A 57,671-nucleotide genomic window follows, 5' to 3' on the forward strand; every position below is an offset into this window, starting at 1 on the left:
CGGAATCGGTGACGAACCGCTTCGCCATCGCACACACCTTGGCCGCGTCAGCCGCCCGGCTGTCGAGCGTCCGAGCCGCGTGATGCAACAGGCACCGCGAAGCCTCCAACTCGGTGGCCATATCGGCGAGCTGAAACACCAACGCCTGCTGGCTGATCAACGGCCCACCGAAGGCCGACCGGGACTGCAGATAGCTGGTCGCCTGCTCCAAAGCCCATTGCGCACCACCGAGCGAGCAAGCGGCGATGTTCAGCCGCCCACCGTTGAGCCCGCGCATCGCGATGCCGAACCCCTCGCCCTCGTCCCCCAGCCGCTGAGAGACAGGCACCCGTACGCCGTCCAGGATGACCTGCCGAGTCGGCTGCGCATGCCACCCCATCTTGCGCTCGTTGGCCCCGAAGGACAGCCCAGCCGCATCGCCCGGCACGATGAAAGCCGTGATCCCCCGCGGCCCCGCGTCCCCAGTACGCGCCATCACGACGTACACGCTGGACGACCCGGCCCCGGAGATGAACTGCTTCACCCCATCGAGCACATAGTCGGAGCCGTCGCGCCGAGCAGTCGTGCGCAAAGCACCGGCATCCGAACCAGCCTCGGGCTCGGTGAGGCAGTAGCTCCCAAGCCCTTCCATACTGGCCAGTCCGGGCACCCATTGCTTCCGCTGGTCGTCCGTACCGGCCGAGTCGATCATCGACGTGACCATGTTGTGGATCGACACGTACGCCGCGATGGCGGTGTCCCCGCGTGCCAGCTCCTCGAAGATCGTCACCGCCTCGAGCCGGCCGAGCCCGGACCCGCCGACATCCTCCGCGACACAGATCCCACCCAACCCCAGATCACCCGCACGCCGCAGTACGTCGACCGGAAAGTGCTTGGCCTGATCCCACTCGATCGCGTGCGGGGCCAGCTCGTGCTCGGCGAACCTGCGCACCTCCCGCGCGATCGCCAGCAGCTCCTCGTCGTCCGAAGTCATCGGGTCAGCTCATCGTCGGGATGACGAAGCTGGCACCCTCTTTGGCCCCGGACGGCCACCGCGACGTCACCGTCTTGGTCTTGGTGTAGAAGCGGAAGGAGTCCGGCCCGTGCTGGTTGAGGTCGCCGAATCCGGACCGCTTCCAGCCGCCGAAGGTGTGGTACGCGATCGGCACCGGAATCGGTACGTTCACCCCGACCATGCCGACATTGACCCGGGCCGTGAAGTCCCGCGCGGTGTCGCCGTCCCGGGTGAAGATCGAGACACCGTTGCCGTAGGCATGCTCACTCGGCAACCGCAGCGCCTCCTCATAGGTCTCGGCGCGCGCGATCACGAGCACCGGCCCGAAGATCTCCTCGTCGTAGATCCGCATGCCGGGGACGACCTTGTCGAACAGCGTCGGCCCGAGGAAGAAGCCCGACTCATGGCCGGCCAGCACGAAGTCGCGACCGTCCACCAGCAGCTCCGCGCCCTCTTCGACCCCGGCCCCGATGTAGTCGATCACCCGCTGCCGCGCCTCGGCGGTGACCAGCGGTCCGTAGTCGGCCTCTTCATCCAGGCTGTGCCCAACGGTCAGCCCCGCGATCCGCTCCTGGAGCTTCAAGACGAGCGCGTCGGCCGTCTCCGCGCCGACCGGCACCGCGACCGAGATCGCCATGCACCGCTCGCCGGCCGAACCGTACCCAGCGCCGATCAGCGCATCGGCGACGTCATCGAGATCAGCGTCAGGCATCACGATCAGGTGGTTCTTGGCGCCACCGAAGCACTGAGCCCGCTTGCCGTTCGCGGCCGCCGACTCGTAGATGTACTGCGCGATCGGCGTCGACCCGACGAAGCCGACAGCCCGGACCCGCTCGTCCTCCAGCAGCGTGTCGACCGCTTCCTTGTCGCCGTTGACGACGTTGAACACGCCGGCCGGCAACCCGGCCTCGAGGAACAGCTCCGCGATCCGCAACGGCACCGAAGGATCCCGCTCGGACGGCTTGAGAATGAACGCGTTGCCCGCGGCCAGCGCCGGCCCGGCCTTCCACAGCGGAATCATCGCCGGGAAGTTGAACGGAGTGATCCCCGCGACCACGCCAAGCGGCTGCCGCATCGAGTAGACGTCGATCCCGGTCCCGGCGCCGGTCGTGTACTCACCCTTGAGCAGGTGCGGACCGCCGGCGGCGAACTCGATCACCTCCAGCCCACGCTGGATGTCACCCTTCGCATCAGCAACGGTCTTGCCGTGCTCACTCGACAGCAGACGAGCCAGCGACTCCATATCCCGATTGACCAGGTCGAGGAAGCGCAGCAGCACCCGAGCCCGCCGCTGCGGGTTCCACGCCGCCCACTCGAGCTGAGCTCGCTCGGCGTCATCGATCGCCGCGACGACCTCTGCCTTGCTCGCCAACGGCACCCGCGCCTGCACCCCGCCGGTGTTCGGATCGAAGACGTCGGCGAACCGCCCCGAGGTCCCCGCCCGATGCTGCCCGGCCACGAAATGGCTCAACTCGTTGCTCAACGTCTCACTCCCGGACATCGCGACTGCGATGGGCAGCCTCACCAGATACTAGGAAGCCCGACTATATACATGGACGTCCTACTAAATCTCCGTGATCTACCCCACCGCCGACCACCGAGCGGCACCCCGTGCCGGAGTGCGACGATGGCGGGAGGCTGAGCACGGGGAGAGCGATGCTGGAGGTTCGGGTACTGGGGCCCGTCGAGGTGACCGCCGCCGGCGTGCCGCTGATGCTGGCGGGAACGCTGGAGCGGGCACTGCTCGTCCGGCTCGCCCTGGCCGGCGGCCGGAGTGTGTCCGACGATCAACTCGTCCGCGATCTGTGGGGCGACGCCGAGCTGGCCCGTCCCGTCCAGCGCCTCCGAGTGCTCGCCTCGCGGCTCCGGTCCAGCCTCGGCCCGCACGCCGAGCTGTTGCAGCGATCACCGGCCGGCTTCTCCCTCGCGGCCGGCGCGCTCGACCTGGAGCTCGCAACCAAGGCCACCGAACGGATGTACCGAGCCCGTACGGCGGGCGACCGCGTAGCCGCCGACCGAGCCGCCACCGAAGCACTCCAGCAATGGCGCGGCCCCGCGCTGACCGGCCTTCGCACTGTCCCGTACGCCGCCAAAGACGCCGAACACCTCGACGCGGAACACCTCGAACTCCAGCTGGCCCTGCTCGAATCCGAAGTCGACCGCCACTCCCCCACCGCCGGCGCCGAACTGGACCGGCTGGCTCGCCAGAACCCACTCCACGAACGCCTGATCGGCCTGCTCGCCCGCTCCCTGTACTACGACGGCCGCCGCGCCGACGCCCTCAACGCGCTGACCCGCCTGAAGGAACGGCTCGCCGACCAACTCGGCATCGACCCCACCCCCGCCACCATCGATCTCGAACTGAAACTCCTCCGGCACGATCCAGCCCCACAGCCGCCGGCAACACCGCGAGCAGTTCCCGTCCGCGCCCCCGAGGCGGGCAGCGTCTTCGTGGGCCGAGCCGACGAGTTGTGCACATTGGCGGCCGAGTTGGCCCGCCCCGGCCTCGTCACCGTGCTCGGCGGCCCCGGCGTCGGCAAGACCCGGCTCGCCCAAGAAGTTGCCCTCAGCACCCAATCCACCGGCCGCCAGGTCGGCTGGCTCGACCTCGCTCCGCTGCGCTCACCAGCCTCGGTGAACGGCGCACTGGAGGCCGCGATCGGGCTCGACAGCCGCCCCGGCGATCCCATCGCTCACTGCGCCGAAGCGCTCGACGGCAGCCTGCTCGTCATCGACAACGCCGAACACCTCATCGACGAGGTCGCCAAGCTGGCCGCCGAACTGCTCCGTACCGCCCCAGCGCTCTCGATCCTCGTCACCTCGCAACGCCCGCTCCACATCAGCGGCGAAGAGCTCCACCACCTCCACGCACTACCCGCCGACGCCGCAGTCGCCCTCTTCTGCGCCCGCGCCGGCGCACTACCAGGCCCTGAAGCCGAGGCGATCTGTACTGCGGTCGACCGCCTCCCCCTCGGCATCGAACTGGCTGCCGGCCTCACCAGAACCCTCACCATCACCCAGATCGCGAAGCGGATCAACGACCGCCTGAGACTCCTCATCGGCGGCCCCCGTGACAACGGCCGCCGCCACACCAGCCTGCAATCGGCGCTCGACTGGAGCCATGACCTGCTCGACCCCACCAGCCGGATCGTCCTGCGCAGGCTGGCCGTGTTCCCCGGCGGCTGCACTCTCGAAGCGGCCGAAGCCGTGATCTCCGGTGACGACCTCCCCGCTGCCGACATCGTCCCCGTGCTCACCGAGCTCGTCGACCGATCGCTGGTGACGGTACGTTCCGCGGCCGGCGTACGACGCTTCGGCCTGCTCGAAACCGTCCGCGACTACGCCACCAACCGGCTCCGCGAGTCGGGCGACGAACCCGTCGTACGGGAGCTGCAGATCGTTTGGTGCCGGCAACTCGCGACGACGGCTGACACCGGTGGCGACCCCGGCTCCAAGGAGCTGATCGCCGTCGTGAACGAGGAGGAGCCGAACCTCCGGTCCGCGATCGACTGGTGTCTGGGCGACGGCGGCCGGCCCGAGGCGGTACTCGGCCTCGTCTCGCCGCTGTGGTGGCACTGGCGGATGCGCGGATCATTGCCCCAGGCACGTATCTGGCTCCGCACCGGACTCACCCACACCGGCCCGGAACCGACCACCGACCAGGCCGTCGGACTTCGTGTACTGGCCTCGGTCGCCCGGCACAGCGGCGACCTCGACGAAGCCCTCGACTGCGGCGAACGGGCGCTCACCGCGTTCCACGCGCTCAGCGACAGCGGCGGGCTCATCCTCACCTTGTACGGCCTCTGCCTCACCAGCATCGGCCTGGAGAGGTACACCGACGCCATCGACTACGGCGAGGACGGTTGCCATCTGGCCGCGGCCGTCAACGACCAGACCATGCTGGCCGGCCTGCTGGACAACCTCGGCATCGCGCTGCGCTGCCTGGGACGACTCGACGAGGCCGAGGCAAAGATTCTCGAAGCTCTGCGGATCCAGCCCGACGACGAGTTCGCGGTCGCTGCCGAGACCGAGCACCTGGCCCTGATCGCCGCCCTCCGCGGCGACCCGGTCCGCGCCCGCCAACTCAGCCTCCAGGCCCTTCGCTACTTCCGCGATCGCGAGCTGGTCGAGGCACAGGTCGGCATCCTCGAATCCATCGCCTGCCTCGAGGTCGCCGACCACCCGATCGCCGCGCTCCGGATGCTCACCGTCGCCGCCCACCATCGGGAGATCCTCGGTACGCCCGGCTACGTCCCCGACCGGATCGCCGAGCGAACGGCCGCACTCACGGCCGCCCGCAAGGCACTCGGCACGGACGCGGTCCTGATCGAACGGACTGCCCGGGACCTGCCCCTCAAGCAGCTTGTCGACGGGCTCCTCGCACCCGCCGAGTGACGAGCACGAGCCCGGCCACAACCACGACGAGCAGCAACACGACGCCCCACGGAATCGTCCACGCATGCGCGGTGGTCCGAACGGCGGCGAAGGTCGCGGTCGAGCCGGCCGCGTCCGTCACCAGGGGCAGAAGCTCGACAGCTCCGGTCAGCCGTCCGGCCGGCGTCACGCCCTTGACCGGAACGGACACCTTCCACGTCTCGCCGGGCAGCAACTGAGGCGAGTCGGCGATGGCACCCGACTGCGATTCCAGCCGGCCGAACGGCCCTGAGACCGAGGCGGTCTGGCGGGCCGCGGCGATCGTGTTGCCGGTGTTGCGGATCTCGTAGGCGACCGTCGCGTCGCCGTTGCCGGCGTACTTCACCTTCAGGTCTTCGACCGACAGGCTCGGCTCGAGCTGTCCGCTGACCCGCAACCGGATCCGGATGGCGAGCCGTCGCTCCACGTCGTTCTGGGTCAGCGAGGTGATGACGCCACCGAGGTGGTCGCCTGGTCGCGCATCGGCCGGTACCTCGATCCTGAACGGCACCTCGACCGACTTGCCCGGCAAAACCCTTACCTGCTTGCGATCCGCGTGCACCCAGGTGCCGAGGTCCTTCGAGTCCGAGCCGCGAAGATCCAGCTCACCAGTCGAGGTCGTGAACGCATCACCCGCGTAGACCGCGAGGTCGAGCGGCGCCTTGCCACGGTTCAGTACGACAAAGGCGTCCTGTACCTGACCGCCGGCCGCCACGGTGTAGCTGTAGTTCGCGCGGCTGGAGCCATAGCTGTTGGACGCCGTCTTCACCTGCCAGGGCGCGCTGTCGGCCGCCGCGGCGGTGCCCGCTCCCAGAACAACAGCACCGACAGCGAGCAACAGGACGCCGGGCAACCGAAACATGTCTCTCCAAAAGGGGTGGAAGGGTGGACGCCCCGAAGGACGCCCACCCCCGCGAGGATCAGCTCACCGAGGTGAGGGTGACCTTCTCCTGACCGTCCTGCGTGGTGGTCTTGCTCTCGGTCCAGTTCACGCCGTCAGCGGCCGCGGCACGGACGCCACGGTCGTTGTACGGGTAGTACCGGACCCGGTCGATCACGGAGCCGACCGGCTGGGCCGGGCCGGCACCGCTGTCCGGACCGCACCAGGCGACGCGGCCGAGCTCGACCGCGGCGTTCGGGGCGGCACAGGTACCGCTGCGGATCTCCTCGACCGTGAGCTTGTCGTCGCGTACGTCGACCTTCACGTACGTCCGGACGTGCTCCTGGTTCTCGACCGAGTTGGCCCAGTGGTTCTTCGGGTTCAACGGGTCCGGACCGTAGTTCGGGTCCTTGGAGGTGTCGGGTGCCGTCAGGTCGTAGTACTTCGAACCCGACGCCGAGTTCGCCGTCACGTAGATGACGCCGCCCGGGCCCTGCTCCACCTTGGTGGCGCCCGGCTGCTCGGCCGGGTTCGCCTTCTTGCCGTTCTTGATCACGTAGCTACGCGAGTAGCTGTGGTCGTGACCCTGCAGCACCAGGTCGACACCGAGGTTCGAGAAGGCCGTCGGGAAGTCCAGCCGGCGCAACTGGTTGTCGGTGTCGTTGGCGTGATCAGCCGGCGAGTAGATCGAGTGGTGGTACACGAGCACCGTGTACTTCGCACCCGCGCCCTGCGCCTGGATCACCTTGCTGACGTAGTCGATGTGCGCCGCGTCGGCGTTGTTGGCGTAGGCGTTGCTGTTCAGGTCGATGAACAGCACGTCCTTGTACTTGTACCAGTAGTCGCCGCCGGATTCGGACTTGGCGTCACCGCGGTAGAACGGCGCCGAACGGTCGGTGTTCGGAGTCCAGAAGTGCTGCTCGTACGCCTTGCCGCCGACGTCGTGGTTGCCGATGGTGGCCGCCCACGGGTACTGCCGCAGCTTGTCGGAACCCAGGAAGGCGTCCCACTGCGGCTCGTTGTTGGCGCTCTCGACCTGGTCGCCACCGGAGACCAGGAGCTCGGCGCTCGGGTTCGCGGTGAGCGCGACGTTCAGTGTGTCGGCCCAGCCGGCACCGTCGCGCGCGACGTCCCCGGACGACCCGATCTGCGGGTCGCCGAAGAACAGGAAGCTGTAGTCGCCGGTGAACTCGCGGGTCTTGAACGAGTACGTCGGAGACCACGTGCCGCCGTTGCCGACGTGGTACGAGTACGAGGTGTTCTTGCGCAACCCGTCGAGGGCCGCGTGCCCGTTGAAGCCGCCGTTCACGGTGTTGGCCGCGACGGTGGCCGGGAAGCTGATGGTCGCACTCGCCGGGAACTTGCCCTTGACGATCTTCGCCGTCTCGGCGAGCTGCACGACCTGCGCCGCGTCGGTCGTGGCGTACCAGCTCACGACGCGCTGGGACTCGGACGCGCCGACTCCCAAGATGATGCGGGTGGGCGCCGGGGCATCAGCGGCCTGCGCCGTGCCCAGGCCGGCACCGAACGCCACCGAGGCGCCGATGGCGGCCACTGCCACCCATTTGATGAGCTTCATCGATTGTCCATCCCCTACGGAGGTGATGCTGTGAAAAGTGCGCTCCGAGCGTCTTCCCGGTCGGTGGAATCCAGGTGAACACGGGTTCACCACTCGACTGCACGCCACGCAACAGTCGAGGGCGCGTCACATCCCGGTCACTCGCTGTACGAACCAGAACAGCCCGGCGGCCGAGACGCCTGCGGCGATCGTGCCGGTCACCCAGAGCGCGGCGATTGGTGCACGGTGACGGAGCAGTGCGAGCAGGGGGAAGGTCAGCCCGATCAGCGACAGCTGGACGACCTCGATGCCGATGTTGAAGACGAGCAGCGACCAGAGCAACTGCCACGACCAGGCCTCGTCGATGCCGAGCGCTCCAGCGAAACCGAGTCCGTGCACGAGCCCGAAACAGAACACGACACCCAGCCGGGTCCAGCCCGCCCGGTCCAGGCCGAGGTGACTGCGGCTGTTCACCTCGATGTCGGTGGCGGTCCGGCCGCGACGCCAGAGCCGCCACAGATGCCAGCCCGCGACAACCGCGATCGACAAGGCGATGACGGGCTCGACGAAGGACGCGGTCACGTGGACGAGACCGAGCGCGGCCAGTACGAAGGTCACCGAGTGCGCGATCGTGAAGGTCGTCGCGGCGAGCACGATCTCGCGCAAGCGGCGGGACCCGGCGATCAGCGCCAGCAGGAACAGGATGTGGTCCAGCCCGGTCAGCAGGTGCTCGGCACCGAGCCGGAAGAACTCCCAGAACCTTTGCCCTGTTGACTGTTGGGTCGAGAGCACCGGGTGCTGGTCGTCGAGGGCGCTGCTGCCCGTCTTCAGGTCGAGGTGGTACGTGACGATGGTTTTGGTGCCTTTGACGTAGCCCTCGGCCTCGGGGAACAGTCCGCTGCGGATCTCGTGGGCGGCGGCTTGGGGGCATTGGAAGTCGAGTACCAGGACGACGTACGGGACGCCCTCTCGTTGCTCCATGGTGAAGTCGCCGTCGCGCTTCGCAGTACAGGCCTGGCCGTCGGCGGTGACCGTGAAGCGTTCAGTCGCGTAGCTGATGACCGAGTCGGCGTGCCTCGTGAGGGCGGCGGCCTGTTGGGTGGAGTCGCCGGAGTCGAACGCGGCAGTGCCGTCCTTGAAGAGCGGGTCGTCCTTGCCCGCATCGGCGGCGGAGACGACGAGCAGGTCGTACTCGAGTCCGAGCTGGGCGCGCACATGCTCCCTGGCCGGCGACGTGAGGTCGGCGTACACGGTCGAACTGAAGCCGTGCGCTTCCGCCACCGGCGCGGTCCCCAGTACTACGGCGACCGCGGCCGCGGTCACTGCGAGGACCTTCTTGATACCTGACATGGAGCGCACGCTCCACCTGGTGAGTGAACGATCGGCTGCCCGCAGACGAACAAGTGCCGACCACCAGAAGTATCGGCGAACCATGAGGTAGAAAGAGCTGATCCCCTGCTGACGAAGGACGTTTCCGTGCGCCTGCTCCAAGCCGTTGGTACGACGGCCGCGATCGCCGTACTCGCCACGGGCTGTGCATCGGCCGACGACTGGTCGCAACCGCGCGCGGCCGCGCCGACCCCGATCGGCGCCCTCGGCGCCGGCTTCGTACCGACCGTGAAACCGTCGCCCGAGGCAACGATCACGCCGCGGCCCGGCTCGTGGGACGGCGTCCATCCGCCGCAGGACTACCGTGTCGTCCTGCTCACCGCCGGTGACGATCCGCAGACGAAGACGCTGGTGACGGCGGTCGAGGACTGGGCGACGCAGGAACACGTCAGTCTCAAGACAGTCAAGGCTTCGGACGACTACATCGCGGGGATCGGCGAGGCCATGGACCTACACCCGGAGCTGATCGTGGCTGCCGGCAACAATCTCGTCGACCCGCTGGCGATGGTCACTCCGAATCACCTGGACCAGCAGTTCCTGGTGGTCGGTGCGGAACTGGCGGAGCCGACCGGCAACGTGACCGCCGCCGACTGGACCGGAGCGTCCTTCCGCGGCGAGGGTCTAGGCGCCTCCTCCAGCTACGACCCCAGCAGCTTCACCCCGGCTCGTGCGGTCTCAGCCATCCGCGCGGGCGCCGCCAGTGTCCTCACCGGCCATACCGGAATCGTGCTCTGGTTGTCGTAGAGCTTGGCGCTTGACTCCGAAGAGCATCGAGACTCCGGGGAGGGTGGACAGCAGCCAGGCCAGGACGGCGGAGAGCAGGAACGCGGTCGGCATCAGTACGGCGTACTTGGTCGCGATGCCTGCGTTCCAGCCGACGACGTAGTACGCGATCAGCAGGATCACCGGTTGGTGGATCAGGAAGAACGGCATCGCCGCCCGCGCGATCGGCACCGGCAGCGGTCGCTGGAACGCGGACGCCCGCAGCCCGAAGCCCAGAACGGCGACGAGCCAGCCCCAGACGGCGAGGGTGATCAGGGTGAAGTACCAGACGTACGGCCAGGAGTAGCCCGGGTCGTCCCACCAGGCATCGAGGAAGTCCATGATCCCGGTGACCAGGCCGACGAGGAACGCGCCGAGGCCGAGGGCCAGCCCGTAGACCGCGTTGCTTCGGACCGCCGCGATCAAGCGATCGTCCGAGAGCACCAGGAAGCCGACGACGAAGAAGTCGAAGAAGAAGACGAACTCGCCCCAGCCGTGGTCGGGACCGGGAGCGGCCTGGAAGAGCAGATGCACCGGCACGAGCGGCACCGCGAGAAGCAGGATCTTCCCGGGCCGCTCACAACGCACGGCGATCCAATCGACCAGCCGCCGGCCCCGGAGACCGCGCAACCACAGGAAGATCGGCAACCCGAGCAGGGCGAACTGCAACAGGTAGACGAGGAACCAGAGGTGGTACGTATCGCGCAACCAGAGCGGCGGATCACCGCGCAGGTCACTGAAGAACGTCTTCGCGTCGCCCAGGAACGAATCGTGAGACCGGCCCTTGTGGTGCTCCTCGATGAAGTACTGCGGCGGGGACAGCAGCACGTACGCGACGATCAGCGGTACCAGCAACCGGAGCAGCCGCTCCCGCAGGAAGCCCGTCGCAGTTCGCCACCGCAACGCCAGCCACGCGGCCGCCCCCGAGATCATGAAGAAGAACGCCAGCCCCCACAGCCCGAGGAACGCGATCGCGACCGAGATCCCCTCGCTGGTCTGGGCGTTCTTCACATGCCAGTCACCGTCGTCGAACGGCCGCAACGTGTGGAACACGAACACCCCACCCACGGCCAGCACCCGCAACCAGTCCAGGAACCACAACCGCCCCTCGTCCGCCATCCCGCAAGGATCCTGCCTACCACCCCACCCGCGCTACCTCCCGTAAGATGACCGGCCATGGCGACCAACGCGGAGCGCACTGCGTCGCGGCGCCGGGAAATCCTGGCGGCGGCATCGGCGATGTTCGCCACCAAGGGATTTCGCAACTCCTCCCTGCAGGAGGTCGCGGCCGCGGCCGGGATCACGCCGGCCGGCTTGCTGCACCACTTCGGCAGCAAGGACCAGTTGCTGACCGAGTTGCTCGCGCATCGCGACGCGTCGGAGATCGCCGAGGTCAACGACCCCGAGCGACCGCACGGTACGGCCTTCCTCGAGCACCTCGCCGACACCGCCGACCGCAACAGTGAGCGACGCGGGCTGACCCAGCTGTACGTCGTGCTCTCGGCCGACGGGGTGACCGACGAGCACCCGGCGCAGGACTACTTCCGGTCCCGGTACGACGGGTTGCGGTCGATGATCGCCGACGAGATCCGGCTGGCCCAGGCTGCCGGTGAGGTGGCCGGTGACAAGGACCCGCAGGAGCTGGCGACGCTGATCATCGCGGTGATGGACGGACTGCAGATCCAGTGGCTGTACAACCCCGAAGCGGTCGACATGGGCGGCCTCGTGCGCAAGCTGATCGGCGCCCTGACTTAGCCCACGGATGTTACGAGCTCTTGACGGCAGCGAAAAACCTACCGAACATTCAGTAGGTAAATCCGGGTTCGCCCCACCGAGGAGTTCAGATGAGGCTTCGCGCCGTCCCGCTCGCGTTGTTCGCCCTTCTCCTGCCGCTCGCGCCGGCGACCGCGGCACCGCCCGACGGCTGGGGTCGCTGCACCCGGGCCCTGGCCGCCGGCACTCAGACGATCCAGGTGCGCTTCGGCGATACGGCGTACCCGGTCCGCGTGCATGTGCCGCCCACCACCCCGAGGGGGCCGCTGCCGATCGTGCTGAATCTGCACTTCAGCAACGGGAACGCCGACCAGCAGGCGGCGTACTCCGGGCTCGAGCCAGTCGGCGACCGCGAAGGTTTCGTCACCGTCGAGCCCAACGGCAACCTGCCTGCCGCGACGCCCAACCCGAATCAGATCTGGTTCTGGAACGTGCCCGGCGTCCCCACCACCGCCGGCGCCTATCCCCCGCCGGACGCCCGGGACGACATCGCCTACCTGACCAAGGTCGTCGACGACGTCACCCGCCTCGCCTGTGGGGACTCCACCCGCGTGTACGTCGCCGGCCACTCCGGTGGCGCCCGGATGGCATCCGCCTACGCCTGCGCCCGTCCGGACAAGGTCGCCGCGCTCGCCGCCAGCGCCGGTCTGCGTGCCGGCCGCCCCTCCCCCACGGACCCGATGTTCCCGGAGGTACAGACCTGTACTCCGAACCGCCCCGTCCCCGTCATCACCTTCCACGGCGACGCCGACACCACGAACCCGTACCAGGGCAGGCCGACCGATTTGCGCTGGGGCTACCCGACTCCCATGGCTGTCCAGTCCTGGGCCCAAATCGACCGCTGCACGAGCGGGCCGACCGTCGTCGCGGTCGCACCACACGTGAACCGCCTGACCTACGACGGCTGCGCCCGCGGTGCCCAGGTGGTTCTCTACAAGGTTGCCGGAGGCACCCATAGCTGGCCCGGGAGCGCCGCCGACTCGGGTGCAACCAAGGAGATCGACGCCTCCACCCTGATCTGGCACTTCTTCCAATCCCATCGCCGTCTCTGAGGAGTTGAACCCGTCATGGGCCTCATGAACTCATTCTCGGGAGCCGGCCTGAGCCAGGGCCGGCCGCCGGAGCAGTAGGGCGATGGGCAGGATCGTGGTGGTCATGGCGAGGAGGGTTGCCCCGCCTAGCACTGCGATCCAGCCCAGGGCTGGTACGTAGGGCAGGGCGCCGCCGGTTACTGCACGGACGACCGTGGTCAGGGTGACGGCTGCGATTGTTCCGCCGATCACGACGGCCACTCCGAGGAGGCCGGCTTGTTCGGCGTTGACCATTCGCTTGACCTGGCGGGTGGTGACGCCGGTGAGGCGGAGGACTGCTACCTCGCGGCGGCGGGCCAGGGCGGCCATGATCATGGTGTTGGCGGCGGCGAGGGCGGCGTACGCGATCATCACGCCGATCAGGAGCTTGTTGAGCCAGGCGCTGATCGCCAGGTCCTTCGCGGTCTGCACGGTGAGCTGGCTGACCGGGATCAGGGTTGCGCTCTCCGGCAATGCGGTCGGTTTGCTTCCCGAAGTACGGAGCAGTACTTCGTCGGGGGCCTGGCCGACGGTCGCGCGGTCGAGGATGAAGTCGCCGAAGCCTAGGCCGCGGGAGTAGATCGCGGTGATCTTCAGGTGCTTCGGTGTTCCGTCGGCGAGCCAGATGTCGGCGGTGTCGCCGAGCTTCCAGTTCTGGGAGGATGCGCGGACCTGGGAGACCGCGACGCCGCCGGGTGTCAGTTCGCCTTCCTTGATCTGGAGGTCGGTCGTCTTCAGGGCGCTGGCGAGGTCCATCGCCTGGGCGGGGACGACTTCTGCGTCCTGCATGACCTTCACGATGACCGACGTACGGCGGACGCCCGTCGCGGCCTCTACGCCGGGCACCTCGCTCAGGCGCTCCGCCGCGTCGTCCGGTAATCCCTTGGGCGAGACCACGGCGTACTGCGCGAGGGTGCCGGCCTGTACCTGCTGGACGGTCTGCCGCTCGAGGTTGTCCTGGAGGAACCAGACGGAGCCGCCGAAGCCGACCGAGAGGACCAGGGCGGTCAGTACGGTCGCCATGCCTCGCGCGTTCGCCGCCAGGTTCCTGGTGGCGAGGTAGCCGCTGTTGCCCCAGACCGCTCGGAGGAGCGGGCTGAGCAGTTTGGCGGCGCGGCTGTTGATCCAGGGTGCGAGCAGGGCTACGGCGAGGACCAGGAGGTACAGCATGCTGACCGCACCGCCGAGGGCCGCTTGGCCGCCGCCCATCACCGCGAAGGCGCTGGATGAGAGGGCTCCGACAAGCGCCGCCAGGCCAAAGCCGAGTCTGACCTTGCCACTGCGGGTTGGCTCGACTGCTGCGTCGGCCAGTGCCTCGGCGGGGCGGATCGCGGAGATCCTCCTCGACGCGAGGAGAGCTGCGACAACGGCGAGCACCACGATGAGGAGCGCCGCCGCCGGCGCGGCCAGAACTCCAATGCCCATGGGGAAATCAGCTGGTACGAAGCCTCTGCCGATCAGCTGGTCGCCCATCCAGCGGCTTGCCAGCAGTCCGGTGGGGATGCCGATCACCGAGCCGATGCCGCCGAGGATCGCCGCCTCGCCCATCAACATCCGGCGGAGCTGCCACGGCGTCGCACCAGTTGCCCTCAGCAACGCGAGCTCACGCCGCCGCCCCCGGATCGACAGTCCGATCGTGCCGGCCACCACGAACACGATCAGCATCACGACGTACCCCCCGAAGGCGGCACCAACCTGGATCAACAGGTCCCGGGCCGCCGCGAGGTCTGGCCGCTCGACGATTCCCTTCGCGTTGCCGGCATATGCCTTGGCCGACTCCGCCGCCGCAAGCTTCTCCACCGCGGCCTTGACAGCTCCTCGGTCCGCACCGGCTTCCTCGGTGATAGCAATGACCTCGACCCGGCCAGGCGGGGTTTTGGCGCTGGTCGGCGGGTCTGCGACTGCTTCGGCGACTCCGGGGAGCTGGCGGAGTTGGTCGACCAGGGTGGCGGGCATCGTGCCGGGTTCGGGGAGGCGGGTTGTGGTGGTGTAGGTGTCGCCGCCGAATTCCTTGCCGGTGAAGGTGATGTCGCGCTTGGCCACGACCAGGTCGGCGGCGCCGTGGAGCTGCGGCTTGGGCTGATGACGGAGGCCGGACTCGACCAGTGCGCCGGTACCGGTCATCACCATCACACCGGCGGCTAGAGCGATCAGGGTGGCGAGGACCGTACCCGGTCGATGGCGGAGGAGACGCCCGGCGAGCCCGATCATCGCCGTACTCCCGTGTCAGACATGATGCGACCGTCGGCGAGTACCAGCACGCGATCGGCGTACGAGGCCGCCGTCTGATCGTGCGTGACCATGATGATCGTCTGCCCCTGCTCGTCGACGATCGACCTCAACAGGCCGAGGACGTCGGCCGCGGTGTGGCTGTCGAGGGCTCCCGTCGGCTCGTCCGCGAAGACCACCGTCGGACGCATCGCCAGTGCCCGCGCGATGGCAACCCGCTGCTGCTGTCCACCCGACAACTCGGCCGGCCGATGGTGCAGCCGCTCTCTGACGCCGACGCGCTCGACAACCTCGTCCAGCCACCTGCGATCCACCGGTACTCCGGACAGCCGCAGCGGAAGCATGATGTTCTCCTCCACGGTCAACGCACCCACCAGGTTGAAGTTCTGGAAGACGAACCCGATCTCGCTCCGCCGCAACCGCGTGAGCTTCGCCTCCGACAACCGCGACAACTCCTTGTCGCCGACCCAGACACGTCCGGAGGTCGGCCGATCCAACCCGGCGGCAGTCTGGAGCAGGGTGCTCTTGCCGGACCCGGACGGGCCCATCACGGCCGTGAACGTACCGCGGGCGAACGCAGCGTCGACGTTGTCGAGCGCCGCGACCCGCTGCTCCCCCGCCGCGTAGATCCGGCTGAGCTGTTCCACCCGCACAGCCGCCGTGCCATCGTCCGGGGCCGTTCGTCGGTTCACTGCGAGGTCGGTTTCGGTGATCACTGAGGTCATACCCGCAACGCTAGGCAGCCCGTAACGTCGGCGACATCCCATCCACTGGCGCTTCGGAGGTAGAGCTGACACCACCAACGACCACCTCTGGACACGCCGACCCTCAACGTGCTCATATTTGCCCTGCAAGGATTTCCATCGTTGTAGACCGCCCCCTCTTCGAGATCGGAGTCCGATCGTGCCGATGAGAACAGCCGGTACCGTCCCCCGCGCCCTCACTGTCGCCCTGGCCGCGTGCGTCGTGTCCGCCGGGTTGATCGCCCGGCCGGCCGACGCCACCAACAGCACCGTCGCCAGGCAAACCGTCATCACCGGCAACGCCCGCTTCCAAGTACTCTCCCCCACCCTGATCCGCACGGAGTACGCCGGCGACGCCCAGTTCCAGGACTCCGCGACCTTCAACGCCGTCGGACGCGACGACTTCAAGCCGGTCCCGTTCACCTCGTCGGTGACAGGCGGCGTACTCACCATCCGGACGAGCGCGGCGACCCTGACCTACAAGGTCGACTCGGGCCCGTTCGACGCGAGCAATCTCAGTATTCAACTGAAGGCTGGACCGACCCCTGTCGTGGCGGCGCCTTGGCACCGGCTGACCTGCGCTGTCGATGCGTTGTGCGAGGGTGAGGACCTGGTTGCCGATGGGCTCGGGGTTGCGACCGATCATCGGGGTTACACCGGTGCGGGGTTCCTTGCTGGATTCGAGACCACCGGAGCGCAGGCATCCGCGGACGTCCTCGTCGCTGACGCCGGGACGTACGCCTTCACCGCTCGGTATGCCAACGGGACTGGTGGCGATGGGAAGCACGAGACCCGGACGCTCAGCGTGTCCGTTGACGGTGGAGCGGCCCGAGCGGTGTCGTTCGCGCCGACGGACGGGTGGGACTCTTGGGGGCTGGCGTCAGTGCCTCTCACCCTCGGAGCCGGGCACCACGTCTTGCGGCTCGTCCGGACCGCGACTGATTCGGGCAACGTCAACGTCGACAGCTTCGCAGTACTCAAAGCGGCTGACGCCTATCCACCGGCGAGTGCTCGTGCGTACGGCGATTGCGCCTTCGCGGTCAGCTGCGAGGCCGAGGCCGGTCTCCCAGCCGGGTCAGCCGTGGTGGCGAGTGACCATCCCGGGTACGCCGGACGCGGCTTCATCGCGGAGCTGAACACCGGCTCGAGCCTCACCCAGCGAGTCGTCGGCGTCCCGGCGGACGGCACCTACCAACTCCACCTCCGCTATGCCAACGGCACCGGTGGCGACGGCCGCCACGAGACCCGGACCGCCACCATCACCACCGGCGGCGTGACGCGCACGATCTCCCTCCCGGCGACCACCGACTGGAACGCGTGGGGCACCGCGTCCATCCCAGTCGACCTCAAGGCCGGCACGAACGAGGTCGTCCTCGGCTGCCCGGAGGCGACGAGCTGCCACGTCAACCTCGACACGGTCGCCGTTGCGGCAACCGGCGTACCGGCTCCGCAACCGCACCTAGCGCTCGGCGGATACCGGCGCGGACTCGACGGGGTCAACGGCGACAACGGGTCGCCGACCACCACCGAGGGCCTGCTGCACAAGGACGGCTGGTACCTCCTCGACGACACCACCTCGGCGCTCTACGACGCTCCAGCCCGCCGGGTCACCCAACGCCCGGCACACGGCAGTGCGGCCTACCAGGATGGCTACGTCTTCGCATTCGGCCACGACTACAAGACCGGGCTCGGGGACCTCAAGACGCTGACCGGACCGGCCGAGCTGCTGCCGCGCTGGGCCTATGGCGTCTGGTATTCGGAGTACTTCGATCGCACAGCGGCCGACTACCGCGACACCATCCTGCCCGCCTTCCGCGCCAACGGCGTACCACTGGACGTCCTGGTCACCGACACGGACTTCAAGGCGCCCGACACCTGGAACGGCTGGCAGTTCGACACCGCGAAGTTCCCCGACCCCGCCGGGTTCTTCGCCTGGTCGAAGTCAGCAGGTCTGCACAACAACCTCAACATCCATCCCAGCATCATGGGCAACGACCCACAGTTCGCCCAGGCGCAGGCCACCGCGAAGGGCAAGCTGACCAAGTCCGGCTGCGGCGCCGACTGCTACGTCTTCGACTGGGCCGACCCCGATCAGCTCAAGGCCTACCTCGACCTGCACGCCGCGATGATGCAGCAAGGCAACGACTTCTGGTGGCTCGACTGGTGCTGTGACAGCTCCCGCTCCAGCCTGCCCGGCGTCACCCCGGACGCCTGGATCAACCAGCAGTACGCCGACCTGGCCGCGCCGGCGATCGGTCGAGGATTCGTCATCTCGCGGGCCTACGGATCGTTGCAAGCCGGTGGCTACGGCGGTCCGACGGCGTTGGCGACCGGTCCTTGGGCGGACAAGCGCAGCACGCTCCACTTCACCGGCGACACCTCGTCGACCTGGGGCACCCTGCGGATGGAGGTCGGGGCGACGCCGGCCGAGTCGGTGGCGACCGGCATGTCGGCGATCAGCCACGACATCGGCGGCCACAACGACGGCAACGGGCTGCCCGGCAGCGAGCTCTACACCGTCGGCGGGCAACAACGCAGGACATCGAAGCTGCCCGACGACATGTATGCCCGGTGGGTGCAGCTCGGCACGTTCCAGCCGATCGACCGGTTGCACAGCAACCACAGCGACCGGCTGCCCTCGCAGTACGGGACAGCGGCGGCCGAGTCGGCCAAGCGGTTCCTCAACCTTCGCGAGAACCTGGTGCCCTACACCTACACGCTTGCCCGGGAGGCGGCGACTACCGGCGTACCGGTGGTTCGGCCGACCTACCTGGAGTATCCGGAGGAGCCAGCGGCCTACGCCACGGCCGGGAGCGAGTACTTGTACGGCCCGGACGTCCTGGTGGCTCCGGTGACAACGCCGGGGACGCAGACGAGCACAAGCGTATGGTTCCCACCCGGCCAATGGACGGACTACTTCACCGGCAAAACGTACGCCGGTGGAACGACCCAGTCGGTCACCACGGATCTCGGCACCATGCCCGTGTTCGTCAGGTCCGGCGGCATCATGACGACCCGCACCGAGAACGTCACCAACGACGTCCAGAACCCCCTGGACAAGGTGACCGCGACGATCGCGACCGGCGCCTCAGGCACCTTCGAGCTCTACGAGGACGACGGCTCGACCACCGACCAGGCGCTGAGTGCGACGACCGAACTCACCTACCAGGAGACCCCCAACCGGCACGAACTCACCATCGCCCCCACCCAGGGCCGCTACCCCGGCCAGGTGACCGAACGAGAGTGGACGGTGAAGCTCCTCGGCGTCCAGGCTCCACCGGCCCGGATCAGCCTCAACGGCCACCGCCTCGACACCGAGAACTGGGCCTGGGACACCACCACCCGGACCCTGACCGTGAAAGCGCCTTCCCAACGGATCAGGACGGCACTCCGAATCTCCTACTGACAACCCTTTGCACAGGTAGGCTCCGGTAACGCTTCGCGGTCAGAGCGAGGCTTACCGGAGTACTACATGGATGCGGGGGACATATTGGGGCAGTCTCGCGTGCGGCTGGGGATTCTCGGGCCTTTGCGGGTGCAGGTGGGTGGCGAGACAGTGGCGGCCAAGCGGCCGGCTGTTCGTCATCTGCTGGGTGCGCTGCTGCTGCACAGCGGCGAGGCGCCGAGTGCCGCTCGGGTGACGGAGCTCGGTTGGGGTCCGGCCGGGTGCTCGAGCGGGTCGTTGCATACGACCGTGTCGCGGCTCCGGGACTGGCTCAAGGAGGAGTGCGGGCCGACAGCGACCGTCACCTGGGACGGGCACGGATACCGGCTCGAGCTCCCTGACTCGGACGATGACCTCGCGACCTACCGGCAACTCGTCCTGGCGCCGCGAGCGACCGAGCCGACTGAGCGCGCCCACGAACTGCACCGCGCGCTCGACCTCTGGCGCGGGCCGCTCTTCGCCGACGGCCCCGAATGGATCCGCACCGACCCGCTGGTACGCCGCTGGGAGGAGTCGCGGATCAGCCTGGCCCTCGAACTCGCCGACGCGGCGCTGGAGGCCGGCAAGCCCGAGTTCGCGCTGAACCAGTTGGAGCAACTGGCGGCCGAGCTCCCGTACGACGAGCGAGTCCACGCCCGCCTGTTGACCATCCTGCTCGCCTGCGGCCGACGAGCCGAGGCCCTGCGCCGGTACGACGACGTGCGCCGCCGGCTGTCCGAAGAACTCGGAGTCAGCCCCAGCGGAGCCCTCGCGGAGGTCCACGCCGAGTTGCTCCGTGAGCCGCGCTCGGCACGGGCACCGTTCCACGACCGGCCTAAGTCCGGCCAGCTGGTGATCGGCAGTCACGAAGCGATCATCGCCCTGCCCGAGGTCCGCGCCCTGCTCGCCGAGATGCGACTGCACCACCCGGACCTCACCATCAAGGTCCGCCACCTGGACTTCGTCGAACAGGTGACCGCGCTGCCGCAGGGCCAGGTCGACGTCATCGTCGCGTACCTCCCCGTCCCGCCCGGCGTTCCGGTTCAGGTCATCGGCACCGGCACCCGCGCGGTCGCCGTCAGCAACAACCATGAACTGGCAGGCCGTGACCAGCTCCGGATCGCGGACCTGAAGGGTCACAAGGTGGTGAGCCTGTCCCCCAGCGTCCACCAGGAGTACCGCGACTTCTGGGCCGTCGATCCCCGCCCCGACGGCAGCCGCGTCGACTTCACCGACGACGAGGTCACCAACCTCGAAGAACTCTTCTCAGCCGTTGCCCTGGGCCCCAACATCACCGTCGTCCCGGCGAAGTGCCGCGACTTCTACCCCCGGCCCGACATCGCCTACATCGACGTCGTGGACATGGCCCCCATCACGGTCGCCCTGGCCTGGCTCCCCGGCCCCGAGCGCCCCGCCCTCGACGCCCTGGTCACCGAGGCTGCCCGTCTCCAGGCCTGACCGCGCCTCACGCTTCACCGATGGCTGGGGCAGCAGCAGATCCCGTCGCGTAGACGCTTCCCGCACCATCCCTCATTGCCCAGCCTCCAGACCGAGCCACCTCGGCCGACCCGACCTGGCGCGAGCCACTGGCCGGCCGGGTCAGGTCGCGGTTCGGGGGCGGCACCATTCGCGGCGGGCAGCCAGGCCGAAGCAGAGCGCGGCCACGCTGAGCACTGCCACGATCGCCCATTCCAGAGCGCCGTTGCCGCCGTCCGGGTCCCAGCCGATGAGGAGTTCGATCCATTCGCGGCTGATCAGCGTGACCACCGCCAGCAGCAGCGCAGCCACCGAGAAGCCGGACTGCAGCCAGAAGCGAGTACGTACCGCGGGCAACGAAGACATCAGGCAAGCTCCTTCGACGAGGGCGAGGACGAGGACAAGACGGGCCAGGACTAGGCGATCACCTCGGGTGGGTCGGACAGGCCGAGGGTGTTCAGCAGGACCGCGATCATGCCGGCGGCCGTCGTGGTGCCCTCCGCCAGCAGATTCACCACCGCACCCTGACCGTTCCCACGGACGATCACCGCCCCGCGGACGACCCCGTTGGCGTTCGGATCGAAGCGAACGGTCACCGACGTCGCGTCCCCGGGCGCGATCACCAACGGCAGCGCCGGCAACCCCGGCAGCGAGAATCGGTTGCTCCCGGCAACATCCAGCTGCACGGTGTCGACGGTCAGCGGCGCGCTCCCCAGATTCCGGATCTCCAGCGGCAGATCCCCCGGCGCCCCGGTCCGCACCAGCCCGAACTCCAGAAACGCCCGGACGCTCAACCGCGGCCGCCCGGCAGCGATCCCGAATCCCGTCGCCCGCAGCGTGATCGCACTGTGCGCGGGATCATCGGAGCGGACGATCAGCTCCGTCCCCCGATCCCCCGCCGCGCCCGGCGTGAACGAGACCTCCACCGCCCGATGCTCACCACTCGCCAGCACCAAGGGGAAGTTCAGCGGCCCAGCAGGCACGGCCTGTACCGCGAAGTCACCGGCCGCCCCGAAGATCTCGGTGACCGTCACCGCACCCGACCCGATGCTGTGCAAGGCGATCCGCCGCCTGGTCGTCGTCGCGACCTGCTGTTCACCGAAGCCCAGATCAGCCTCGACCAGGAGACTCGGCCCAGCCGGTACTTCGAACTCCCACGCGCTCCGCCCATACGTCCCGACCCGGATCACCTGCGGCCGGACAGCCGGATCCACCGTGTTGTCGAGCTCCAGCGCCTGACACGACACGTTCGGAAGATTCGGCCCGACCCGCTCCCACACCGACCCGGCACCAAGCCGCAGCACACCGATGTCCGACGCGACCAGCAGCCTCGAAGGCCCGCCGGTCACCCGCTCCCAGCCGACCCCCATCACCGGAATGTCGGGCAGGTTCCCCAGCGCCGCGTTGAACACCCCGCCGACCTCACGCCACGGCGCGACCCCGCCGACGGTGATCCCACCGGCCGTGGTCAGAAAGACGTGCCGCGTACGCCGCTCCGTCGCCGTCTCGCTGTACCCCGCGACCACGACAGCCACCGTCGTACCAGCCGCAACGGCCGGATCCGACCGGATTGCAGCGATCGGTCCCCGCGCACCGATGTCGTTGACGTAATTGTTCGCCACCCCCAGGAAGGAGTTCCCGGCGTTGTTGCTGAACCGCACCGTCCCCGCCCTGAACGGCACCCTGCTCCCCGCGATGCCGACCCACAACTGATTGGCCGCAGGCGCGTGCAACGCGGAGATCTGATCGGTGAAGGTGGCCACATTGACGAAGCTGATCCCACCGTTCGTACTACGGAACAACTGATTGTCGAACGACACGAAGACCGTCGTAGAGACCGCCCCGGCCACTGGCACCAACGCGACCCGCTGCCGGTTCGTGGCGCCGAGAGGCAACCCCCGACCAATCGTCTGCCCGCTGGCTCGCGGTACCGCACCGGACACCCCGTTCCCGGCGACCCCGACCAGCTCGAAGCTGTTCGCATCCAGGACCCGGATCGCCTGCCCGGCAACATTCGCGGCCAGGTTGCCGGTGACCCCGGTGATCGTCACGTTGTCCCCGGACACGAAGCCGTGACCCTGCGCCGTGACCACGATCGGCGTCGTGTTCTCGGCCCGGAACACCGCAACCGTACCGGCCACCGCGGGCCCTCGCAGCCGACCTGTCCCGGACACATAGGCAGGCTGGGCCGACCCGTCCGACCCGTTCAGCGACAGCCGGGTCGGCGAGATCACCGTCACCGTCCAGCTCGGAGTCGCCACCGAGTTGTTGGCGGCAACATTTCCGGCGACGCCGTCGATCCGCACCTTCTGCCCGGTCGCGCAGCCGTGCGCGACGGCTGTCTCGATCTCGATCGGCGCCGCGAGCGTGGCCGCCGTGATGTTCAGCTCGGTCAGGTACCGATCACCGGCCGCCTGCGGACCCGCGCCGAACGCCGCCACCACGGTCCCGTTCTTCCCGTTGAGGGTGAACTCGCGCGGGTTCAGCACCGTGACCACGTTGCCGCCGTTGGCGATCCCGCCACCGCCGGTGACGTTGGAGATGAACACGCCGTCGCCGGTACGGAACGTATGTCCAGAGGTGACCACCCGGACCGGATTCTCGTTGTGGATCGAGATGATCTGGTGCCTGGCCGGGATCGGGAAGCCGCTGTCGATGAAGGTCCGGCCGCCGTTGGTCGACCGGATGAACCGGCCACCGTCGAAGCCGTAGACGATGTCGGGGTCGAACGAGTCCACCGCGACGTCCCCACCGTCACCGTCGATCCCGGCCGTCCACGCGCCGATCGCGTCGCCTCGCCGGTGCCCCGCCGTACCGGTGTCCTGCATGCCGGCGAAGATGACTTCGTTGGTACCGACGCCGCGGCCGATGTCCATCCCGCGCAGCAGCGAGGTGGCGAGGCCTTCGTTCAGCTGATCGAACGTCATCGTGCCGCCGATCCCGTTGACCGCGCCGACGCTGCCGGTCCGGTTGATCCCGCCGTCCGTGCCGAGATACACGGGCGTCGGCGACACCGGCGCGACCCCGGACCAGTCCCACCGGGTCGGTGGCGCGAAGACGAGTTCGTGGTGATCCCAGTGCGCGAGGGTCGTACTCGGCGAACTGCCGAAGCCGGCGATCGCATCCATTCCGCCGCGGGTGGCCGGTGTCACCGTCGGGAAGGTGCCGCCGCTGTCGGTCGACCGCCACAGTTGCTGGAAGCCCGCGTAGACGACCTGCGGATGTTGTGGATCGACCCCGAGCGTCAGGTTGTAGACGGTGGTCGTCACACCGTCGGCGGCGGCCCGCACGTTCAATGCCGGACGTCGCGCCCAGGTCGCGCCGAAGTCGTCACTGCGGAACAACCCGATAAAGGTGCTGGAGCCGATGAACTCGTTGTCCTGCACGGATGCATAGAGAGTGCGCGTCCGCGGCAGCAACGACTGCGCGAACACGACTCGGCCGAAACCCAGCCCTGCGGCCACGCCACCCCCGTGCGCGAGCAGGTTGTCGGACTGCATCAGCTCGCCGGTCGACGTGATCGTCAGCCGGAACAGCCCGCGGTCTGGGTTGGTCGAGGTGGTGCGGAACGTCCGGCCGCCGCTGGCGAAGTACACGGTGTTGAAGGCGTCCGCCGGTCCGATGACAGTGGCACCCACTCCCCCGTACGCCGCGTTGAGCGTGATGCCCCCGATCCGGAAGTGATCGTTGTCGACCCGGATCGCGCGGCCGGAGTTGTTGGGCGCGTTGATCCCCGGCAGCCCCAAGACAGTGACGAGGTCGCCGTCGAAGCCGTGCCCGGCCGCAGTGACGTTGATCCCTCCCCCGCCGTTCGCCGCAGCAGTGATCGGTACGCCGGGCGCGTGCTGCGGCCCGTCGACGATGCCGGTCGCGGCGACGTACGCGCCGTTGCCGCGTGAGCCGACCAAGGAGAAGGTGTCCGGCGTGAGCACCCGGATCGACCAGGACCGGTTGGCCGCGGTGTTGCCCTGTACGCCGCTCACGGCCACGATGTCGCCGGTGATGAAGCCGTGCGCGGCCGACGTGATCACGATCGGGTTCGGCGCGGCCGGATTCGTCGCGCCCGTCACCGGCCTGGTCGACGGATGGGACGGCCCCCAGGCGAATCCACTGGTCGCGCCGCCGCCGGCGCCGTGGGACGTCCGCAGGGTGAACTTGTCGTCGTCGACGCGGTCGATCAGCCAACTGCCGTTGGCTTGCTGGTTCGGCGCGACCCCACCGAGGATCACCCGATCGCCGGTGGCGAACCCGTGCCGAACCGCCGTCACCTCGATCGGATCGGCGTTGCTCGCCCCGGTCACCCGGGTGGTCCGGTACCAGCCCTGATCGACCTCCAGCGCGGAGATCACGCCGAGCCGGATCGGCCTGCCGTCGTCGTAGGCCGGATGGTTGGCGCCGAAGTTCCGGCCACCGTCGGCCGAGTAGTACAGCCCGGCCTGCGACGCGACCAGCAGCGTGCCACCGGTCGGGCAGACCATCCGGATGATGCCCCGGTCGCTCAGGAACGGTGGCTGCCGCGCGTCGAAGAGAGTCGCGCCCGCGCCGCCGTACGCCGCGTTCATGGTCGCGCCGGGAATCCGCAGGGTGTTGGCGTCGATCCGGGTCGAGTCGCCCTCGCCGACCGCTCCGACCACCCCCGGCAGCCCGACGGCGGCAACACGATCTCCGGTCGAGTAGCCGTGCCCCGCGACAGTCACCCGGATACCACCGGCGTTGTTGACCGCGGCGGTGATCGCCTGCGGCGGCCGGCCCGCCGGTGAGGTGAGTCGCGACCAGCTGACCCCGCCGTCGACCGACTTGAACAGCCCGGCGGATTTCGGCAGGCCGCCGGCGCCTTCGAACAGGTTGCCCGTACCGACGTACAGGATGTCCGGATCGACGGGATCCAACGCGATCGCGCCGATGGCCATCGCCGACAGCTGGTCGGTGATCGGCGACCAGCTCACCCCGTCGTCGCGCGATTTCCAGACCCCGCCGTTGCCGGTGGCGATGTAGATGACCTTGTCCGGGCCCGGCCGCGGGTCGATCGCGATGTCGACGACCTCACCGCTGTCCGGCCCGGTACCGAGGAAGATCTGCTCGTTCCCGACCAGCAGCGGCGCCGGGCCGACCTGCTTCCACCGGCCCGGTCCGTTGTAGCTCAGCGCGTTGACGTCGCGGACCGCGTACCGCCAGCGCCGGTTGTCGATCCGGCCGCGGCGGTCGGACTGCAGCGCTCGCAGGGCTTCCGGTTTGCGTTCGGACTCGCCCTCGTTGGCGTCGTTCTCGAACCTCGGCTCGCTCACGATTCCTCCTCGGGGGTGAGCTTGAGCCAGCCCTCCTGTCCCTCGGACGGGTCCGGCGGGATCCGCGCGTCCGCGGTCGAGTTCACGATCGGGTCCTCGGCCCAGGTGGTGGCGTCGGCTCGGTGGTTCCAGGTCCAAGTACCGCGGATGTCGGCGGCGATCGGCATCCGGATCAGTTTCGGATCGACCAGGACCGGGCCGAACCGGAAGACCGGTGCCAGCCGCGACAGGCCGGGTGCGACCCAGGACCGCCGCATGCCGATCTCCTTGCGGGGCAGGAAGCCGGTGGTCGCGTGGACGACGCTGTGCGGCTCCATCAGCAACGTGAGCCAGACGTCTTGCTGCGGTTGCACCCACAGCACGCCGCTCGTGTCGACGTACGGATGGTCGACCGGGGTCGATCCCGGTTGGGCGATGACGCCGAGGTCTGTGGCGAAGTCGGTGTAGTAGTCGGACGTACTGGAGGCCTGGCCGTTGAAGCCCTGGTGGGGTCCGACCGGCCGGGCGAAGTCGGCGGCGGCCGGATCGGAGACGTGCAGGGTGCGGTAGTCGTCGCCGACGAAGTACCCGAGCAAGCCGTCCTGCCAATGCGCGAGCGCACCGACGCGGACCGGGACGCGGATGCCACTGACCAGCCCCGGCGTAACGGGCTCGTCGACCTCGACCCGGACCAGCGCACGGAGTACGGCGATCGGATGGCCGACCAGCAAGGCGAGATGCTCCTCACCGATGTGCCCGAAGGGGTCCACCGACCACAGCGACGAGTCGACGATCCGCAGTAGCGACGAGAGGGCCGTATCGACCGCCGGGGCATCCGGTGTCGCGTCGACCACACCCCAGTCGAGCAGACCCTGGGCGATCCCGGCGAGATGGCGGTCGCGGATGGTGCCGGACGGCGCGGAGCCGAGGTTGGTCGGCTGACCGGGCGAGTCCTCCCAGACGATCCCGGCCCCCACCCCGGCACCTGCCTCGACATCGAGCCGCCCGCCATCGAAGCGAACCGCGCCGAGGCCGACCCCATCAGTGCCGTGGAACTGGAGGTCGCCGTCGAGGTGGTTCGGCAGTACGAACCCGCAGACCGGATTGGTCGCATCGTTCGCCTCGACTGCATCGTCATCGGCCGAGACGAACCGGAACCACAGCCGGCTCGGAGCGGTGAAGCGGGGCGCCAGCTCCACCAGGTCTGGTCGATCCGCGACGGTCAACGGCTCGGTCCGCATGATCAGCTCGGGTTTCGCCGGCTCGGTGGCGCTGGAGCCGGCGAGGTCGAGCACCTGGCCGAAACAGTCGACCAGCCGGAGCCGCTTGACCTTCAGGAACCCCGACCGCAGCGGCCAGAAGTCAGCCGGCACGACCCCGTCGGCAGGCTTCGCGACCCCGTCCGCAACGAACCCGGCGCGCAGGATCGAGTTGAACCGGTCCATCGCCCCGACCAGGACGTCCATCTTCTCCAGTTCGTCGGCGATGTGGTCCAGATCTGCTTCGCCGGCGGCCCGTTGCGTCTGCAGCGAGACCATCGCGCTGATCTGACTCACCATCTCCATGCCCGCCTGCGAATGGAACGCATGCGTCGTCTGAGGGGTCAGCGAGATCGAGCCGGCACTCTGCTGCGCCTGCTCCAGCACATCGCGGACCGTCGCCGCGGCGACTTGAGCCGCACCACCGCCCAGCAGCGCACGACCCCGCAGCGTCCGTACGCCGGCCTGATACGCGTCCGGCAGGCTGTCCGGCACGGCGTCGAAGTCGATCTCCTCCAACTGCCAGTCGGCGAACTCCGCCGAGCTGTAGAGCTCCACTTCCCAGTCAAGATGCAGTGGAACCCAAGGGATCCTGGGCAGCGCCACAGCCATTGCCGCAGGCAACGTTCCCGCGAACCCACTCAGCGACAGCAGCGGCGCGATGTCCCGCCGATCGTCGCGCGCGACCTGCCAGACGGTCTGCTCGACGGCGAACACCTCGGCCGCCTGGGTCAGCGCTGCCGCGTCGAACCTGGCGTCACCGCCGAACCGGGACTGCACGGCCACCGGCGCGCTGCCGGGATCGAGCAAAGCCAGTTCGCGAACCAGGTCGTCACATTCGACCGGTACGCCGCCATGGTCGACCGTCCGATCGAGGAGGTCCTCACCACGGACCGCCGAGCCGGGCAAGTTGACCAGCCGCCGCGGCGAGAGGCCAGTCACCGTGTGCCCACTGAGCCTGCAGACGAGCTTCTGCGTCTCGGCGGACATGCCGTCGAATCCGTGCTTGAACGCCCGGCCGCCACCCTCGATCAGGAACACCGGATCGGCCGGGACGAAGAACCGCGGCAGCGCTCGTCTGGCGTCGATCGTCTGCGTCACCGGCTCGGCGTTGGGCGCCGACGGGACCCTGACCGTGACCTCCTCGACGGCCTTGATCGCCTGCAGTACCTTGTCCATCGAGCCGATCCCGAGCTTGGGCGAGCCATGAGCGATCGGGGTCGCCGACGTGTTGGCCACCAGTACGCCGTCGAAATGCGACTTGCTCAGCAACGTACCGGCCTTGCGACCGCCACCCGATCGACCGCGGAAGACGCCGGGATCGGTCTTCGAAGGATCCGGTACCACCGAACTGGGCTGGACGGACGCGGTCTGCTTCACCGGCTCGGTGACCACCCCACCAGGCAGGCTGGCGAAACCGCTGGCGTGCAGCCGGCTGTCGATCCGGGCGGCGCTGTCGGGCATGTCCAATTCGTCCGTACCACCGAGCAGCACCGCTTCGAGGATCCGTGCCTCGTCCGCGTTGCCCTGGTTGGCCGCGAGCCGCGCAGCCAGCGCTTCGGTCAGCGTGTTCCCGATGGTGACCGTCACCGCATTCGCGTCCGGCGGACCACCGACCACGCCACCGAGCAGTCCTTCCGGAGCGACCGCCAAGCCTGCATCGGGCCAGCCGAGCCCGACGACCGCACCGTGGTAGAGCGTGAGCTGCGGCCACGACACCACTTGTGCCAGCCACTTGCCCAGCGCTGGAATCCCGGTGTTGGTCAGTTGTGTGGAGGTCTCACCGAACGCGCCGTCGGCCACGATCTTCTTGCCGACGGTCAAGTCGGTCTGCATGGCGAACCGGCTCTCCCGGGCGACCAGCCCCACAGTGCCGGCCGCCTTGGCGCGGTTCTGCGCGTAGACGAATGCCGTCTCGATGTCGGCGGGGTTGACCTCCCAGCCGAGCCCGGTCAGCCGCGACTCGAACTGGGTCGGCGAGCTCAGGTTCTCCCCGATCGGATCGTCGACCATCCGGCTGTGCCAGCCACACACCAGATAGGCCAGCGGGCCGCGCACATCGCCTTGCTTTCCGAGCCCGCCCAGCTGGCTGAGGTCGTCGTAGAAGCCGAGCCGGCCCTCGACGTTGTCGAAGTACGCCGACCAGGCGGTGTCGCCATGTCCGAGCGCCGTCAGCGGCTCCTGGCCGGGCACGGTGGTGGACTCCGGATCGACCGGCTCGGTCCATTCGTCGAGCGGTACGACGGTCGGCGTCTCGTCGCCGGCTTCGATCACCCAGCCGCTGACAGTACGCCGCGTCCCTTCCTTGCCCGATGACAGCCGGATCACCAGCCAGCGATCCGGTACGGCGGGAAACGCTACGTCGCCGCTGGCCGCAGTACCGGTCCCCCGGGTGAGCGCGTCCGGCAAGGCCCAGTGCAGGTAGACGCCTGGCTTCCGCGGCTCGCGTTCGGCGAACGGCTCGGCCAGCAACTCGTAAGCAAGTCGATCGCTCCCGGTCTCCGGCACCTCCATCGCGACCTTGGCCCAGGTCCCCTCCTCCTTGCGGACCACCAGCGCGTCCAGCTGGATCGGCACCAGCACTCGCGGGGTGCGCGGCACCTTCGGGTTCCAGCTGGCGATCATGCCCGGCGTCATCCCGTGCGCCAGCGACAGCGAGATCAGCTTGGGATCGATGGCCATCACAGCACCCCCAGGACCGTCTTCACGCTGCTCAGCACGAGCGGCTGCTGCACGGTGAACGTGACGTTCACGAACTCCAGGTTGTGGCCCGGAATGCCGGTGTCGGCGAAGTCCTCGGTACCTTCGAAGTGCTGCCGCCACGGCGGGTCGAGCACCGAGATGGCGAACGGCCCCGAGCCTTCCTGCACCACCGCGGTCGGGTTGGCCGCATGGGCATCGATCAACGCTTCGCGAAGTGCGGCGACCCGGATCACGTCCGAGTGCCGTTTCCGGGTCGGCACCGTCACCTGGACGGCCCGCCCGTTCTTCACGATCTGCTGACCGTGCCCGTCCCGCAACGGCACCTTGAGTTGCGACCCGACGTGCCGCACCCCGAACTGCACGCCGTGGTGCGGCTCTTCGAGGATCACCATCTTCGGCTCGGTCTCGAACAGCGCGATCATCAGCGACGGCGCCAGCAGCTCGAGCCGGAGCAGCTTCAGCTGGTGTCCGACCGCGTTGGCCGAGGACGTTTCGAACGGCTCGGCGATGGTGACGTCGTAGGCGCGGACGTCCATGTGCGGCCACTGCTTGACCGCGCTGGACCGCAGCAGGAAGCCGGTGATCAGCTTGGCCTCTCGCTGGTCGGCGTCGCTGACCGCCTTGGCTGCGTAGAAGTCCTTGCCCCGCTGGAGACTCCGGACCATCCGCTCACTCTGGTCCAGCAGTTGATGCAGAGCGCTACCACGCGCTTGGTAGTGCGCCTCCTCGCGCGACCCGATCTGGCCGACCGCGAGCCCGCCGTCGACCAGCCGGTCGGTCCAGGACCGGTCGACATAGAAGAACCGGATCGACTCCGGCGGCAGCATCCGGTCGTCGGGGATCAGGTACTCGAACGGCACGCCGACCAGCAACCGCAGATGAGCCAGGAACGACTCCATGTACGGCGGCAGGTCGCCGTCGGGCTGCAGGACCGAGGTCTGCGCCGGATCCTTGAGCCGGGTGAACAACGCCTCGCGGGCGGTGGTGGCCGGAAGTCTCATTGAACGCCTCCAGGCTCCTGCAGATTGGCGAACGCCCGCTGCCGCAACTCGGCCAGCGCGGCCATCCCCACCTGATCGGACAGCACTTGGTCGAGGTTGGTGGTCGGTACCGCCCGGCCGCCGTCGACCAGGACGGACTGGATGAGCGCGACATCGGCGCCGAGCAGCCGTACCGCGTCGTCGACCGTTTTCAGCGCGAACGCCTTGGCGACGCGTTCGGGCTGCAGCAACGGACTGGCCAGCAACGCCTCGACGCCGAACGGATCGGTCGGCGGCGCGATGCCCTTGGTCACCTTCTCCAGTACGTCGACCGAGTACCGCAACGCGACCGGGTCCAGCGGGTTCTCGATCAGGTTCAGCCGCATCGTCAACTGCAGCAGGTTGATGGCGGACTGGCGGGCACTGGATCGGAACGACCCGCGACGCCAGCGCATCAGTTCCTGCGCCAGCCGGGCGTCGGCCGCGGCCAGGAGACGACCGACCTCGAAGGCGGCGGCGTACGAGATGTTCTCCGCGCCGGTCTCGGCGACGACCCGGCGGGCCTGGTCGGAGCTGTGGTACGGACCGAGCGCGTCGCGGGTGAGCGGTTGCGCCACCAGCGGGCCGCGGTACCAGCTCTGCTCGGGCGCTCCGAGGCGATCGGTGACGTCGATCTTGATGTGGCCGGTGTCGGTGACCTCGAGCTTGGTGGCCGGCTCGACGTCGCCGATCATGCCGACGTCCAGCCCCTGCATCAACTGGCGGAAGGTACCGTCACCTTCACAGGTGAACGTCCAGCTGTGCAGCAGGACGAGCTGAGCCTTGGGGTGCAGCACCGCGTCGATGGTGACACCGACATTGACGTTCGCCGTGGTGGCAGTGGCGTTGAAGTTGGTGTTGGTGCTGAAGTTGGTGTTCGTGCTGAAGTTCGTGCTGACGTTGCCGCCGGCGGTGAAGGTGTTCCCGGCGACCAGGTCCTTCGCGGGGAACTTGGCGAACTTGTCGGCCTCGGAGGCGATCACGCTGGTGCCGAGCGAGCTCTTGCTCAAGGCGACTGTTTCGGAGATGTCGGCGATCTCGGCGTTCTGGAAGATGTCGGAGCCGGTGTCGGCGTAGTCGGTGACCGGGAGCAGGTCGGTGCGCTCCTCGACCGAGACCAGGCAGCACACGTAGTCGGCGCCTGACCGCGGCACCCGGTTGCTCATCACCACGGCGAAGTAGCCGTCCGAGTCCCCCGCCGCCAACTCGCGATCATCGACGTTGACCTGCCGCACGTGAGTGAGGAGCTGTAGCTCCTCGGGCATCGGCAGGATCTCCTTGAGGAACTGCTGGTCCGCCTCGACGGCATCGCAGCGGATACCACTGGGCTGCCCGAGCCGGACGAACACGTCGTGCGGCACGATGTCGGTCAGCGCCAGATTGCGCTTGATCGTGCACTCCGACTGCTCGAACATCACCAGCGCCAGGAACGGGAACGGCGTCTCGTCGGCACCAGCCGTGTAGGCGTCCCCGAGCGGGCGTTCCCAAGGCAGGGTGCGACGGCCGAGGGCGACGTGCGGAAGCGCGGAGTCGAACGGGCCGTGACCGTTGCGTGGTGGGAAGACTCCAGCGACTTCGTTGGGCGCCAACGCGAATCGCGGGCCCTCGACGTCGAAGAAGAAGTCCTGGCCGGGCAGCGGTTGCCCGGTGCCGTCGATGGCGACCTCGGTCCCCACCCGCATCCGGTACTCGCCGGCGGTCAGTGGTGGGCGGATGTAGTCGAAGAGGATCATCTCGCCGACGCGTGGATCAACCATTGCTCAACCTCACAGACACGCTCCCGTCCACGGTCAGTTGCTCGGCGCCGACGACCTCGGTCAGGGTCGAGCCGTTGAGAGTCGTCGCCCAGTTGGCCGCCGTTCCGGTACCACCGACGACACCGGACAAGACGATCGGCGCGGTCGCTCCGGGCGGGGTGAGCAGGCCGACGGTGACGGAGATCCGATCGGGGTCGCCGGCGTCGGAGGGGCGGCGGCGTACGTCGTACAGGAAGAGGGTTCGGGTGCCGGCGGTGACCTGGATCGGCTGGCTGCTGACTCGCACCTGCTCGGTGTTGAGGATCACCGATTCGGGTCCGAGGCGGGTGGCATCCGGGTTGTCGATCAGTACGCCGATCACGGAGACGAACGGCCCGAAGTCGGTCTGCACCACCTCTTGCGCCAGCAATGCGCGTGAGACGGTGATCATCCCGGTCGCGGCCGCGTGCCCACGGATGGAGGCGCCGATCGGCTTCGACAACGAAACAACGGAACCCCTGGCCAGCAAGGTGGTCGGTCCGACCTGGACCAGCTCAGCCCCGAGCTGCCACCCAAGAACCGGCAGCGCTCCGGCGGTAGCCACGCTGGCCGTGATCATGCTGGCTTGAGTTGCATCAGCCAGGTTCTTGATCAGGTTGTCGGGGAGGCGGCCAAGGGCTGTGACGGCTACCATTGCGCAGCCGTCGGACAGTTTGAGTTGGAGTTTGCCGGCGGCTTCCCGGTCGACCAGGACGGTTCCGGCTGTGCTCAGCTCGGTGATGCGGACGGCCGAGTCACCTGCGATTTCCAGGTACCAGTCCAGCGCCCGTGGTACCTCCCACACCTGCGTTGATCCGGCCCGGATGGTCACCCCGTCCTTGCGGACCTGCTCGGCGAGTTCGGCCATCGAGGCCGCGACGGTGCGGCCGGTTGGTGCGCCGAGGTCCGGCGTCCGGAGGGTGCGGGCGGATCGGGCGGCACGGGTTGGTTGCGGGGTACCGGACAGGGGCTTGGTGAGTAGCGCGAAGCCGGGTGCGTCGTACGAGGTGATCAGGTCGTTGCGCACGTCCACGACCGGCAGGTCGGCCAGGCCGAGTTGCCGCCCGAGAGGAACGGTGCTGCGGGCAACGGTCTGCTGGCCGGCGACGACTGCTTGCCGTTGGACCATCGACCGCAATCGCGGCTTCTCCAGGAAGACCGGTTTCACGTCGCCCACCCGGATCGGCGGCGGAGCAACGCCGGCGCCCTGGTCTTCCAGGGTGAACCCCTCGGACAGCGCCGACAGAACCGGCGGCGCGGATCTGCGGGTGACGAGCGCGTTGAGTGCCACCGGCCCGTAGCCGTTCTGCCGGAGTCCACTGTCCTTGCGGAGGTCTGCGAACTCGACGGCACCACCGGCGGCCACGGATCCGACGATCGTGCCGAGGCCGGTGAGCAGCGTCCCCGTGCTCACGCCGCTGGCGACCTGCGCCAACTCCAGCCAGGCAGCGCCCGCCTGGAGCACCGCGGTGATGTGCCCTGCATCCCGCCGGGCGAACGGCAGCGGCCGGAAGTTGCTGGCATCGACCAGCTTGCCGATCGGGATGACATCGCTGGCGTTGTGCAGCCCGGCGACACCCTCCACGATGATGCCGGTCAACGCAGGAAGCGTATTGGACGCGGCGGGCGGCTTCAGGTCCGGGAAGTAGTGGTACGTCGCCTCCGAGAACTGCCCGATGATCGGCGTCAGCCGGAACAGCCGCTCGTCGATCTCCAGCGACTCGTCGGCCGGGTTCTGGCTGCGCGGAATCAGATCGACGAAGCTCGTCGAGTTCTCCGGCTTCTTCGCCAGCACGACCCGGTGCAACGCGGTGATCTTGTCGGAGCTCTTGTACATCGGGGCGAGGTCGAAGTCGTAGGTCGCGGCCAGATCGGCGTACCGGCCGAAGATGACGGTCGACATCTGGCCCTCGGCGACGTCGCTGTCGAGTTGCAGAGCGAAGCCGCGAGCGGCCATCCGGGTCTCGGTCCGGAACGACCATTCGGCCGCGAGGCGCCACGGCTGTTCCGCAGTACCGGGTGCCACCGCCGCGCCGGCCGGCTCCGCAGGCAGCAATCCGGTCGACACCTGGGCGCTGACCGACGCGCTGTTCGGATCGCCCGAACGCACGTAGGTGTCGACGAATTCGTCCCAGTGCTTGGCGGGCGGCAGGGCCTGGGCGTCGTCGCCGAACGGCACGGTCACCGAGGTGACGCCGAGGTCGGCGGTCACCGTGCCGTGGAACGGCGGGCCTTCCAGGTGCAGCTTGGCGCCGACGGAGACGCTGATCTCGATCGTGCAGCAGGCGAAGAAGCAGATCCGGATCCGCAGCCGGGCGCCGACCGAGATGCCGACGTCGACGATGTAGTGGAACGGATCCCACGAGATCAGGATGTCTGTGTACGCGCTGAACCAGACCTGGATCCAGTCCGGTCCGTAGGTGGCTTCCATCCGGACGCCGGTCATCACGGCCGTGTTGGTCAGCGCGAAGTACGACTCACCCTTGATGTGCACGACACCGAGGAAGTCCCAGCGGAACCCGACCCGCGGCACCACCGGGTACTCCGGAAGCGGCTTGAACGCAGGGTGGTAGCCGCCGACCGTGAGCAGGAACTGCGACTTGCGGAACCACATGAAGAACGCGAAACCGCCGGTCAGCTGACAGTCCGGCGTGATCAGCCACGAGTTGTCGGTGAGCTGGGCCTGGACCGAGAACAAGCCTTCCGAGGTGGAGAAGCGAGCCTTGAGCGCGAGCTCGATGCTGACGATGGCGAAGTCGTCGGACGGCAGCGCCATCCGGGCGACGCCGATCAGTCCGACGTCGACGCCGGAGTCCAGCGCCACGTAGAGCACCGCGGTGATGTTGACGAGCTCGAACGACGTGCCGCGAATACCCGCTGCCAACCACAGTGCACCGCGAGCCGGCGGCGTCTGCTGACGGAACTCGAACAGCGCCTGCATCGGGTTGTTGGCCAGCGCCTCGGGCCGGTCGAGTGCCTTGACCAGCATGAAGTCCGGGATCTGGTTCAGGTCCTCCGGCACGATCAGCCGGCGGTTGTAGCCGAGGCCGATGGCGATGCCGGTGAGGTTGATCAGAGGCGTCAGGCCGATCGGTACGAACACGCCGCCGTAGATCGCGAAGGACGTGTACTCGTCGGCCCCGCTGCCGACCACGCTGTACGAGCCGATCACCACCGCGCCGATGGTGCCGATCTTGATCAGCAGCATCCCGTCGTACTCGATCGGCGGCCCGTCGAACTTGACCAGCCCACCGGCGATCGAGATGGCCGGGCCGCTGTAGCCGATCGCCAGCCCCTTCAGGTCCAGCGACCACTGGGTCGGATCGGTCACGTGGGCATAAGGGATGGTGACCGTGAGGTCGTCGACCTCGGCGCTGAGCCCGGCGATCGTGACGCCGCCGTCGATCGCCAGCGAGATCGCCGTGTTGGTCACGCCGAGACCGATCTCGGCGATGAAGATCGGGCCGAAGCCGGCATGGATAGGGATCCAGAAGATGCCGGCCTGCCCGCCGACCAGGACCCTCAGCGGGCCGCCGGTGTTGTCCGGGTGGTCCCAGTACCAGATGTCGAGGTCGGCGCTCGGGTTGACCGATTGGCTGTCACCGCTGGTACCACCGGACGACAGCAGGTTGGAGGCGACCGGGTTCGAACCGCCGCCGGCGTCGAGCGCGGCACCGATGGGCAGGCCGAAGCCGCCGAGTTCGAGGCCCGCGCCGCCGTGCAGGATCTGGAAACCTGCGGCCGTTTCGAGGTCGAGGAAGAGCAGCGCGCGAACCGATCCCAACCGGAGGAAGCTTTCCGCCACCAGCGCCGAGCCGTCGCCCTTGGACAGGCCGATGCCGACCCCATGCAGGCGCAGGCCGAAGTTGAAGTCGACCGAGTCGCCGCCGATGTCGAGCAGCAGAATCTCGAGGCCTTCCGCCGCGGCCGCTCCCCAAGCCGAGGGCGCGCCGAAGAGGATCTGCAGCTCTAGGTCGCCGATGCCGATGGCCTGGTAACCGGTGAGGCCGAGACCGACACGTCCGGACTCAGCGACCAAGCTGAGGTTGAGGGTGCCGATGGCAAGGTCCAGCTGGCCGGCCGCGCCCGCGGCGAATCCGGCGAGCATCTCGAAGACGTTGGGCAGCGTCTCGACCACTTCACCGCCGGCGACGATGCCGGCATCGGTGAGCGCGGTCTCCAGAGTGGGACCGTCGGTCCACAGCTTGCGGGTCAGCACGTCGTGCAGCGCACTCACCGCGACCCGGATCACGAGTGGCAAGGCAGCGCCGACGAGGATCGCCTCCGCAGCCGCCGGGCTTGTCGTCAGTGCGAAGTCCGGCGCGAGCTGGACCACCAGAGGACCGTCGAGAGTGCCGCTGCTGAGCGGCAGGAACCGTACCCGGAAACTCAGTGGCGGGCCGCTGTCGACCTCGATCGCAAATCGGGGTACGACGGTGACGCCTAGGTCGCTGAGGTCGAGGCCGATCGAGCTGCCGACGGTCACGCCGGTGTCGTCGACGAGGACGTTCGCGGCCAGCGCCAGCGGTGCGTCGGCGGGCTTCAGGTCGACGAGCGCGACCGCGACGGTCGGGCCGTTGTCGCTCCAGCCTGCGCTGATCTGGAGCCTGCCGGTGCCGGCCGCCACGTCATGGGTCCAGCGGACCAAGCCGTTGACGCTCTGCAGCTCGAGAGTCGGGATCAGGTTGAGCAGGTCGGCGACCGCGGCGGCGATCCCGGCGCGGCGAGTGGCGTCGATGCTGGTGAACCAGGTGCCTTCGAGCATCGCGGTGAATTCGGCGGTATGGGCGGAGAAGTGGCCGACCGCGTCGTACACGCCGAGGTGCGTGGCCGCTTGCAGGGTGTGGACGAGCCATGGGTCGCGTGGCTCGGGGAAATTGGTGAGTGCCTCGTCGAGGACAGTGGGGAGCAGAGCCCCGGCGGCGCCACGGAGAGCACCTAGGCCGCTGAAGGTTGGCAGCAGGGTGATCGGGGGGACGCCTTGCGGGGTGACGACCAGCGTCACGCCATCGGGGCCGACGCCGAAGGTGATGGCGACTTGGGGCCAGGTTCCGCTGAGCGGTGTACTGATGGTGACCGTGCCGCCTGGTGCGACGTGACGGGTGGCGTCGATGTCGAGCGTGAGGCCGACGGCCAGTACGCCGCCGATCGGTGTCGTCGTACCGATCGCGATCCGGGCGGACTGCGGGGCTGCGCCTGGCCCTGCGGTGACGGTGACGTCGGCCGGCAGTTGGAGGCCGAGGCCGGTGGGCAGACCGATGGCGGTGTTCAAGGTGGCGAGTAGGCCGGAGAGTTTGGCCGGGTCGAGACCGCCGTCGAGTGCGCCGAGAGCCCCGGCCAGGAACTCGCCTGGCGTTTGGAGCAGCTGGAGCAGTTGGCCGATCTTCAAGCCAGGCACGAGTTCGGCGAGGACATTGCCGACGACTCCGCTCACCAGTATCTGCGGCAGGGCCGCGTCGAGCTTGGCGGCGAGGTCGCCGATCGATGGCGTGGGCAAGAGGGTCAGGTCGGTGACGAAGGGGGCTGCGTCTAGCCGGATCGTGCCGTCAACGGTTCGATAGGTCAGTGCAACCGGCCCTACGTGGACGACCAGCTCGGCAGTGGGCTGGAAGGCGGGCAGCAAGAGGTCGATGTCGGTGCTGATGCTGATCAGTGGTGGCTCTACTGCGCCTAGGGCCGTTCCGGTCTCGATACCGGTACGCCAGGTGCCGTCGGCTTGTCGGCGGACGAACAAGGCGTACGGCGAACCTGGCGGCGCCCAGACGTACGCCAGTTCTTGGGTGCTGACCGGGATGAACGAGAGGTCGGTGACCAGGCCGGCCCAGCCGTCTGGCCGGGCCAGTGCTGCCGGGATCCTCGCTCGGAGGTAGCCGACCGGGTCGGTGCGTAGCGCTGCGAAGCCGTCGCCGGACAGGCCGGTGATTCCCTGCGCGTCTGTACTGACCAGGTCGAGTGCGCCGAGGGCGGCCGCGAGGGTGGAGACCGGGAGACTCGCGCTGTCCGTGCTCGCCAGTGCGGCGTCGAAGGCCGCGCCGATCAGGCTGGCTGTGCGCGGATCGGTGAGATCAGCCGTAGGAATCGTGGTGCCACGCCAGGCGGCTTGATCCAGCGTCGCGTCCAGAGTGGCTTGGATGCCGGTGCCGGAGCCGGTTGCGGTCAGGCCGAGCAGTAGGCGGCGGAGGCGGCCGTCCACTGCACTCGGTCCTGCTTGGCCGACAATCCAGCCCCCGCTGCGGAACAGGTCCAGCTCGACCCGAAGCAGTTGTGCCGGTCGCGGTGCCGGCGGCGGTGCGTCGCCGAGCGGGATCTGACCGAGGCCGAAACGCACTCGGGCCTCGGCCTGCGGCGAGCCGGCGGGCGGGTTGCCGATCGACATCGGCATCGCCATTCCGTAGGACAGATGGCTCGGGGTCGGTCGTGCTTGCCCGCTGAGCTGCTGGAGGTACGCGCTCATGCCTGTCTGCATGAAGGTGAAGAAGTCGTCGGAACAGACGCCGGCGATCGTCATCACCGGCACGTCGCCCAGGTCGTACGGCGCGGCGAGGGTGAAGGAGGATGCCGGATACGGATCGGGCGTCGCCAGCGCACCGGGCGCGACGGGTGGCTCGTAGCCCTCCAGGCCTTGCTTGAGGTGATCGAGCGCGTCGCGAAGGGGTGACGTTTGGAGTCCGGCCCGAACGCTGGTGGCCAGGCGGATCGCGTCGCCGACAGCGGGGTCGTCGAGGAAGGCGAGTGGGGTGCCGAGGTGCGGCGTACCGATCGTGATCACGCCTTGCGCCCTGGTCGGGTGGTCGGCGGCGAAGCGTCGCGCGGCGAGACCGGCGTACGAATGCGCGACCACGATCACCGGGCCGGGGTGGAGAACCTCAAGCCGGTCAGCGATGTGAGCGATCTGATCGGCGAGGTACCTGACGTCGCCCCGGCGGTCGTCGGCGAGGTCGGCCGTGTAGTAGTCGGCGACTGCGGTCACGCTGTCCAGCGCGATCGTGCGGGGGTCGATACCGGCCGTGCGGAGGTCGAAGTGCGCGTTGGGATCGGTGGGGCCTTGCAGGGCAGGCGCCGCGAGTAGGTCGGCCCAGCTTCCGGCGTTGCCGAAGACCGGTCCGACCAGCAATACGGTCCGGGGGCCGGCGCCGTGCAGGGTCTCGATCTGGTTCAGGACGGCGGCGATGGCGTCCGGGTGCCGCGGGAGTTCGAGGTGGGCCGCGTCGACCTCGGCGCCCTGGACCCAGCCGAAGATGTCCGGGCTCTGCGCGTCGCGCGGTACGACGCCGTCGCCCGCGTTGAGCTGCACCTGCAGCGATCGGAGTTGCGCGGCGATGTCTCGTACGGTCAGGCCTTTGACCAGCGAGCTGATCGCAGGGTCGAACCAGGCGAGCTGAACGAACACCTCGGCCAGGCCGGCGAGGTCGGTCGCGGCCTCGACGCGGTTGCGCATGCCGGTCAGCCAGTCGATCGGTGGGCCTGCTGGCTCGAGCCAGAGTTCGAGGTCCGGGCCGATGTCGTCGCCGTCGGCATCCTTGGTGCCGCCCGGCCATGGCACGCGCCATGGATCGCCGAAAGTCCCGCCGCCGATCAGGAAGGACGGCAGCTGCGGATCGAGGTCCGTCGACAATCCTCCGGCCAGCTCGTCGAAGGCGTCGGTTCCCAGCGATGCGAGGTACTGCAGCAGGAGGGCGGCGCTGAGTTCGCCATCTGCGCCGACGTGGGTGATCAGCCGGCCCAGCCAGCTGCGGACGGCACCCAGCGGGTCTTGGAAGAGCAGACCGGGCTGGGCCGGATCGACCAGGCTCGGGATCTCGGCGTCGAGGCCGGGCAGCCGGTGATGGAGTCCGAGTAATGCAGTCGCGAGGTCTGCCTGCGGGCCGGCGATGCCGGCGAGCATCGACAGGAGCAGTCGGAGGACGTTCTCCAGGTCGGTGACGGTCAGGCCGAGGGTTGCGGCCGTCGCGGGCAGGTTGGTCAGGTCGAAGGGGGCTGCGGGTGGGAGGTGTACGTCGGCCAGCGTGATGGTCTCGCCATCCGCGGTCAGCGTCAGGCCGTGCGCGTGGATGTCCCAACCGAAAGGCTGCCCGGGCTGCCAGCCTGCGGCCAGGGTGAGGTCGTCGAGGCTGATCGCGATCGGACCGGCGGCGGCGTCGAGCGCTGGACTGAGAACGAGTGACAAGCGTTGGGCGCCGATGAACGAGACCGTTGCGGAACCGGTCGCCGGGAGATCGAAGGCCAGTACTTCGCTGGTCAACGCCAGCGTCGAGCCGGCCGGCTCGGCGGCCAGTCGCAGCCCGATTCGCAACTGCTCCGTGGTGGGTGTGTCTGGATGGGGTTGGTGCCAGGCGGCCAGCTGGAGGGTGGCACCGTCGGCGATCGCTATGTCGACGGTCCATGGCTCTGCGGTCGTGCCCTCTCCGGCGACGTTATCGGGGAGGCTGATCACCTGGGCGATCTCGCGCAGGATCAGGTTCCAGCGGTCGGCGTCGCCGAGCACGGCCCGGTGGTAGGTCTCGATTGCTCTCGCGGGATCGACTACCAGCTTGGCCAGGTCGAGTTGGTGCGGCCAGGCGGCGACTGGGTTGCCGGGGTTCGCTGGGTCTTCGGGCGGTACAAGGCCCGCGATTGCTGCTAGGCGGCGGCCGACGTCGGTGCCCAGGGCTGCGTTGATGGCGGCTACGACGGCGTTGGCGGCGGCGGCTTCTACGCTGTCGACGTTGGTCAGGTCCAGTACCGGGTACGGCGTACCGGCCAGCTGGTTGTTGAGGAGCTGGAGAACAGGCTTGAGGGTCGAGCCGTCCCAGCCGATGCCGGCCTCGACGGTGCCGACGCGGACTTGGGGGTTGTCGACGAGAGGCGTGTTCGAGGCGCCGGTCAGGCGGAGCAACGCTCGGGCCTCGGGGAGTACGCGTGCGTTGCCAGTACCTGAGAGAGGTACGTCGGCGATCACGCAGCTCGCGTCGGCACTGACCGTCGGCTGGTTGGGCCCGAGGTCCGTACTGACGTTGACGCCGAAGCCGAAGCGGGCGAAGCCGTCAGCGGCTGGGTCGCCGGAACGGGCGACTGTCGCGTACAGCTCGCCGAGACCGGCGAGGTCGAGCAGGCTGATCCGCCATGGGTCGACGAGGGTGCCGGTGCCGTCGAATACGGACGTCGCGCCGAGGAGTCCGGCGAGATGTTCGAGCCACTCTCCTGCGGGCAGCGTTGCCAGCCAGTTCTGTACTGCGGCCGGGCCGTCGGCCAGCTCTGCGAAGGGGAACGCCGGGATGCTGCCGCCGTCGGCCAGCCCGAACAGGCCGAGGAGGTGGTCGGCCAGCATGGTCAGCGTCGGGTCCGGGCCGACCTCGGCGAGCACGACCTTCAGCAGGGCGGCGAGCAGATCCGGTGCCTCGCGGCCGAGTTCGTCGACGTCGAGCACCTTGTCGGTCGGCGGTTCGCCGTTGATGCTGAGCCCTTCGAGCACGACCTCGAGGCCGAAGCTCGGGTTGGCCGGATCCGGCACGATGCTGCACCGGGCGACGATGGCGGCCAGCTTGATCGGTTGGGCCGGCGGGGTGAAGGCGGTCTCGATCCGGACCTCGGCCGTGATCGGGTGGGCGGCGGTACCGATCACCAGGTCGAGCGTCGAACCGCCCGACAAGATGTCCGCCTGGATTCGCAAGCGGCCGGGCACAGGTGACGTACTGCTGTGGAATTCGCCGCCGACGCCGAGGAGCAGGCTCGACCCGGTGTCGTTCAGCGTCAGATAGAGGTTGCCGCTGGGGAGGTCGCCCAGCAGTGGATGCCATTTCTCCGCGGCCGGGCGACCGGGTTGCTGGATCGGTACCAACGCCAGATCGCAGAACCGGCCGAGCGCAGCCCGCTGATCCGCGTTGCGGACGATCCCTTGCAGCCGGGTCAGCGGCGCCGAGAACCACCCGACATCCAGCTCACCACCGCCATCGACAAGCCCGATCGCCTGCGCCAACAGCCCGAGCTCATCCGATCCCCCGAGATCGAAACTCATCCCGCATCCCCCTCCGGTACTTCTGATCGGCGCGCGCGATGGTGCCGCTCGGCCAGCTCCCGCACCGAAACCTCCTGCCGCGCAGCGAACACGAACCGATCCGGCCCGATCTCGACCGACGCCGGCGCGAGCCCATGACTGTCCGCATGACTGACCAGCAGCCGAACCAGCGCCGCCCAGATCACATCGCGGAACAACGTCCCCCACCGCGCCGCGACCGCCGGATGCCCCAGCGCCCCTTCATCGGTAGCCGCCACCAGCGACGCCGGATCATCGCGCCCGCCGAACACGAACCGCACGATCAACGGCGCCACCCCGAACTCCGCCGACTGCGTGTCAACCGCGACCACCAGCGTGTTCTCCAACGCGCGCAGTTGCAGCTTCCCCACATGCAGGACGATCTGTGACCCACGATCACTCCAGACGACCGCGGACGCGCCCGCATTACGCGACCCAGCCAACGCACTCTGAAGCGCCGCCGTCACCACATCCACGCGCAGCTCATCGCGCCACGCATCCGCCCCCGCCGCAGAAACACCACCCATCGCCGGCCCATCCCCCTCGATCCCCGGCACCCCAAACAGACCGTCGGCCCCGCAACACGACGGTCACGCCCCTGCCGAACCCAACCCCCTGCCCCCAAGAACCCCAGGAAACTCCCCTACCCCCGAGACTCCTCCGCCCACCCCACCCCGTCAATCCGCCAGCCCCCAGAAAATCCCGCGCCTCTCCACCAACCGCCGCCACCTCGCGCACCACCTCAGCGGCAGGTGGCAGCGCGCGGATTGCTACATCGGGTACTGCGCTGGTTCGCCGCGCAAGGTGATCCAGCGGGTTTCGGTGAAGGCTTCGATGTTGGCTTCGGGGCCGCCGAAGCGGGAGCCGGTGCCGGAGGCGCGGACTCCGCCGAAGGGGGCGTTCGCCTCGTCGCTGACGGTCTGGTCGTTGATGTGAACGATGCCGGTCGGGATCTGCTCGGCGATCGCCAGGCCGCGCATCACGTCCTTGGTGACGATCCCGAGCGACAACCCGTACTCGCTCGAACCCGCCAGCCGGATGGCGTCCTCCACCGAGTCCACCCTGGTCACCGGCGCCACCGGACCGAAGACCTCCTCGGTGAACGCCGCCGCCTCGACCGGTACGTCGGCCAGGCGGGTGCCTACTCTCAGATTCGCGCGCAGCGCGCACCCGGGGTGGGTGGGAGCGCCGAGTGGTGAGCGACGAAGGAGCGAACGGCGAGGCAGCGTGGGGAGTTAGTTTTGGGCGTAGACGCTGACCTCGGCGAGGGAGAGCGGGCCGCTCTGGTTTTCCAGTTGGACTCGGAGGTAGCGGGCGGGGGTGCCGGTGAAGTTGAGGGTGGTGGGGGTGCCAGCTGTGCCGGGGTGGCGTTGGGCGGTGACTCCGGGGGCGGTGCGAGCGGTGGCCAGGTCCGGGGCGGTGATGGGGTTGTCGGAGATGATCACCCAGAAGTCGGTCAGGCGGGAGCCGAAACCACCGTCCGTACGGTTGTAGATCTCGACGTCACCGATGGGGGCCGAGGCGCCGAGGTCGACCTGCCACCAGGCTTCCTTGGCATCGACGGTGGTGTGGGTGACCGAGTTGCCGAAGTAGTTTCCGTCGGTGTTGCCGTCGACCGCCCGGCCCGCGTCGCCGTCGTAGTCGGTGGAGATCTGGGTGGCCGGCTTGTGCAGGGCCAGGTTGCCCGGACGTACGGGGTCGCTGATCAGCTCCAAGCTCAAGTACTCGTGCGACAACGGATCGCGGTACTTCACATGCAGCAACTCAACCGGCCCGGCCGCAATGTCGAGCCCAGCCAGGTTGAGATCGACCCCTCCGTCAGGCCTGACCGTGAACGGAACGGCCCGGCCCTTGGGCGTCTTCACCCAGACCACCGGATTGTTCAGGTTCGGCACCGTCAGCAGATCCTTGTCCCTGGCCGGCCGCTTGAACAAGAACACGTTCATCGTCGCGTCCTTGAAGGTCGTCGCCGCCACCGCACTGGGCCGGATCGGTCCACCCCGCGTGCCGTAGATCGCCGCACCGTACGACTTCATCCACTGACCGACCTCGGCCAGCCGGTCGCGCTGCGGCTTGTCCACCTCCCCCGACGGCTTCGGCCCGACGTTGAACAGCAGGTTCCCATCGCCGGTCGCCGTCGAGATCACCGTCTTGACGATCGTCTCGAGCGACTTCACCCGCTCGTTCGGCCGCCACGACCACTGGTCGCCGATCGTGATGCACGATTCCCAGGCTCGTGCCACGTCGAATGCCCCGACCCGCTGCTCCGGAGTCGAGTAGTCACCGGCCAGCGTCGGCTGCGGGTCCGCCCAGCCCAGCGCGTACCCGCGATTGTTGATCAGGATCCCGGGCTGAAGGTTGCGCGGTACGGAGTGGAACGTCGGCGGCCGGTAGACGCTCAAATCGGTCGGTGCGATCCCGTCGTACCAGAGGAACGAGATGTCCCCGTAGTCACTCATCAACTGCTTCAAATGGCCCATCATGTAGCCGTAATAAGCGTCGTTGTCCCCCGCGACGATCAGCGGATTGGTCCAGTCCCAGCCCGAGTAGTAGAGCCCGAACTCGATCCCGCGCGAGCGGCAGGCGACCGCGACCTCGTCGACCAGATCCCGCTTCGACTTCCCCAGCGGCGTGGTCGCGAAGTCCGGGTAGAACGAGTCCGCGTAGTTCCGCGCACGGAACATCGGGAAGCCGTCATGGTGCTTGCTCGTCAACACCAGGTACTTCATCCCGGCCGACACCGCGACATCAGCCAGATCCTCCGCCCACCCCTTCGCCGGCAGGAACGACTTGTACGCAACGTCGTAGACCGGATCGAACAGCTTGGCCGGATCGTTGTACGGCGAACTCGTCTCGTCCGTCTTGCCGGCCCGGTACGCCTGCCGCCCCCACCCGGTCTCGCGACCGGTCAAGCTCGCCGGCCCGAAGTGCACGAACAACCCGAACCGCAGCCGCGCCAGCGCCTCCTGCGCATCAACCCGTTGCCCGGTCGCATTCAGCTGGACCGGCGCGGCGTGCGCCTGCGACGCCGACGAACCGAGCAGAGTGGCAGCAACACCGGCAGCGGGTGCACCGAGCAGGATCGAACGGCGACGGAGTCCTCCAGCCGGAGATCGGCCGGGGTCTTCGGTGGCAGCGCGGCGGGGTCCTTCAGCGGGAGAATCGGAGTTCGACATCGGAGTGACCTTTCGGTGGCGGGCGGCGAGGCACTCAAAATCGGATACGATATTGGAAATTAGAAGCTGCGCGGCCCAGTGTCAATGGCCGGGGCAGGAGGAGAACGTGCGCGACCAAGACCAGGGCCGGCCACCACGGCTGCGGCCCGCGCCCCGCCTGATGCTGCGCGAAAGCGTGTACGAGGCGCTCAAACGCCTCCTCATGGACAACGCCCTCGAGCCCGGCGCCCGCCTCTCGATCGACGGCCTGGCCCGCGAACTCCAGGTCTCGCAAACGCCCGTACGCGAGGCGCTCTTCCGCTGCGAAGCCGAGGGCCTGGTCGTCCGGCGACCGAACGCCGGCTACCTGGTCGCACCGCTGCTCGGCCGCGACGCCCTCCTCGACCTGTACGACCTCCGCCTCCTCCTCGAACCCACCGCCGCCGCTCGCGCCGCCACCAACGCGACCGACCGGGACCGCCGGGACATCGACGACGCGGTACGGGCGATGGCACCCGCCGTCCACGGCGACAGCTACCAGGCATACCGGGAGTTCGCCGAGGAGGACGCGAAGCTGCACGGCACGATCGCGAGTGCCGGCGGCAACCCGCTGATCGCCGACACGCTCGACCGGCTGCGCGCGCACGTCCACACGTACCGGCTGTACTTCCGCCACGGCATCGCCGAGGTCACCACCAGCGAGCACGAGGCGATCAGCGACCGGATCCGCGCTCACGACGCGGCCGGCGCCGAGCAAGCCATGCGAGCCCACCTCGAGAACTCGCGGACCCGCCTGCTCACCGCCTACGACCAGGACTGAAAAACCAAGTCGAATCATCCATGTCAGCGCGCAAAAGTCTCATTTTCCCGGTCGCCTGCTGTCCGTACTGTCGGACGACATGCAGATCTCCCACAAAACAAGGCGTTTCGCCAAACTCGCGGTCGCCTTGGTCGCCGTCCTGGCCCTCGGTCCACCACTACTCACCGCCGGCCCCGCACAGGCTCTCGTCACCCACACGCTGACCTCGCCGGACGGGCTGACCAACATCACGGTCACCGACCAGGCCGGCGGCGGGCTGACGTACAGCGTCGTGTCGGGAAGCACCAGCATCTTCGGTGACTCGCCGCTCGGCATCACGACCAGCACCGTCGACTTCACCTCAGGACTCACCTACACGGGCGAAGCGCGCTCGATCATCAACGAGACCTACTCGCTGCCCGCCGGGACCAAGCCGAGCTACGTCAACGACGGCCGGCAGATGACGCTGACCTACACGAAGAGCGGCGCGACGATGCAGCTGGTCGTCCGCGCGTACAACGACGGCATCGCCTTCCGGTACGTGCTTGCGGGCAGCGGCGCCATCTCCATCACAGGCGAGACGACCGGGTTCCGCCTGCCGGCCACGACTGGTGGGTGGGCGGCACCGTGGAACTCCAACTACGAGCAGGACTACATCTACCGCAACGCGACCCAGCTCAACTCGGGCGTCGATCTGACGATGCCGGCGCTGGCCTCGATCAACAACAACGCGTACTTCACGTTGATCAGCGAGGCCAACGGCTACAACTCGAACGCGAGCTACGCCCCCGGCATGCTCGAGGGTGACGGTCTCGGCACCGGGCTGCTCAAGCTGTCCCGTACGCCGGACCAGAGCTTCCCGATGTCGAGCACCTACCCCTTCCAGACCCCGTGGCGGGTAGCGGTCATCGCGCCGAACCTCGACGTCCTCTACAACTCCGACCTGGTGCAGAACCTCAACCCACCGGCCGCGACCACCCCGAGCTGGGTGAAGCCGGGACGCGCGGCCTGGTCCTGGTACTCCGACGAGGACAGCGCCTCCGACCTCACCAAGCAGAAGCAGATGGTCGACTTCGCCGCCGAGATGGGCTTCGAGTACATCACCGTCGACTGCTGCTACACCCCGGCCGTCGACCTGCCCGCGATCTCGGCGTACGCCGCCCAGAAGGGGGTCAAGGTCTTCGCCTGGGTCACCGCTGACGCCGGTCAGACCCCCGCCCAGGCGACGCAATTGGTTGCCGATCACAAGGCATACGGGGTGGCCGGCCTCAAGGTCGACTTCTTCCTGAGCGACTCGCAGGCGGTCCAGAAGTGGTACCAGTCGATCGGCGACGCCGCCGGGGCGAACCAGATGATGCTCGATCTGCACGGTAGTACGAAACCGGGCGGCGAGAACCGCACCTGGCCGTGGGTCCTGACGTCCGAGGCCGTGGCCGGTACCGAGCACTACAAGTACCCGCCGCCCACGACCGCGGCCGCCGACGTCACGTATCCGTTCACGCGCGGGCCGATCGGGCCGATGGACTACACGCCGGCGATGATCTCGCAGAACGCCTCGGTGCTGACGCAAGGGCACACGCTCGCGCAGGCGATCGTCTACAACACCGGCATGATCAACTACGCCGACTCGGCCGCGGCGTACGAGCAGTGGCCGGGCCGTCACCTGATGCGGGCCATCCCGACCACGTGGGACCAGACCAAGGTCGTCGAAGGCTTCCCGGGTGATCACATCACGCTCGCCCGGCGGTCCGGGTCCGACTGGTTCGTTGCCGGTATGACCTCGCCTGCCCGGACGGCGACGGTGCCGCTGTCGTTCCTCGGAGCAGGCACCTACACGGCGACGATCTTCTCCGACAACACGTCCGGCCGGGTCCAGGTCAGCACGCAGTCGGTGACCAGTGCAACGACCCTGTCGCTGCCGATGATCGCGACCGGCGGGGTGGCGGTACAGATCTCCCAGACGCCGCTCGCCCAGATCGGCAGTGCCGACACCCGGTACGAAGCGGAGTCGGCGAGCAATACGCGAGCAGGTTCTGCCTCGGTCGACGCCTGCAAGGGGTGCTCGACGGGGTCGAAGGTCGGCAACGTCGGGTCGGGCGGCTCGGTGCAGTTCAACGGCGTCACGGCGACGACGGCCGGTACGCACCGGATGACGTTCACCTACACGTCGGCCGATCCGCGGTCGGTGCGGATCACGGTGAACGGCACGGTACTGAGCACCGAGAATCTGCCCGATTCGGGCGGCTGGGAGTTCGTCAACAAGTGGTCGGTCGACGTGCCGCTCGTCGCGGGCTCGAACACGATCAAGTTCGACAACCCGAGCGCCTTCGCCCCGGACATCGACGCGCTCACCATCGAGCGAGCCACCGAGGCGGAAGCGGCGGGCAACACGCTCGCCGGCGGTGCAGCGACGGGTGCGTGTGCCGGGTGCTCGGGCGGTACGTTCGTGAAGTCGCTCAGCGGTAGCGGCACGCTCGACGTCAACGGCGTCACAGCATCGTCCGCAGGCAACCACACGGTGCGGCTCGATTACGCGAGCGCGACCGCGCAGACCGTCCAGGTTCAGGTCAACGGCGGGACGGCCGTCACCGTCACGCTGCCCGCAACCGGTTCCGCGACGGCCATGGCGACCAAGACACTCGGCCTGACGCTCACCGCGGGGTCGAACGTCATCAGGGTGAAGAGCGCCTCCTCGGCGGCGGTCGGCATCGACAGGCTCAGCGTCGTCCGCTGATCCATCCAGCCGGAGGGCCACGATTCCCGCGGGGGATCGTGGCCCTTCGTATTTCGTCGAATCGTCCATGTACTAACGCCGAACGGCCATGTTCGCGGGATCGGCCGGTCACTAGGGTTGCGCTCGTGATCATCAAGGAGGACTGGATTCCGACGGTCGGCAACGGCACTGTCACCGCGACGCTGGCCGTCGGCGAATCATCCATCGGCCTGAAGCTCAGCCGACACGATCGGCCACTCGGAGTAGTTGCTCTGGGCATCAGCGTCGACGGCGCCGACCTCGGCTCGGGCTCGACCGTGGTGCGCTCGTCGGAGTTCCCCGTGATCGAGGAGTGGTTCGCCCCGGCCGGCAAGGCGCGCGGCAACCACCTGGTCGACCACCGCGAGCTGCGGGTCGACCTGCACCACGCCGCGACCGATCGCGAATGGACGATCCGCCTGCGAGTGAGCCCCGACGGGATCGCCGTCCGGTACGCGATGCCCGAGTTGCAGGGCCTGGCCGGCGTCACCGCCGACAACACCAGCATCGATCTCGAGCTGTTCTCGCGCGCGTGGGTGCTCAAGCACCAGACCTGGTACGAGACGCCGCGGGCCGGTGTCGACCTCGCCGAGCTCGAGCCCGGTTCGTACGGGTTCCCGTTTCTGGCTCAGTCGGGTGACGACTACCTGCTCGTGTCGGAGTCGGGCATCGACGGGCGGTACTCCGGCGCGCATGCGGCGATGTCAGGTACGACGCTCGGCTTCGAGATCGCCGACGCGGCCGTCGAGATCGCTCGCGGTGATGTCACGCCGTGGCGGGTGTTCATCATCGGCTCGCTCGCCGACGTCGTCGAGTCCCTGTTCGTCGACGAGCTGGCTTCGCCGGTACGGCCGGAGCTCGCTGACGCCGACTGGATCAGGCCGGGCCGCGCCGCGTGGTCGTGGTGGTCCGACTTCTACTCCGGCGCGCAACTCGAGCAGCAGAAGCGATTCGTCGACGCCGCGGCCGAGATGTCCTGGGAGCACCTGCTGATCGACTGCGGCTGGGAGGAGACCTGGGTCCCCGAGATCGTCGCGTATGCGAGCAGGCGGGGAATCCAGGTGCACCTGTGGACGGTGTGGCACGACCTCGACGGGCCGGACAAGCTCGGGCGGCTGGCGCTGTGGCGTTCGTGGGGGGTGGCCGGGATCAAGGTCGACTTCATGGAGTCGGAGTCGAAGGACCGGTACCGCTGGTACGACTCCGTGCTGCAGGAGACCGCGCGGCTGGGGCTGATGGTGAACTTCCATGGCTCGGTGATTCCGCGGGGGTGGGCCCGGACCTGGCCGCAGGTGGTGGGGTACGAGGCCGTGCGCGGTTCGGAGTACTACGTGTTCTACAACGACACTCCGTTGACGGCTGAGCACAATGTCATCCTGCCGTTCACACGCAATGTCGTCGGGGCGATGGACTACACGCCGGTGGCCTTCTCGGCCGCGGATCGGGTCACCAGCGACGGCCATGAGCTTGGACTCAGCGTGGTGTTCGAGTGCGGGATCACGCACTTCGCCGACGATGTCGCCGCCTATGCCGAGCGTCCACTCGCCGCCCGCTTCCTGGCCGAGCTGGCGCCGGTGTGGGACGAGACGGTACTGCTCTCAGGCACGCCTGACACCGAGGCCGTGATAGCCCGCCGGCACGGCGACCGCTGGTTCATCGGCTGCATCGCCACTGGCCGCCGCCGAACCCTGACGATCAACCTGGACCGCCTCGGCCTGATCAACCCAACCACCTTGCTCATCGAGGACACCACCGGGCTGGCCGACAGCACTGGGTCTGCCGACGACGCCGCCGGGCTGGTCGAGCGTACGGTGTCCGGCAGTTCTTTCGAGGTCTCACTGGCCGACAACGGTGGCTTCGTGGCGATCGTTTCCGACGGTGAGCTTTTCCGGTCGGCTCCCCGGGCCGTCGTGGATGCGCCGACAGTCGAGCCCGAGCTTGCCGTGTTCGACGACGACAACGTCGCTGTGGTCAGGACGAGCGCCGATGCGCGGGTCCGCGTGGCACCTGGCTGGAGCGCCGAGGTGGTCGGCGACGGCCGCTGGCGGATCCAGGCTCCGAGTGACTTGCCACCCGGATCTCAAGGCATCGTCACCGTCGAATCGACTTCGATGCCTCCGGCAATCACCCATGCGCGAGTCGTGGCACCACTCGTGGCCGGCGTACATCGTGTCTCTGCTCTGCCCATGCTGGCTTTCCAGAACGAGAGCGGCCCGGTCGAGCGCGACCTGAGCAACGGCGGCGGCAATCCGGCCGACGGGTCCCCGATGCGGATCGCCGGAGCGCACTTCGCCGACGGCCTCGGGGTGTCGACGCCTTCGAAGGTCGACCTGTACTTCGGCGGTCACGCCGGCCGGTTCACCGTCAGCGTCGGCATCGACGACGAGACGCCGCTGACCAGCGCGCGAGCGGTCGTGAGCGGCGACGGCCGGGAGCTGAGTTCCGTCGTACTGGAAGCGGGAAACACCGCCGTGGACCTCGATGTCGATGTCTCCGGCGTTCGCGTTGTCACCTTGTCCACCCGAGAGGTCGCCGCCGGCGACCCTCCAGCACACGTGGACTGGGCTTCGGCCCGCTTCATCGTGACGAAAGGAAACAGATGAACAGGAAGTCGTTGCTGTCGATCGCGGTCGTGGCCGCGCTGCTCGCCGGATGTTCGGGCGGCGGCGACAAGGCGTCGAGCTCTGACGGGCCGGTGACTATCACCTACGGCATCTGGGCCGGCACCCAGACCCCTGCCATGCAGGAGATCGCCGCTGCCTTCACCAAGAAGAACCCGAACATCACGGTGAAGATCCAGGAGCGGCCGTACCCCGAGTTCTGGTCGACCCTGCAGACCGGCGCCGCGGGCGGAACCGCACCCGACGCCTTCTGGATGCTGGCCCAGCAGATCAGGCCGTACGCGGCCGGAAACCAGCTGCTCGACATCACGGACACGGTCAAGAAGGACAACGTTGACCTCGGCAACTACCCCCAGGCGGTCCTCGACCTGTACGACCAGGGCGACGGCAAGCTCTACGGCCTGCCGAAGGACGTCGACACCAACGCCGTCTGGTACAACAAGGCGATGTTCGACAAGGCCGGCGTCGCCTACCCGAAGGCCGACTGGACCTGGGCCGACTTCCGCGAGACGGCGAAGAAGCTGACCGACCCGGCCGGCGGGACCTGGGGTGTGGCCGCGCCGCTCGACTACCAGGGCGGGTACTACAACTCGATCTTCCAGGCCGGCGGCAAGGTGATCTCCGACGACGGCAAGACCGCTGCCATCGACAGCCCCGAAGCCCAGGCGGGCATCAAGTTCTGGACCGACCTGCAGGCCGACAAGTCGTCGCCGACCCTGCAGCAACTGTCGGACACCGAGGGCGAGACGATGTTCGAGCAGGGCAAGGTCGCGATGTACGTCTCGGGTGCCTACTGGGCGCTCAAGCTCTACGACAACAAGGCGATCCGGGCCAAGGTCGACGTCGCGCCGCTACCGACCGGCGTGAAGCAGGCCACCGTGACGAGCGGGATCGAGAACGTCGGGTACGCCGGTACGAAGCACCCCGAGGAGACGAAGAAGTTCCTGCTCTTCGCGAGTGGCGAGGAGGCCGCGAACATCCAGGCGAAGTCGGGTGCGGTGCTGCCTGCGTACAAGGGCACCGAGAAGACGTGGATGAACGCGATGCCCGAGTTCAAGAACCTGCAGACCTTCATCGATGCCAAGGCGTACTCCGTACCGCTGCCGGTGCAGGGCAATGCCGCTGAGTGGCAGGGGCTGCAGGCGAAGTACCTGACGCCCGCGTGGGACGGCAAGGTTTCGGTCGCCGACGCTGCGGCCCAGTACGCCGATGCCATCGACAAAGTACTGGCCGAGAACGGATGAGGAAGCGTACCGACTGGGCGGCCTTCGCCATGATCGCTCCGGCGTTCATCGGCCTGGCCGCCCTGTACCTCTGGCCGTTCGTCGCGACCTTCCTGAAGAGCTTCCGGAAGGTCCCGGTCTTCGGCCCGAGCCGGTTCAACGGGGTCGAGAACTACCAGAAGCTGCTCTCCGACGCGGATTTCTGGAGTGCGCTCGGCAACTCGGCGAAGTACACCGTCATCGTTTTGCTGGGCATTCCGTTGGCGGTCGTCTTCGCTGCCCTGATCCAGCAGGTCTCTCGCGGCCGGGGCATCTACCGGGTGCTGTTCTTCCTGCCGGTGGTGACGCTGCCGGTCGCGGTGGGAATGGTTTGGCGGTTCATCCTGAACGGCGATTTCGGGCTGCTGAACTACGTGTTGTCGCTGTTCGGCATCCCGGGCGAGTACTGGGTGGCCGATGACCGGTTCGCCGTTTACGCGTTCGCCGTGGTCGGTATCTGGATGGGCCTCGGCGTGAACCTGATCATCCTGGGCGCCGGACTGCAGAACATCCCGGTCGACCTCTACGAGGCGTCGGCGCTCGACGGCGCGAACCGGGTCCGGCAGTTCTTCTCGATCACGCTGCCGCTGCTCAGCCCGAGCGTCTTCTTCGTGACCATTCTGACGACTATCTCGGCACTGCAGATGTTCGACCTGGTCTTCATCATGCTCGGCAGCATCAACAACACCGCGCTGAGTGGCTCGAAGACCATCGTGTACCTGTTCTACGAGGCGGCCTTCGTGCAGTTCAAGCAGGGGTATGCCGCGGCGATCGCGATCGTGCTGCTGGTGATCATCATGATCGTGACCGCGATTCAGTTCCGTCTTCAGAAGAAGTGGGTCGTCTATGACTGACCGTCGCGGGCAATGGCGGCTCCATGTCGTCCTGATCATCGCCGTGCTGCTGATGGTCGTCCCTTTCGTCTGGGAGATCCTGACGTCGTTCAAGACCAGCAACGAGGTCGCGTCGCTGCCGCCGACGCTGTTCCCGTCGGATCCGACGGCCAAGGGCTACCGCAGCTTCTTCCACGTCACCCCGTTCTGGGCGCAGTTCTCCGTCTCGGTGATGTCGCTGGTCCTGCGGGTCGTCGGTCAGGTGTTCGTGTCCGCCCTCGCCGGGTATGCCTTCGCGCGGTTGAACTTCCCTTTGCGCAGGACGCTGTTCGCGTGCTTCATGGTGATGCTGATGGTGCCGAGCCAGCTGTTCCTGCTCGGTCAGTTCGACATCATGAAGGGGCTGGGGCTGCTCGACACGGTGCCGGCACTGGCCATCCCCGGCATCTTCTCGGCCTTCGGGACCTTCCTGATGCGGCAGGCCTTCCTGACGATGCCGAAGGACTACGAGGAGGCCGCGCGACTCGACGGCGCGGGCACCTTCCGGACGTTCTGGAGCGTGATGTTGCCGATGGCACGCTCGATGATCGCCGCTCTCGCCGTACTGACGTCGCTGTACTCCTGGAACGATCTGCTCTGGCCGCTGATCGTCGCACCGGCCGGCGACGCCAGGCCGCTGCCGGTCGGGCTCGCCAGCCTGCAGGGGCAGTTCGGCACCGACTACCCGACCCTGATGGCGGGCGCGCTGATCTGCACGCTGCCGTTGGTGATCGTCTTCGTCGTGTTGCAGCGGCAGTTCTTCGCCGGTATCGCCAACAGCGGGCTGAAAGGCTGACCCATCAGACCGCGTCGCGGCGGCGGAACTGGGTCGGGCTCATGCCGTGGAACCGGCTGAACTGCCGCGAGAAGTAGAGCGGATCGGAATACCCCAGCTCGTCGGCGATACTGGCGACCGTCGCCGGCGAGCCGTCGAGCAGCTGCCGCGCGCGGGCCATCCGGAGGCTCTGGTGATGGGCCAGCACTCCCCCGCCGGTGACCTTGCGAAACAGCGCGCTCAGATGCGACGGCGAAACCCCGACCAGCTTCGCCAGCTCCGGAACCTTCACGCTGCTGTCCAGCCGATCGGCCAGATAACTCATTGCCCGCTGCAACGGATCGCCGTCGGCAGGCATCACCCGGTCCACATTGATCTGGGTCAGCAGTTTCCACGCCGCCCCCGCCGTACCGATCAGCCAGGCCGGCGACTGCCCCCGCTCCAGACTCGAAACGATCTCGTCCAGCAACGCCACCGCCCGCTCCATCCGCCGGATCGGCACCAGCGGCCGCGCCGCCGAGACCTCGAGCGTCTCCACCAGCTCCGCCACGTCGGTCCCGGACAGATGACACCACCAGATCGACCAAGGACTGTTCTCGTCGGACCCATAGGTGTGCGGCACCCCTTTGGGAATGATCAACGCCGTCTGCGACCCGATCCGATGCGTCGCCTCCCCCACCCGGGCCCACCCGGTCCCTGCCGCACACACGATCACGATCGTCTCGTCGATCCCCCGCGGCCGCTGCATCCGATGCCCCCGGGCCATCGGAAAATAACCCGCCACAGTCACCAGCAGACGCCGCGTCACCGGCCGCCCCAAGGCCCCCGTCACGAGCGGCCGCGGCACCACGACGATCCGCTCGTTCCGAAAGCCTTCCTGGATGGGCATCCCCCCATGATGCACCATCCAGGACACAATTCCCGTTACGAATAAGGCGTTTCCAACTCAGCCGACCAAGGTGAATGTCCTGGTCGCCTTGGCCAGCGTCGTGGTCAGTACGGCCCGGTCGCCGAGCCGCCCACCGGCAGTGATCTCCACCGCCTGATCCGTGATGCCGTACAGGCTGACGAACCGGGTGGCCACCCATCGGGTGGTAGCTCCCGAGCGGTAGCTGTAGACAAGCGTCGCCATCGTGACCTTGCCACCACGGGCTGTCGTGAGCGTGCCAGTCGCCCTCCCGAGGATCCGCAGCCCCGGCGTACCGCGAAGCGCCACCTCCCGCTTCTTCATCGCCGCGGCCGGCGTGATCTTGTGCCGCTGATCGAGATCGAACCGAATCATCCGGGCCGCCGACGGATCCACGAACCGGTCCTGCCACCTGCCGGTCTTCACCTGCCGCCACGCCCGCGGTACCGACACCACCCCATTGCAGTAGTCCGGCGAGGTGCACGCCAGCATCCGCTGCGCATAAACCGTCGCCTGCACAGTGCTGACCGACTGCGGCGCAGCACCAGCCGGCACCCCAACCCCCAACGCCATCCCAGCCGCCCCCAAGACGGCGGCACCCACTCGCCAAGCCCTCATCACGTCTCCCCTTCGACCGAATACCTCCGATGCAGGTGAGACGCACCAGCCCATCCTCAGGTTGGAAACTGACGTGCATCCTAAGGAACAACACTCCCCCGACCACCTGAACCTGCAGACTTTGCTCATGCGAATCCTGCTCCGGGTGAAGCCGGGCGCCTCACGGACAGCCGTCGGTGGCCGGTACGACGGCCCGGCCGGCCCCGCCCTGGTGGTCGCCGTCGCCGCTCGAGCGGTCGAAGGCCAAGCAACGAAGGCTGTCCTCCAAGCAGTCGCAACAGCGTTCGGAGTACGCCCCTCAGCCGTAACCCTCGTCCGAGGCGCGACCAGCCGCGACAAACTCATCGAAATCCACGGCGACGAGACCGCCCTCCAGTCGAGGCTCGAAAGCCTGCGCGACTGAGGCACGCCGCGGTCGGCGTGATTGCGGAGCATTTGCCGCGGGTACCGGAGGCAGGCCCGGTATCACCCGGACACCCTCAGTTGAGGAGGAGACCGATGAGTACCAACCCACTCACGCCGATGCCGCCGCCCCTGCCGGACCCCGACGATCCCAACCGTCCCGAGGACGACCCGGACCTCAACCCGAGCCCTGAACCCGACAGCGACCCCGACGAACAGCTCCCCCACATCGAGGAACTCGGCTAAGACGCCGAGACGAGTCGAACGGGATTCAGCGGTCGAGCGTCCGGTCAGGGGCTGACGGAGTGTTCGGCCGGTGGAGGGCGCCTGGTGTGGCCGGCTGTTTTGTTACGGCGCCTCGGGCGTCCGCGTTGGTGGCTAGTACGGCGCGTAGGTGGTCGACCTCTGGATCGACCGGGCGCCACGTCGGGAAGGGATCCTTGGCGGGCGGCAGGGTGTCCATGCCTCGGTCCGCGGCGGTCAGGGCCTGGTCGGTCATCGGGCCCGTTGTGGGATTGAAGGTGCCTTGCTCGCCAGGGGTGCGGACCTGCGTCGTGTACCAGACACGGTCGGCATGTGGGCGCAGTTCGGGGTACTCGACCGCGTAGTACTCGGTGTCCCGCCACGGCTGCTGACAGATGACGCCGGTCTCGAGCTCCGGGTTGGCCTCCATCGCCGCCGCCGTGTCGCGGGCGTACTGCGCCGACATACAGGACCAAACCTCTCGCTGAAACGCATAACCGTCGCCCGGGCGCGCCTCCTCCA

At 68.2% G+C, this 57,671-nt stretch carries 34 protein-coding genes (2 of these 34 cut by a window edge); 14 read left to right on the top strand and 20 right to left on the bottom strand.

What is annotated here, in order from left to right; translation table 11 throughout:
* Together ABD768_RS32905 and ABD768_RS32910 are read right to left on the bottom strand one after the other, a co-directional pair.
* Positions 1-973: the 5' portion of an acyl-CoA dehydrogenase family protein gene (locus tag ABD768_RS32905; RefSeq protein WP_344847253.1), read on the bottom strand. The gene continues 170 nt to the left of window position 1, outside the view; 973 of the gene's 1,143 nt are visible here — the first part of the coding sequence; the start codon lies at positions 971-973; its stop codon lies beyond the left edge, outside the window.
* A 4-nt stretch (positions 974-977) separates the two neighbouring features.
* A complete protein-coding gene (locus ABD768_RS32910) occupies positions 978-2,519 on the bottom strand; it encodes a CoA-acylating methylmalonate-semialdehyde dehydrogenase (RefSeq protein ID WP_425558464.1) in 1,542 nt (513 codons plus the stop codon).
* Between the two features lie 131 nt (positions 2,520-2,650).
* Between ABD768_RS32910 and ABD768_RS32915 the strand changes: the two genes are divergently transcribed.
* Positions 2,651-5,389, top strand: coding sequence for an AfsR/SARP family transcriptional regulator (locus tag ABD768_RS32915; protein WP_344847255.1), 2,739 nt, complete (start codon positions 2,651-2,653; stop codon positions 5,387-5,389).
* On the opposite strand, the gene ABD768_RS32920 is transcribed toward ABD768_RS32915, so the two are convergent.
* The 3 genes from ABD768_RS32920 to ABD768_RS32930 form a co-directional block, all read right to left on the bottom strand.
* Positions 5,349-6,269, bottom strand: coding sequence for a COG1470 family protein (locus tag ABD768_RS32920; RefSeq protein ID WP_344847257.1), 921 nt, complete (start codon positions 6,267-6,269; stop codon positions 5,349-5,351). The two genes, ABD768_RS32915 and ABD768_RS32920, sit on opposite strands and share 41 nt — an antisense overlap.
* Before the next feature lie 58 nt (positions 6,270-6,327).
* Positions 6,328-7,866, bottom strand: coding sequence for a purple acid phosphatase family protein (locus ABD768_RS32925; protein ID WP_344847261.1), 1,539 nt, complete (start codon positions 7,864-7,866; stop codon positions 6,328-6,330).
* 126 nt (positions 7,867-7,992) lie between these two features.
* On the bottom strand, positions 7,993-9,195 hold the full coding sequence (locus ABD768_RS32930; protein ID WP_344847263.1) for a HupE/UreJ family protein: 1,203 nt from the start codon (positions 9,193-9,195) through the stop codon (positions 7,993-7,995).
* 126 nt (positions 9,196-9,321) lie between these two features.
* Here ABD768_RS32930 and ABD768_RS32935 point away from each other — a divergent pair, with 126 nt between their 5' ends.
* On the top strand, positions 9,322-9,978 hold the full coding sequence (locus ABD768_RS32935) for a type 1 periplasmic-binding domain-containing protein (RefSeq protein ID WP_344847265.1): 657 nt from the start codon (positions 9,322-9,324) through the stop codon (positions 9,976-9,978).
* On the opposite strand, the gene ABD768_RS32940 is transcribed toward ABD768_RS32935, so the two are convergent.
* Complete coding sequence (locus tag ABD768_RS32940; RefSeq protein WP_344847270.1) at positions 9,910-11,115, bottom strand: acyltransferase family protein; 1,206 nt, start codon at positions 11,113-11,115, stop codon at positions 9,910-9,912. The two genes, ABD768_RS32935 and ABD768_RS32940, sit on opposite strands and share 69 nt — an antisense overlap.
* Before the next feature lie 57 nt (positions 11,116-11,172).
* On the opposite strand from ABD768_RS32940, the gene ABD768_RS32945 reads away from it, so the two are divergent.
* Both ABD768_RS32945 and ABD768_RS32950 read left to right on the top strand, forming a co-directional pair.
* A complete protein-coding gene (locus tag ABD768_RS32945; protein WP_344847272.1) occupies positions 11,173-11,751 on the top strand; it encodes a TetR/AcrR family transcriptional regulator in 579 nt (192 codons plus the stop codon).
* A gap of 89 nt (positions 11,752-11,840) precedes the next feature.
* Positions 11,841-12,821: a CE1 family esterase gene (locus ABD768_RS32950; protein ID WP_344847274.1), complete on the top strand. Its 981-nt coding sequence runs from the start codon at positions 11,841-11,843 to the stop codon at positions 12,819-12,821.
* Positions 12,822-12,851: 30 nt separating this feature from the next.
* On the opposite strand, the gene ABD768_RS32955 is transcribed toward ABD768_RS32950, so the two are convergent.
* The gene (locus ABD768_RS32955) at positions 12,852-15,050 is read right to left on the bottom strand and encodes an ABC transporter permease (protein ID WP_344847276.1); all 2,199 of its coding nucleotides are present in this window, start codon (positions 15,048-15,050) and stop codon (positions 12,852-12,854) included.
* Positions 15,047-15,784, bottom strand: a complete 738-nt coding sequence (locus tag ABD768_RS32960; protein WP_425552065.1) for an ABC transporter ATP-binding protein — start codon at positions 15,782-15,784, stop codon at positions 15,047-15,049. The genes ABD768_RS32955 and ABD768_RS32960 overlap by 4 nt, the downstream gene beginning before the upstream one ends.
* Positions 15,785-15,977: 193 nt before the next feature.
* On the opposite strand from ABD768_RS32960, the gene ABD768_RS32965 reads away from it, so the two are divergent.
* Complete coding sequence (locus ABD768_RS32965) at positions 15,978-19,217, top strand: TIM-barrel domain-containing protein (protein WP_344847279.1); 3,240 nt, start codon at positions 15,978-15,980, stop codon at positions 19,215-19,217.
* Positions 19,218-19,316: 99 nt separating this feature from the next.
* Positions 19,317-20,693 carry a BTAD domain-containing putative transcriptional regulator gene (locus ABD768_RS32970; RefSeq protein ID WP_344847281.1) on the top strand — a complete coding sequence of 459 codons (1,377 nt, stop codon included), beginning with the start codon at positions 19,317-19,319 and terminating at the stop codon, positions 20,691-20,693.
* Positions 20,694-20,834: 141 nt separating this feature from the next.
* Here the strand turns inward: ABD768_RS32970 and ABD768_RS32975 are convergent, their stop codons facing one another.
* The 9 genes from ABD768_RS32975 to ABD768_RS33015 all read right to left on the bottom strand — a co-directional run bounded on the left by ABD768_RS32975 (position 20,835) and on the right by ABD768_RS33015 (position 45,919).
* Complete coding sequence (locus ABD768_RS32975) at positions 20,835-21,077, bottom strand: hypothetical protein (RefSeq protein WP_343966232.1); 243 nt, start codon at positions 21,075-21,077, stop codon at positions 20,835-20,837.
* A gap of 50 nt (positions 21,078-21,127) precedes the next feature.
* Positions 21,128-25,996, bottom strand: a complete 4,869-nt coding sequence (locus ABD768_RS32980) for a choice-of-anchor D domain-containing protein (protein WP_344847283.1) — start codon at positions 25,994-25,996, stop codon at positions 21,128-21,130.
* Positions 25,993-29,916 (bottom strand): hypothetical protein, encoded by a 3,924-nt coding sequence (locus ABD768_RS32985; protein WP_344847285.1) that lies wholly within the window; start codon positions 29,914-29,916, stop codon positions 25,993-25,995. Before ABD768_RS32985 ends, ABD768_RS32980 begins: the two co-directional genes overlap by 4 nt.
* Complete coding sequence (locus ABD768_RS32990; RefSeq protein ID WP_344847287.1) at positions 29,916-30,938, bottom strand: hypothetical protein; 1,023 nt, start codon at positions 30,936-30,938, stop codon at positions 29,916-29,918. The genes ABD768_RS32985 and ABD768_RS32990 overlap by 1 nt, the downstream gene beginning before the upstream one ends.
* A complete protein-coding gene (locus ABD768_RS32995; protein WP_344847290.1) occupies positions 30,935-32,713 on the bottom strand; it encodes a hypothetical protein in 1,779 nt (592 codons plus the stop codon). Before ABD768_RS32995 ends, ABD768_RS32990 begins: the two co-directional genes overlap by 4 nt.
* Complete coding sequence (locus ABD768_RS33000; protein ID WP_344847291.1) at positions 32,706-42,725, bottom strand: DUF6603 domain-containing protein; 10,020 nt, start codon at positions 42,723-42,725, stop codon at positions 32,706-32,708. Before ABD768_RS33000 ends, ABD768_RS32995 begins: the two co-directional genes overlap by 8 nt.
* Complete coding sequence (locus tag ABD768_RS33005) at positions 42,722-43,270, bottom strand: hypothetical protein (RefSeq protein ID WP_344847293.1); 549 nt, start codon at positions 43,268-43,270, stop codon at positions 42,722-42,724. Before ABD768_RS33005 ends, ABD768_RS33000 begins: the two co-directional genes overlap by 4 nt.
* A gap of 243 nt (positions 43,271-43,513) precedes the next feature.
* Positions 43,514-43,969, bottom strand: a complete 456-nt coding sequence (locus tag ABD768_RS33010) for an aldehyde dehydrogenase family protein (protein ID WP_344847378.1) — start codon at positions 43,967-43,969, stop codon at positions 43,514-43,516.
* A 9-nt stretch (positions 43,970-43,978) separates the two neighbouring features.
* Positions 43,979-45,919, bottom strand: coding sequence for an alpha-L-fucosidase (locus ABD768_RS33015; protein WP_344847295.1), 1,941 nt, complete (start codon positions 45,917-45,919; stop codon positions 43,979-43,981).
* Positions 45,920-46,025: 106 nt separating this feature from the next.
* Between ABD768_RS33015 and ABD768_RS33020 the strand changes: the two genes are divergently transcribed.
* The 6 genes from ABD768_RS33020 to ABD768_RS33045 all read left to right on the top strand — a co-directional run bounded on the left by ABD768_RS33020 (position 46,026) and on the right by ABD768_RS33045 (position 55,000).
* The gene (locus ABD768_RS33020) at positions 46,026-46,718 is read left to right on the top strand and encodes a GntR family transcriptional regulator (RefSeq protein WP_343966248.1); all 693 of its coding nucleotides are present in this window, start codon (positions 46,026-46,028) and stop codon (positions 46,716-46,718) included.
* Between the two features lie 79 nt (positions 46,719-46,797).
* The gene (locus ABD768_RS33025) at positions 46,798-49,431 is read left to right on the top strand and encodes a glycoside hydrolase family 97 N-terminal domain-containing protein (protein WP_344847297.1); all 2,634 of its coding nucleotides are present in this window, start codon (positions 46,798-46,800) and stop codon (positions 49,429-49,431) included.
* A 125-nt stretch (positions 49,432-49,556) separates the two neighbouring features.
* Complete coding sequence (locus tag ABD768_RS33030) at positions 49,557-52,052, top strand: glycoside hydrolase family 97 catalytic domain-containing protein (protein WP_344847299.1); 2,496 nt, start codon at positions 49,557-49,559, stop codon at positions 52,050-52,052.
* Positions 52,049-53,314, top strand: a complete 1,266-nt coding sequence (locus ABD768_RS33035) for an ABC transporter substrate-binding protein (RefSeq protein ID WP_344847313.1) — start codon at positions 52,049-52,051, stop codon at positions 53,312-53,314. Before ABD768_RS33030 ends, ABD768_RS33035 begins: the two co-directional genes overlap by 4 nt.
* Positions 53,311-54,186 (top strand): carbohydrate ABC transporter permease, encoded by an 876-nt coding sequence (locus tag ABD768_RS33040; RefSeq protein WP_343966258.1) that lies wholly within the window; start codon positions 53,311-53,313, stop codon positions 54,184-54,186. The genes ABD768_RS33035 and ABD768_RS33040 overlap by 4 nt, the downstream gene beginning before the upstream one ends.
* The gene (locus ABD768_RS33045) at positions 54,179-55,000 is read left to right on the top strand and encodes a carbohydrate ABC transporter permease (RefSeq protein WP_344847315.1); all 822 of its coding nucleotides are present in this window, start codon (positions 54,179-54,181) and stop codon (positions 54,998-55,000) included. Before ABD768_RS33040 ends, ABD768_RS33045 begins: the two co-directional genes overlap by 8 nt.
* Before the next feature lie 4 nt (positions 55,001-55,004).
* On the opposite strand, the gene ABD768_RS33050 is transcribed toward ABD768_RS33045, so the two are convergent.
* Both ABD768_RS33050 and ABD768_RS33055 read right to left on the bottom strand, forming a co-directional pair.
* Positions 55,005-55,868, bottom strand: coding sequence for a helix-turn-helix domain-containing protein (locus ABD768_RS33050; protein WP_343966262.1), 864 nt, complete (start codon positions 55,866-55,868; stop codon positions 55,005-55,007).
* Positions 55,869-55,925: 57 nt separating this feature from the next.
* Positions 55,926-56,504, bottom strand: coding sequence for a hypothetical protein (locus ABD768_RS33055; protein WP_344847320.1), 579 nt, complete (start codon positions 56,502-56,504; stop codon positions 55,926-55,928).
* Positions 56,505-56,631: 127 nt separating this feature from the next.
* Between ABD768_RS33055 and ABD768_RS33060 the strand changes: the two genes are divergently transcribed.
* A complete protein-coding gene (locus ABD768_RS33060; RefSeq protein WP_344847322.1) occupies positions 56,632-56,907 on the top strand; it encodes a DUF167 domain-containing protein in 276 nt (91 codons plus the stop codon).
* Positions 56,908-57,002: 95 nt separating this feature from the next.
* Positions 57,003-57,152, top strand: a complete 150-nt coding sequence (locus ABD768_RS33065) for a hypothetical protein (protein WP_344847324.1) — start codon at positions 57,003-57,005, stop codon at positions 57,150-57,152.
* Positions 57,153-57,177: 25 nt separating this feature from the next.
* Here the strand turns inward: ABD768_RS33065 and ABD768_RS33070 are convergent, their stop codons facing one another.
* Positions 57,178-57,671, bottom strand: partial view of a hypothetical protein gene (locus ABD768_RS33070; RefSeq protein WP_344847326.1) — the 3' end only. The gene runs 508 nt beyond the window's last position; 494 of the gene's 1,002 nt are visible here — the last part of the coding sequence; its start codon lies off the right edge, out of view; its stop codon occupies positions 57,178-57,180.

The organism is Kribbella ginsengisoli, from assembly GCF_039537185.1.
Lineage (GTDB): Bacteria > Actinomycetota > Actinomycetes > Propionibacteriales > Kribbellaceae > Kribbella > Kribbella koreensis.

Excerpts from the sequence above, each read along its gene's own strand:
- ABD768_RS32915 (WP_344847255.1), top strand. The coding sequence starts at position 2,651 with ATGCTGGAGGTTCGGGTACTGGGGCCCGTCGAGGTGACCGCCGCCGGC.
- ABD768_RS32920 (WP_344847257.1), bottom strand. The coding sequence starts at position 6,269 with ATGTTTCGGTTGCCCGGCGTCCTGTTGCTCGCTGTCGGTGCTGTTGTT.
- ABD768_RS32925 (WP_344847261.1), bottom strand. The coding sequence starts at position 7,866 with ATGAAGCTCATCAAATGGGTGGCAGTGGCCGCCATCGGCGCCTCGGTG.
- ABD768_RS32930 (WP_344847263.1), bottom strand. The coding sequence starts at position 9,195 with ATGTCAGGTATCAAGAAGGTCCTCGCAGTGACCGCGGCCGCGGTCGCC.
- ABD768_RS32940 (WP_344847270.1), bottom strand. The coding sequence starts at position 11,115 with ATGGCGGACGAGGGGCGGTTGTGGTTCCTGGACTGGTTGCGGGTGCTG.
- ABD768_RS32945 (WP_344847272.1), top strand. The coding sequence starts at position 11,173 with ATGGCGACCAACGCGGAGCGCACTGCGTCGCGGCGCCGGGAAATCCTG.
- ABD768_RS32950 (WP_344847274.1), top strand. The coding sequence starts at position 11,841 with ATGAGGCTTCGCGCCGTCCCGCTCGCGTTGTTCGCCCTTCTCCTGCCG.
- ABD768_RS32955 (WP_344847276.1), bottom strand. The coding sequence starts at position 15,050 with ATGATCGGGCTCGCCGGGCGTCTCCTCCGCCATCGACCGGGTACGGTC.
- ABD768_RS32965 (WP_344847279.1), top strand. The coding sequence starts at position 15,978 with ATGAGAACAGCCGGTACCGTCCCCCGCGCCCTCACTGTCGCCCTGGCC.
- ABD768_RS32975 (WP_343966232.1), bottom strand. The coding sequence starts at position 21,077 with ATGTCTTCGTTGCCCGCGGTACGTACTCGCTTCTGGCTGCAGTCCGGC.
- ABD768_RS32985 (WP_344847285.1), bottom strand. The coding sequence starts at position 29,916 with ATGGCCATCGATCCCAAGCTGATCTCGCTGTCGCTGGCGCACGGGATG.
- ABD768_RS32990 (WP_344847287.1), bottom strand. The coding sequence starts at position 30,938 with ATGAGACTTCCGGCCACCACCGCCCGCGAGGCGTTGTTCACCCGGCTC.
- ABD768_RS32995 (WP_344847290.1), bottom strand. The coding sequence starts at position 32,713 with ATGGTTGATCCACGCGTCGGCGAGATGATCCTCTTCGACTACATCCGC.
- ABD768_RS33000 (WP_344847291.1), bottom strand. The coding sequence starts at position 42,725 with ATGAGTTTCGATCTCGGGGGATCGGATGAGCTCGGGCTGTTGGCGCAG.
- ABD768_RS33005 (WP_344847293.1), bottom strand. The coding sequence starts at position 43,270 with ATGGGTGGTGTTTCTGCGGCGGGGGCGGATGCGTGGCGCGATGAGCTG.
- ABD768_RS33015 (WP_344847295.1), bottom strand. The coding sequence starts at position 45,919 with ATGTCGAACTCCGATTCTCCCGCTGAAGGACCCCGCCGCGCTGCCACC.
- ABD768_RS33025 (WP_344847297.1), top strand. The coding sequence starts at position 46,798 with ATGCAGATCTCCCACAAAACAAGGCGTTTCGCCAAACTCGCGGTCGCC.
- ABD768_RS33035 (WP_344847313.1), top strand. The coding sequence starts at position 52,049 with ATGAACAGGAAGTCGTTGCTGTCGATCGCGGTCGTGGCCGCGCTGCTC.
- ABD768_RS33040 (WP_343966258.1), top strand. The coding sequence starts at position 53,311 with ATGAGGAAGCGTACCGACTGGGCGGCCTTCGCCATGATCGCTCCGGCG.
- ABD768_RS33045 (WP_344847315.1), top strand. The coding sequence starts at position 54,179 with ATGACTGACCGTCGCGGGCAATGGCGGCTCCATGTCGTCCTGATCATC.
- ABD768_RS33050 (WP_343966262.1), bottom strand. The coding sequence starts at position 55,868 with ATGCCCATCCAGGAAGGCTTTCGGAACGAGCGGATCGTCGTGGTGCCG.
- ABD768_RS33055 (WP_344847320.1), bottom strand. The coding sequence starts at position 56,504 with ATGAGGGCTTGGCGAGTGGGTGCCGCCGTCTTGGGGGCGGCTGGGATG.
- ABD768_RS33060 (WP_344847322.1), top strand. The coding sequence starts at position 56,632 with ATGCGAATCCTGCTCCGGGTGAAGCCGGGCGCCTCACGGACAGCCGTC.
- ABD768_RS33065 (WP_344847324.1), top strand. The coding sequence starts at position 57,003 with ATGAGTACCAACCCACTCACGCCGATGCCGCCGCCCCTGCCGGACCCC.